The sequence below is a fragment of the Halomonas saccharevitans genome (assembly GCF_032333995.1).
In the GTDB taxonomy this organism is placed as follows: Bacteria; Pseudomonadota; Gammaproteobacteria; order Pseudomonadales; family Halomonadaceae; genus Halomonas; species Halomonas saccharevitans.
This window is the reverse complement of record NZ_JAVXUR010000001.1, coordinates 215634-271230: the sequence shown is the minus strand read 5'-3', so window position 1 is coordinate 271230 and position 55597 is coordinate 215634. Positions and strand designations below refer to the sequence as shown.

Annotated in this window: 57 protein-coding genes and 1 tRNA gene (1 of these 58 running past the window's edge); 23 read left to right on the top strand and 35 right to left on the bottom strand. The window is 65.0% G+C overall.

The genetic code is table 11. The annotated features are described in order from the left end of the window. Positions 1-101: 101 nt before the first annotated feature. From ihfA to RSO68_RS01200, 9 genes are all read right to left on the bottom strand, one after another. Positions 102-404, bottom strand: a complete 303-nt coding sequence (ihfA, locus tag RSO68_RS01240) for an integration host factor subunit alpha (RefSeq protein WP_089848881.1) — start codon at positions 402-404, stop codon at positions 102-104. 80 nt (positions 405-484) lie between these two features. Then, positions 485-2863, bottom strand: a complete 2379-nt coding sequence (gene pheT, locus RSO68_RS01235; RefSeq protein WP_315585145.1) for a phenylalanine--tRNA ligase subunit beta — start codon at positions 2861-2863, stop codon at positions 485-487. A 34-nt stretch (positions 2864-2897) separates the two neighbouring features. Then, complete coding sequence (gene pheS / locus RSO68_RS01230; protein ID WP_315585144.1) at positions 2898-3917, bottom strand: phenylalanine--tRNA ligase subunit alpha; 1020 nt, start codon at positions 3915-3917, stop codon at positions 2898-2900. 127 nt (positions 3918-4044) lie between these two features. After that, entirely contained in the window at positions 4045-4398 is a 354-nt protein-coding gene (gene rplT / locus RSO68_RS01225) for a 50S ribosomal protein L20 (protein ID WP_021817421.1), read from the bottom strand. 37 nt (positions 4399-4435) lie between these two features. Beyond that, complete coding sequence (gene rpmI / locus RSO68_RS01220) at positions 4436-4630, bottom strand: 50S ribosomal protein L35 (protein WP_089848836.1); 195 nt, start codon at positions 4628-4630, stop codon at positions 4436-4438. Positions 4631-4717: 87 nt separating this feature from the next. Further along, a complete protein-coding gene (gene infC, locus RSO68_RS01215) occupies positions 4718-5257 on the bottom strand; it encodes a translation initiation factor IF-3 (protein WP_089848838.1) in 540 nt (179 codons plus the stop codon). Between the two features lie 33 nt (positions 5258-5290). After that, positions 5291-7189 (bottom strand): threonine--tRNA ligase, encoded by a 1899-nt coding sequence (gene thrS / locus RSO68_RS01210; RefSeq protein ID WP_089848840.1) that lies wholly within the window; start codon positions 7187-7189, stop codon positions 5291-5293. 228 nt (positions 7190-7417) lie between these two features. Next, the gene (locus tag RSO68_RS01205) at positions 7418-8233 is read right to left on the bottom strand and encodes an OmpA family protein (RefSeq protein ID WP_089848842.1); all 816 of its coding nucleotides are present in this window, start codon (positions 8231-8233) and stop codon (positions 7418-7420) included. Between the two features lie 283 nt (positions 8234-8516). After that, complete coding sequence (locus RSO68_RS01200; protein WP_089848844.1) at positions 8517-8984, bottom strand: DUF2489 domain-containing protein; 468 nt, start codon at positions 8982-8984, stop codon at positions 8517-8519. Between the two features lie 185 nt (positions 8985-9169). Here RSO68_RS01200 and RSO68_RS01195 point away from each other — a divergent pair, with 185 nt between their 5' ends. Then, the gene (locus tag RSO68_RS01195; RefSeq protein WP_315585143.1) at positions 9170-10627 is read left to right on the top strand and encodes an SLC13 family permease; all 1458 of its coding nucleotides are present in this window, start codon (positions 9170-9172) and stop codon (positions 10625-10627) included. A gap of 76 nt (positions 10628-10703) precedes the next feature. On the opposite strand, the gene cyoE is transcribed toward RSO68_RS01195, so the two are convergent. From cyoE to RSO68_RS01175, 4 genes are read right to left on the bottom strand one after another with little or no spacing between them, the layout of a single operon-like run. Next, on the bottom strand, positions 10704-11624 hold the full coding sequence (cyoE, locus tag RSO68_RS01190; protein ID WP_315585142.1) for a heme o synthase: 921 nt from the start codon (positions 11622-11624) through the stop codon (positions 10704-10706). Further along, on the bottom strand, positions 11617-12699 hold the full coding sequence (locus RSO68_RS01185; RefSeq protein WP_315585141.1) for a COX15/CtaA family protein: 1083 nt from the start codon (positions 12697-12699) through the stop codon (positions 11617-11619). Before RSO68_RS01185 ends, cyoE begins: the two co-directional genes overlap by 8 nt. Continuing rightward, a complete protein-coding gene (locus RSO68_RS01180) occupies positions 12686-13315 on the bottom strand; it encodes a hypothetical protein (protein WP_315585140.1) in 630 nt (209 codons plus the stop codon). The genes RSO68_RS01185 and RSO68_RS01180 overlap by 14 nt, the downstream gene beginning before the upstream one ends. Then, a complete protein-coding gene (locus RSO68_RS01175) occupies positions 13312-14064 on the bottom strand; it encodes an SURF1 family protein (RefSeq protein WP_315585139.1) in 753 nt (250 codons plus the stop codon). Before RSO68_RS01175 ends, RSO68_RS01180 begins: the two co-directional genes overlap by 4 nt. Here RSO68_RS01175 and RSO68_RS01170 point away from each other — a divergent pair. After that, a complete protein-coding gene (locus RSO68_RS01170) occupies positions 14054-14248 on the top strand; it encodes a DUF2909 family protein (RefSeq protein WP_089848852.1) in 195 nt (64 codons plus the stop codon). The two genes, RSO68_RS01175 and RSO68_RS01170, sit on opposite strands and share 11 nt — an antisense overlap. A 66-nt stretch (positions 14249-14314) precedes the next feature. Here RSO68_RS01170 and RSO68_RS01165 read toward each other — a convergent pair whose 3' ends face one another. The 5 genes from RSO68_RS01165 to RSO68_RS01145 form a co-directional block, all read right to left on the bottom strand. Beyond that, positions 14315-15178 (bottom strand): cytochrome c oxidase subunit 3, encoded by an 864-nt coding sequence (locus RSO68_RS01165; RefSeq protein WP_315585138.1) that lies wholly within the window; start codon positions 15176-15178, stop codon positions 14315-14317. Next, positions 15175-15771 carry a cytochrome c oxidase assembly protein gene (locus RSO68_RS01160; protein ID WP_089848856.1) on the bottom strand — a complete coding sequence of 199 codons (597 nt, stop codon included), beginning with the start codon at positions 15769-15771 and terminating at the stop codon, positions 15175-15177. Before RSO68_RS01160 ends, RSO68_RS01165 begins: the two co-directional genes overlap by 4 nt. A gap of 29 nt (positions 15772-15800) precedes the next feature. Next, positions 15801-17432 carry a cytochrome c oxidase subunit I gene (gene ctaD / locus RSO68_RS01155; RefSeq protein WP_089848858.1) on the bottom strand — a complete coding sequence of 544 codons (1632 nt, stop codon included), beginning with the start codon at positions 17430-17432 and terminating at the stop codon, positions 15801-15803. 45 nt (positions 17433-17477) lie between these two features. Further along, positions 17478-18605 (bottom strand): cytochrome c oxidase subunit II, encoded by a 1128-nt coding sequence (coxB, locus tag RSO68_RS01150; protein WP_315585137.1) that lies wholly within the window; start codon positions 18603-18605, stop codon positions 17478-17480. Between the two features lie 117 nt (positions 18606-18722). After that, positions 18723-18896 carry a DUF2970 domain-containing protein gene (locus tag RSO68_RS01145; protein WP_315585136.1) on the bottom strand — a complete coding sequence of 58 codons (174 nt, stop codon included), beginning with the start codon at positions 18894-18896 and terminating at the stop codon, positions 18723-18725. A gap of 202 nt (positions 18897-19098) precedes the next feature. Between RSO68_RS01145 and RSO68_RS01140 the strand changes: the two genes are divergently transcribed. After that, complete coding sequence (locus RSO68_RS01140) at positions 19099-19452, top strand: hypothetical protein (protein WP_315585135.1); 354 nt, start codon at positions 19099-19101, stop codon at positions 19450-19452. Between the two features lie 12 nt (positions 19453-19464). On the opposite strand, the gene RSO68_RS01135 is transcribed toward RSO68_RS01140, so the two are convergent. Together RSO68_RS01135 and RSO68_RS01130 are read right to left on the bottom strand one after the other, a co-directional pair. Next, positions 19465-20196, bottom strand: coding sequence for an LrgB family protein (locus tag RSO68_RS01135; RefSeq protein ID WP_089848867.1), 732 nt, complete (start codon positions 20194-20196; stop codon positions 19465-19467). Then, a complete protein-coding gene (locus tag RSO68_RS01130) occupies positions 20193-20570 on the bottom strand; it encodes a CidA/LrgA family protein (protein WP_315585134.1) in 378 nt (125 codons plus the stop codon). Before RSO68_RS01130 ends, RSO68_RS01135 begins: the two co-directional genes overlap by 4 nt. Before the next feature lie 207 nt (positions 20571-20777). Between RSO68_RS01130 and RSO68_RS01125 the strand changes: the two genes are divergently transcribed. Both RSO68_RS01125 and RSO68_RS01120 read left to right on the top strand, forming a co-directional pair. Further along, positions 20778-20854 (top strand) — tRNA-Pro (locus tag RSO68_RS01125). Positions 20855-21467: 613 nt separating this feature from the next. Then, positions 21468-22721, top strand: coding sequence for a methyl-accepting chemotaxis protein (locus RSO68_RS01120; RefSeq protein WP_315585133.1), 1254 nt, complete (start codon positions 21468-21470; stop codon positions 22719-22721). Between the two features lie 13 nt (positions 22722-22734). Here RSO68_RS01120 and RSO68_RS01115 read toward each other — a convergent pair whose 3' ends face one another. The 3 genes from RSO68_RS01115 to RSO68_RS01105 all read right to left on the bottom strand — a co-directional run bounded on the left by RSO68_RS01115 (position 22735) and on the right by RSO68_RS01105 (position 28987). Beyond that, a complete protein-coding gene (locus RSO68_RS01115; RefSeq protein WP_315585132.1) occupies positions 22735-24471 on the bottom strand; it encodes a putative bifunctional diguanylate cyclase/phosphodiesterase in 1737 nt (578 codons plus the stop codon). Beyond that, positions 24461-27085: a GAF domain-containing protein gene (locus RSO68_RS01110; RefSeq protein WP_315585131.1), complete on the bottom strand. Its 2625-nt coding sequence runs from the start codon at positions 27083-27085 to the stop codon at positions 24461-24463. Before RSO68_RS01110 ends, RSO68_RS01115 begins: the two co-directional genes overlap by 11 nt. Positions 27086-27496: 411 nt before the next feature. Continuing rightward, positions 27497-28987, bottom strand: coding sequence for an MFS transporter (locus RSO68_RS01105; protein WP_315585130.1), 1491 nt, complete (start codon positions 28985-28987; stop codon positions 27497-27499). 414 nt (positions 28988-29401) lie between these two features. On the opposite strand from RSO68_RS01105, the gene RSO68_RS01100 reads away from it, so the two are divergent. The 10 genes from RSO68_RS01100 (at position 29402) to RSO68_RS01055 (ending at position 38286) form a co-directional block, all read left to right on the top strand. Continuing rightward, positions 29402-29602 (top strand): hypothetical protein, encoded by a 201-nt coding sequence (locus RSO68_RS01100; protein ID WP_315585129.1) that lies wholly within the window; start codon positions 29402-29404, stop codon positions 29600-29602. Between the two features lie 121 nt (positions 29603-29723). Beyond that, positions 29724-30119 (top strand): DUF6482 family protein, encoded by a 396-nt coding sequence (locus RSO68_RS01095; RefSeq protein ID WP_315585128.1) that lies wholly within the window; start codon positions 29724-29726, stop codon positions 30117-30119. 332 nt (positions 30120-30451) lie between these two features. After that, positions 30452-31117, top strand: a complete 666-nt coding sequence (locus RSO68_RS01090; protein WP_089852258.1) for an ABC transporter permease — start codon at positions 30452-30454, stop codon at positions 31115-31117. Positions 31118-31172: 55 nt separating this feature from the next. After that, complete coding sequence (locus RSO68_RS01085; RefSeq protein ID WP_089852260.1) at positions 31173-32351, top strand: ABC transporter ATP-binding protein; 1179 nt, start codon at positions 31173-31175, stop codon at positions 32349-32351. A 4-nt stretch (positions 32352-32355) separates the two neighbouring features. After that, the gene (locus RSO68_RS01080) at positions 32356-33087 is read left to right on the top strand and encodes an ABC transporter permease (protein WP_089852262.1); all 732 of its coding nucleotides are present in this window, start codon (positions 32356-32358) and stop codon (positions 33085-33087) included. 133 nt (positions 33088-33220) lie between these two features. Next, complete coding sequence (locus RSO68_RS01075) at positions 33221-34102, top strand: glycine betaine ABC transporter substrate-binding protein (protein WP_315585127.1); 882 nt, start codon at positions 33221-33223, stop codon at positions 34100-34102. A 140-nt stretch (positions 34103-34242) separates the two neighbouring features. Continuing rightward, a complete protein-coding gene (locus RSO68_RS01070; RefSeq protein WP_315585126.1) occupies positions 34243-35127 on the top strand; it encodes a glycine betaine ABC transporter substrate-binding protein in 885 nt (294 codons plus the stop codon). Positions 35128-35290: 163 nt separating this feature from the next. Next, positions 35291-36133 (top strand): nitrilase-related carbon-nitrogen hydrolase, encoded by an 843-nt coding sequence (locus RSO68_RS01065; RefSeq protein ID WP_315585125.1) that lies wholly within the window; start codon positions 35291-35293, stop codon positions 36131-36133. 90 nt (positions 36134-36223) lie between these two features. Then, complete coding sequence (locus RSO68_RS01060) at positions 36224-36427, top strand: putative motility protein (RefSeq protein ID WP_315585124.1); 204 nt, start codon at positions 36224-36226, stop codon at positions 36425-36427. Positions 36428-36822: 395 nt separating this feature from the next. After that, positions 36823-38286 (top strand): alanine/glycine:cation symporter family protein, encoded by a 1464-nt coding sequence (locus RSO68_RS01055; protein WP_315585123.1) that lies wholly within the window; start codon positions 36823-36825, stop codon positions 38284-38286. A 125-nt stretch (positions 38287-38411) separates the two neighbouring features. Here RSO68_RS01055 and RSO68_RS01050 read toward each other — a convergent pair whose 3' ends face one another. The 8 genes from RSO68_RS01050 to RSO68_RS01015 all read right to left on the bottom strand — a co-directional run bounded on the left by RSO68_RS01050 (position 38412) and on the right by RSO68_RS01015 (position 46938). After that, positions 38412-38888, bottom strand: coding sequence for a YbhB/YbcL family Raf kinase inhibitor-like protein (locus tag RSO68_RS01050; protein ID WP_315585122.1), 477 nt, complete (start codon positions 38886-38888; stop codon positions 38412-38414). 194 nt (positions 38889-39082) lie between these two features. Continuing rightward, positions 39083-39364 carry a hypothetical protein gene (locus RSO68_RS01045; RefSeq protein WP_315585121.1) on the bottom strand — a complete coding sequence of 94 codons (282 nt, stop codon included), beginning with the start codon at positions 39362-39364 and terminating at the stop codon, positions 39083-39085. A gap of 239 nt (positions 39365-39603) precedes the next feature. Beyond that, entirely contained in the window at positions 39604-39807 is a 204-nt protein-coding gene (locus RSO68_RS01040) for a hypothetical protein (RefSeq protein WP_315585120.1), read from the bottom strand. Between the two features lie 287 nt (positions 39808-40094). Continuing rightward, complete coding sequence (locus tag RSO68_RS01035; protein ID WP_315585119.1) at positions 40095-41597, bottom strand: AAA family ATPase; 1503 nt, start codon at positions 41595-41597, stop codon at positions 40095-40097. Positions 41598-41690: 93 nt separating this feature from the next. Beyond that, positions 41691-42386: a hypothetical protein gene (locus RSO68_RS01030; protein WP_315585118.1), complete on the bottom strand. Its 696-nt coding sequence runs from the start codon at positions 42384-42386 to the stop codon at positions 41691-41693. Positions 42387-42949: 563 nt separating this feature from the next. Further along, positions 42950-44437: a CoA-acylating methylmalonate-semialdehyde dehydrogenase gene (locus RSO68_RS01025; RefSeq protein ID WP_315585117.1), complete on the bottom strand. Its 1488-nt coding sequence runs from the start codon at positions 44435-44437 to the stop codon at positions 42950-42952. A 283-nt stretch (positions 44438-44720) separates the two neighbouring features. Next, positions 44721-46004, bottom strand: a complete 1284-nt coding sequence (locus RSO68_RS01020; protein ID WP_315585116.1) for a M24 family metallopeptidase — start codon at positions 46002-46004, stop codon at positions 44721-44723. A 52-nt stretch (positions 46005-46056) separates the two neighbouring features. Next, a complete protein-coding gene (locus RSO68_RS01015; protein WP_315585115.1) occupies positions 46057-46938 on the bottom strand; it encodes a HalD/BesD family halogenase in 882 nt (293 codons plus the stop codon). 105 nt (positions 46939-47043) lie between these two features. Here RSO68_RS01015 and RSO68_RS01010 point away from each other — a divergent pair, with 105 nt between their 5' ends. Continuing rightward, complete coding sequence (locus RSO68_RS01010) at positions 47044-47928, top strand: LysR family transcriptional regulator (protein WP_089848611.1); 885 nt, start codon at positions 47044-47046, stop codon at positions 47926-47928. 150 nt (positions 47929-48078) lie between these two features. Here the strand turns inward: RSO68_RS01010 and RSO68_RS01005 are convergent, their stop codons facing one another. Next, entirely contained in the window at positions 48079-48366 is a 288-nt protein-coding gene (locus tag RSO68_RS01005; protein ID WP_315585114.1) for a hypothetical protein, read from the bottom strand. Between the two features lie 247 nt (positions 48367-48613). Further along, positions 48614-49576 (bottom strand): GlxA family transcriptional regulator, encoded by a 963-nt coding sequence (locus tag RSO68_RS01000; protein ID WP_089848615.1) that lies wholly within the window; start codon positions 49574-49576, stop codon positions 48614-48616. 185 nt (positions 49577-49761) lie between these two features. Between RSO68_RS01000 and RSO68_RS00995 the strand changes: the two genes are divergently transcribed. The 7 genes from RSO68_RS00995 (at position 49762) to RSO68_RS00965 (ending at position 54587) form a co-directional block, all read left to right on the top strand. Next, positions 49762-50010, top strand: coding sequence for a hypothetical protein (locus RSO68_RS00995; RefSeq protein WP_089848617.1), 249 nt, complete (start codon positions 49762-49764; stop codon positions 50008-50010). A gap of 145 nt (positions 50011-50155) precedes the next feature. Further along, entirely contained in the window at positions 50156-50404 is a 249-nt protein-coding gene (locus RSO68_RS00990; RefSeq protein ID WP_315585113.1) for a DUF2188 domain-containing protein, read from the top strand. A gap of 119 nt (positions 50405-50523) precedes the next feature. After that, positions 50524-51366 carry a deoxyribonuclease IV gene (gene nfo, locus RSO68_RS00985; protein ID WP_315585112.1) on the top strand — a complete coding sequence of 281 codons (843 nt, stop codon included), beginning with the start codon at positions 50524-50526 and terminating at the stop codon, positions 51364-51366. Positions 51367-51514: 148 nt separating this feature from the next. After that, on the top strand, positions 51515-52510 hold the full coding sequence (locus RSO68_RS00980) for a TRAP transporter substrate-binding protein (protein ID WP_315585111.1): 996 nt from the start codon (positions 51515-51517) through the stop codon (positions 52508-52510). After that, complete coding sequence (locus tag RSO68_RS00975) at positions 52511-53101, top strand: TRAP transporter small permease (RefSeq protein ID WP_245781485.1); 591 nt, start codon at positions 52511-52513, stop codon at positions 53099-53101. It abuts the gene before it with no gap. After that, complete coding sequence (locus RSO68_RS00970; protein WP_315585110.1) at positions 53098-54357, top strand: TRAP transporter large permease; 1260 nt, start codon at positions 53098-53100, stop codon at positions 54355-54357. Before RSO68_RS00975 ends, RSO68_RS00970 begins: the two co-directional genes overlap by 4 nt. Before the next feature lie 38 nt (positions 54358-54395). Beyond that, complete coding sequence (locus tag RSO68_RS00965) at positions 54396-54587, top strand: hypothetical protein (protein ID WP_315585109.1); 192 nt, start codon at positions 54396-54398, stop codon at positions 54585-54587. A 61-nt stretch (positions 54588-54648) separates the two neighbouring features. Here RSO68_RS00965 and RSO68_RS00960 read toward each other — a convergent pair whose 3' ends face one another. Next, on the bottom strand, positions 54649-55248 hold the full coding sequence (locus RSO68_RS00960; RefSeq protein WP_315585108.1) for a DUF938 domain-containing protein: 600 nt from the start codon (positions 55246-55248) through the stop codon (positions 54649-54651). Between the two features lie 38 nt (positions 55249-55286). Beyond that, positions 55287-55597, bottom strand: partial view of a 23S rRNA pseudouridine(2604) synthase RluF gene (gene rluF, locus RSO68_RS00955; RefSeq protein WP_315585107.1) — the 3' end only. The gene runs 781 nt beyond the window's last position; the window shows 311 of its 1092 coding nt (coding positions 782-1092); its start codon lies off the right edge, out of view — the gene reads right to left on this strand; it ends in the stop codon at positions 55287-55289.

Genomic DNA, 55597 nt, shown 5'->3' with positions numbered 1-55597 from the left:
CCCCGCCCTTCGAAGCGCCAAGTGGATCAAACGCAAAGACGCCACTCCGAGGAGTGGCGTCTTGCCTGGCGACCGGCCATTATCGCGTCAACCGAGGACGCTCAATGCACCTCGCCGTCGTACCCTTCAACTTGGCTCTTGAGCTTCTGGCCGGGTCGGAAGGTGACCACGCGCCGCGCGGAGATGGGGATCTCCTCGCCGGTCTTCGGGTTACGACCGGGGCGTTCGCGCTTGTCGCGCAGGTCGAAGTTGCCGAACCCCGACAGCTTGACCTGCTCGTTCTCGCGCAGGCAACCACGTATCTCCTCGAAGAAGGCCTCCACCATGGACTTGGCCTCGCGCTTGGACAGGCCAAGCTCGGCGTGCAGATGTTCGGCCAGTTCCGCCTTGGTCAACGCACCCATGTTGTCGTCCTCGTGGCGCTGGTCCTGCCGATCGCCGGGCTGCGCCTCGCTTGAGGGCGCAGTCTTGTCGCGCGACGCTGTCATGAACGCAGCTCTGCGCCCAGATGCTGGTGCGATTCCGCGACGATAGCATCAACCAACTGATTGATTTCCTCGTCATTAAGCGTGCGCGAAGGATGCTGCCAGGTCAAGCCCAGGGCCACGCTCTTGCGCCCCTCCGGTACGCCCTTGCCCTGATAGACATCGAACAGGTGCGAGTCCACCAGCCACTCGCCGGCCTGGCCGCGGATGGTATCGAGCAGCGACTGCACCGGCAGCTCGGCGTCGACCAGGAAGGCCAGGTCACGACGCACCTCGGGATGGCGCGACAGCGGAGTAAAGGCCGGCACCCGCCCCTGGGTAAGCGCGTCGAGACGCACCTCGAAGAGCAGCGCATCGACCTTGAGACCCAGCTTGGCACGCACTGCCGGGTGCAGGGTGCCGATCCAGCCGGCCTCCTCGCCGCGGTGCAGGATGCGCGCGCACTGCCCCGGATGCAGGGCCGGATGCTCGCCCGGCTCGAAGCGCCAGGCTTCGGGCTCGCCAAGCGCGAACAGGCTCTCCAGGTCGCCCTTCAGGTCGAAGAAATCGACCGCGGCCTTGTCGCCGGACCAGCCCTCGGGCTCGCGGGGCCCGCAGACCAGCGCGCCAAGCATCGGCAGCTGGTGCAGGTGGTCGAGCTCGCCGCGGAACACCAGGCCGGTCTCGAACAGCCGCACTCGGCTCTGCTGACGATTCAGGTTATGCGTGAGGGCACGCACCAGGCCCGGGAAGAGGCTAGCCCGCATCACCGACAGATCGCTGGAGATGGGATTGGCGAGCGCCGGCGAGACGGCCTCGGGATGCAGCGCCTGCTGCAGCTCCGGAGCGACGAAGCTGTAGGTCACCGCCTCCTGGTAGCCACGGGCGACCATCTGGCGACGCAGCAGGCCCAGCGGCGTGTGAGCCTCATCGGCGGGGCGCAGCGCCAGGCGCAGCTGAGGACGACGCACCGGCAGGCGGTTGTAGCCGTGGATGCGCGCCACCTCCTCGATGAGGTCCTCCTCGATGGCGATGTCGAAGCGCCAGGTCGGCACCTGCACCGTCCAGCCCTCGCCGGTGGCCGTGACGCCGAGCCCCAGGCGCTCGAGGACCTCGGCGACCTCGTCGTCGGGCAGCGCCTTGCCGAGCGCCTGCTCGAGGCGAGCGGCGCGCAGGATCGCCTGGCGGGCGCCGGGCAGATGCGCGTCGCTTGCCACCTCGGTCAGCGGGCCCGGCTCGCCGCCGGTGATCTCCAGCAGCAGCGCGGTGGCCCGCTCGGCAGCCTCGCGGGCGAGTGCCGGGTCGACGCCGCGCTCGAAGCGGTGGGAGGCATCGGTGTGCAGGCCGTAACGACGCCCCTGACCGGCCACGGCCAGCGGCGAGAAGAACGCCGACTCGAGGAAGATGTCGCGGGTCTCGGCATTCACGCCGGAGTGCTCGCCGCCCATGACGCCGGCGATGGCCAGCGGGCCGCGCTCGTCGGCGATCACCAGTGTCTCGGCCTCCAGGGTGATCTCCTGGCCGTCGAGCAGCACCAGGCGCTCGCCCTCCCGTGCCAGCCGTACGATCACGCTGCCGTGCAGGTTGGCGCGATCGAAGGCGTGCAGCGGCTGACCAAGCTCGAGCATCACGTAGTTGGTGACGTCGACCACCGGGTCGATGGCGCGGATGCCGCTGCGGCGCAGCCGCTCGACCATCCACAGCGGCGTCTCGGCGGTGACATCGACGCCCTTGATCAGGCGGCCGAGGTAGCGCGGGCAGCGCTCACCGTCCTCGACGCGAACCGGGAAACTTTCGTCATGGACCGGCGCCACCGCGGTAAGCGCGGGACCCTCGACCGCCAGACGATTGAGCACCCCGACCTCGCGGGCCAGGCCCTTCAGGCTCAGGCAGTCACCGCGGTTGGGAGTGAGGTCGACCTCGATGGTGTGGTCATCGAGCCCCATGAAGTCGCGGAAGCCCTCGCCCACCGGCGCGTCCGTCGGCAGCTCGAGGATGCCCTCGGAGGTCTCCTCCTCGAGGCCCAGCTCCGAGGCGGAGCAGATCATGCCGCGAGACTCTACGCCGCGCAGCTTGGCTTTCTTGATCTTGAAGTCGCCGGGCAGCACGGCGCCGACCCGAGCGAAGGCCACCCGCTGGCCCTCGGCCACGTTGGGGGCACCGCAGACGACCTGAACCCGCTCACCACTGCCGTCGTCGACCTGGCAGACGTTGAGTTTGTCGGCATCCGGGTGCGGGGCCTTGGCCACCACCTGGGCGACCACCACGCCGCTGAAGCTCGCGGCCACGGGATCCACGGCATCGACCTCGAGGCCGGCCATGGTGATCTGGTCGGCGAGCGCCTGGGTAGAAAGGGCCGGCGAGACCCAGTCGCGCAGCCACTGTTCGGAAAATTTCATGACAACTCCTGTGTTCTGCTTATCCGGTGATCAATCAGGCGAACTGGCGCAGGAAGCGCAGGTCGTTGTCGAAGAACAGCCGCAGGTCGTTGACGCCATAGCGCAGCATCGCCAGGCGCTCGGCGCCCATACCGAAGGCGAAGCCGGTGTAGCGCTCGGTATCGATGCCGGAGTGGCGGAACACCTCGGGGTGCACCATGCCGCAACCCATCACCTCGAGCCAGCCGCTGTGCGAGCAGACCCGGCAGCCCTCGCCTGCGCACATCACGCACTCGATATCGACCTCGGCCGAGGGCTCCGTGAAGGGGAAATAGGAGGGACGAAAGCGCACCGAGAGATCGTCACGCTCGAAGAAGGCGTGCAGGAAGTCCTGGATGGTGCCCTTGAGGTCGGCGAAGCTGACGTCCTCGTCGACCAGCAGGCCTTCGACCTGATGGAACATCGGCGTGTGGGTCAGATCGGAGTCGCTGCGATAGACGCGGCCCGGGCAGACGATGCGGATCGGCGGCTCGGCCTCCTTCATGGTCCGCACCTGCACCGGCGAGGTGTGGGTGCGCAGCAGCCGGGTGGCATCGAAGTAGAAGGTATCGGCCATGCCCCGCGCCGGGTGATGGGCGGGAATGTTGAGGGCCTCGAAGTTGTGGTAGTCGTCCTCGATCTCCGGACCCACCGCCACGTCGTAGCCGATGCGCGTGAACAGCGCTTCGATGCGCTCCAGGGTCAGGGTCACCGGATGCAGGCCCCCGCTGGGCTGGCCGTGCCCCGGCAGCGTCACGTCCAGGCGCTCGGCGGCCAGTCGCGCCTCCAGCGCCGCCTTCTCCAGCGCCTGGCGGCGCTCGTCGAGTTCCTGGCTCAGCGCCTGCTTGGCCTGGTTGATCCGCTCACCGGCGGCCGGGCGCTCCTCCGCGGGCAGCTTGCCGAGCCCCTTGAGCAGGGCGGTGATCTCGCCCTTCTTGCCGAGATAGCGCACGCGCAGCTCGTCCAGTGCGGCCAGGCTGTCCGCGGCGTGGATGGCGTCGCGGGCCTCGGCAACCAGAGTGGGAAGGTGGTCCATCCGTTGAGCTCCGAAGTCTTTCAAAGAAGTCTTTCAAAAAAACAGGGGAAGAGCGGCTGCTCTTCCCCTGCGACGATCACGGACCGGCGGCGCGACACGAGCCACTCACCGGCCAGGGTCGACTCCCTTACTGGGCAGCCTTGGCCTTCTCGACGATGGCGGCAAAGGCAGCCTTCTCGTGAACGGCCAGATCGGCCAGCACTTTGCGGTCGATCTCGATACCGGCCTTCTTCAGGCCGCCGACGAAGCGGCTGTAGGACAGGCCATGCTGGCGGGCACCGGCGTTGATACGCTGGATCCACAGGGCACGGAACTGACGCTTACGCTGGCGACGGTCGCGGTACGCATACTGGCCGGCCTTGATGACGGCCTGCTTGGCAACGCGAAAGACGCGCGAACGGGCACCGTAGTAACCCTTGGCCTGCTTAAGAATCTTCTTGTGACGACGACGTGCGACGACACCACGCTTGACGCGAGTCATAGCTATCTCCTGACGTTAGAGGGGTGCACCCGGGAAGTTACAGAGTCGGCAGCATCCGCTGGATGAGCGGCTTATCGGCGGCGTGGATCTGCTTCATCCCACGCAGCTGACGCTTCCGCTTGGTGGACTTCTTGGTCAGGATGTGGCTACGGAACGACTGCTTGTGCTTGAAGCCGTTGGCCGTCTTCTTGAAGCGCTTGGCAGCGCCGCTGTTGCTCTTGATTTTCGGCATGAGAATAACTCCGCTCGAGGTTTTTTCAGAAAATTCGGGGCCACCGGAAGGCTGGCATGCCTTCCGGCCGTTAAACGGGCCGTCGAATCACTTCTTCTTGGGGGCAATGATCATAATCATCTGGCGCCCTTCCATCTTCGGAAAGGACTCCACGGTACCCAGGTCCTCGAGGTCGGCGGCGATCCGCTCCATCAGCTTGCGGCCGATGTCCTGGTGCGCCATTTCACGACCGCGAAAACGCAGGGTGACCTTGCCCTTGTCGCCACCTTCGAGGAATCGAATCAGGTTCTTCATCTTGACCTGATAGTCACCCTCGTCGGTGCCAGGCCGGAATTTCACTTCCTTGACCTGGATCTGCTTCGTCTTCTTCTTCTGAGCAGACTTCTGTTTCTTCTGCTCGAAGACGAACTTACCGTAATCCATGATCTTGCAGACAATGGGATCGGCGTTGGAAATCTGTACGAGGTCCATTCCGGCCGCTTCGGCTCGCTCCAGCGCTTCGCTGGTGGGCACAACGCCCAGCTGTTCGCCGTCGCTATCGATCAGGCGGACCTGATCCTCGGTAATGCGCTCGTTCATCGGGGGGCGTTTATCCTGAACGCGCCCTCTTGGGTTGCTTCTCTTGATGGTTCCGTCTCCACTATCGCTTGGAAGATGTCGCTATTGCCGTTCGGTCTGAATCCGCTCGATGAAGGCGTCTACCGTCATCGTTCCGAGATTCTCGCCGCTGCGGGTGCGCAGGGCCACCGAGTCGGACTCGACTTCCTTATCTCCCACCACCAGGAGATAGGGGACCTTCTGCAACGTATGCTCTCGGATTTTAAAGCCGATCTTCTCGTTCCTCAAGTCCGACTTGACGCGCAGACCGACTTTCTGGAGCCGTTCGACCAGCGAGACGGCGTAATCACGCTGAGCATCGGTGATGGTCATGACCACCGCCTGCTGCGGCGCCAGCCACAGCGGCATGGCGCCGGCATAGTGCTCGATCAGGATACCCAGGAACCGCTCGAAGGAACCGAGAATCGCGCGATGCAGCATCACCGGCGTCTTGCGCACGCCATCCTCGTCGACGAACTGCGCCCCCAAGCGACCCGGCAGGTTGAAGTCGAGCTGTAGCGTACCACACTGCCAGACGCGGTTGAGGCAATCGCGCAGCGAGAACTCGATCTTGGGCCCGTAGAAGGCGCCCTCGCCCGGCTGCAGGTCCCACTCGAGGCCGGTGGCGTTCAGCGCCGCTTCGAGACCGGCCTCGGCACGATCCCAAAGCGCCGGCTCGCCCATGTAGCCTTCGGGGCGGGTGGAGAGCTTGAGCTCCACGTCGTCGAAGCCGAGTTCCTTGTAGACCTGGAGGGTCAGGGCGATGAAGGCCTCGGCCTCGGCCTGGATCTGCCCCTCGGTGCAGAAGATGTGCGCGTCGTCCTGGGTGAAGCCGCGCACCCGCATCAGGCCGTGCAGCGAGCCGGAGGGCTCGTTACGGTGGCAGCTGCCGAATTCGGCGAGGCGCAGAGGGAGGTCGCGGTAGCTCTTCAGCCCCTGGTTGAACACCTGCACGTGGCAGGGGCAGTTCATCGGCTTGACCGCGTACTCGCGCTTCTCCGACTCGGTGGTGAACATCAGTTCGCTGTAGTGCCCCCAGTGCCCCGAGGCCTTCCACAGCGAGAGATCGACCACCTGGGGCGTCTTGATCTCCTGATAGCCGTGCTCGATCTGCACGCGACGCATGTACTGCTCGAGCGCCTGGTAGATCGTCCAGCCGTTGGGATGCCAGAAGACCATGCCAGGGGCCTCTTCCTGGAGATGGAAGAGATCCATCTTCTTGGCCAGCTTGCGATGATCGCGCTTTTCGGCCTCCTCGAGGCGCTTGAGATAGGCCTTGAGCTGTTTCTTGTCGCCCCAGGCGGTGCCGTAAATACGGGTCAGCATGGGGTTCTCGGCGTTGCCTCGCCAGTAGGCCCCAGAGAGCTTGGTCAGCTTGAACGCCTTGAGGTGCCGCGTATTGGGCACGTGAGGACCCCGGCACATGTCGAGGTATTCCTCGTGATGGTAGAGACGAATGGTCTCTCCCTCGGGAATGCCGCGCACGATCTCCTGCTTGTAGGGCTCGTCGCGGTGCAAGAACTGCAGCATGGCGTGATCGCGATCGACATACTCGCGCACCACATCGTACTCGTGATCGATCAGCGCCTTCATGCGCGCCTCGATGGCCTCGAGATCCTCGGGGGTCACCGAGCGTCCGAAGTCGACGTCATAGTAGAAGCCGTCTTCGATCACCGGGCCGATGGCCATCTTGGCGTCGGGATAGAGCTGCTTGACGGCATGACCGATCAGGTGGGCGCAGGAGTGGCGAATGACCTCGAGGCCCTCCGCGTCGCGGGCGGTGAGAATCGCCACCTCGGCATCATGGTCGATGATATCGGCGGCATCCACCTGCACGCCGTCGATCTTGCCGGCCACGCAGGCCTTGGCGAGACCGGGACCGATGCTCTCGGCCAGCTGCATCACGCTGAGGGGGTCGTCGAAGGTTCTCTGACTGCCGTCGGGCAGGGTCACGATGGGCATGAAGGCTTCCTTGTGCGCAGTGGTGATCCATACCAGGGATCACGTGTCGCCAGACGAATGGTCGTGGTCTGAAAGCCGCATAGCCTAGCAGAAGCGCCCCCTGTGGCGCCACGGTGGATGGCCAAGGGCAGGAATCCCGACACGAGAAAAGGCGCCCGTAGGCGCCTTGTCTCGTGCTTGCGTCACGTCCCGGGCGATGCCGGGACGGTGGCTCGGGTCAGGGCAGGATCACTCCCACTCGCCCAGTTCGACGCGACGGTTCTCGGCACGGCCAGCGTCAGTCTCGTTGCTGGCCACCGGCTGGGACTCGCCGTAGCCGATGGTGCGCATGCGATCCATCGAGACGCCCTGGCTCGCCAGGTAATCGGCGACGGAGTCGGCACGGCGCTGAGAGAGGTCCTGATTATAGGAATCGCTGCCCACGGCGTCGGTGTGACCCTCGATGCGCACGCGAACATTCTCGTTGGCGCGCAGCTTCTCGGCGACATCGGCGAGGATGTCCTCGGCGCCCATGGTCAGGACGGCAGAGTCAAACTCGAAATTGACGTCGCGCAGCACCAGGTCCTGCTCGCAGCCCAGGGCGTTGACCTCGGCACCGGCCGGGGTACCCGGACACTGGTCCTGATAGTCCGGCACGCCATCGCCGTCGGAGTCGAGCGGGCAACCCACGGCATCCACGGCCACGCCTGCCGGTGTGCCCGGACACTGGTCGTTGGCATCGGTGACGCCGTCACCGTCGGTGTCGCGCGGCGCCGGTGCCGGGCTGCGGTTGGGCTCGGCACACAGCATCGCACCGATGGCCGCACCCGCGGTGGAGCCGATGGCCGCACCGGTATCCTCATCGGATTCGCCGCTGGTGGCATAGCCCAGACCGCCACCGATCACGCCGCCGGCGAGCCCGCAGACGAAGGGAGATTGGTACCAGGCACGGTCAGAGGAAACGCCGCTGTCCATGCCGGAGGATTGAGACCCTGAGCTGGCACAGCCGGAGAGCCCGACCACCAGCGCAGAACCGAGCAACAAACCAGTCGTTGATTTTTTCATGCAAGACTCCTTCTTCTTAACTACATCCCGGCACGACGGGTAAGGAGCGCCATGGCCAGGGGGTTCCGAGGAATGAACCGAGGGAAACGGCCCCCGAACCGCTTCCTGCACCTTCCAAGAAAGCACGTTACGCCTTTCTCGGCCAGTTCCAGGCACGGCGGCTAGGGCATCCAATGCATATTAGCCGTCAACGTGAGGGTGTCAGCTTGCCGCAGAGCCTGGACGGTTGCAATCAACGCAGGTGGCCAACGCACACCTTCCTGCAGACACCGGCAACAGGCAGTCAGTGCAGACTACCCGGCCAGCCGCGACGAAATTCGATTACTGCCGTCGCAGCCTTGAGTACCGGTTCGCGCATCTCATCCTCGACCATCAGACGCTCGCGGTCCTCCTGGAACCGCGCCTTCGGACTCAAGGCCTTGCGCGCGGCATGGGTGTGCAGGTGCTGGGTACGGCGATGGACCTCGTCGAATGCCTGGAAGTCGGGCCGCTGCGTCAGGTCCTGATCGAGGATCTCCAGCAGCACCTTGCAGCGCCAGGACCCCTCGGTGATATCGACCTGCTCCTGGGCCAGCGCCGAGGCCACCATCTCGAGGTTCTCCAGGCAGTTCTCATGGGCACGCCGCAACTCTTCTTCACGAAAGTTCCGGCGCCGCCGTACCTCCTTCCAGAGCGTGAAAGCATAGGCCCCGAGACCGGCGATGATCGCCAGCCCCAGGCCAAGGAGAATGAGTGCCAGAGTAGGGTTCATGGGCATGTCCCGTGTCGGTTCGTGTCAGGGACTTCATCATACATGCCGCCCGCCAGACCCCGAAATCACGCTCGAGTGACCCGGCAAGGCGACCAGGTCGATTTACCGATCAAGGCTCTGCAGACGGCCTGGGCCTTGCGTAAAATCCTCTCTCCACCCACCGCGCATGGAACGACGGAACGACGATGCCCACATCCGACGACTCTAACGCCTCGCCCTCGGCACCCGCCCTGTCCACACGTATCGGCCTGTGGCTGGGCCCACTCTGGGTACTGCTGACCCTGCTGGCACCGGCGCCCACCGGCATGTCCAATCCGGCCTGGGCCTGCGCCGGCCTGGGGCTCCTGATGGCCACCTGGTGGTCCACCGAGGCTATCCCGATCCCCGCCACCTCGCTGCTGCCGCTGGCCCTGGTGCCGGCACTGGGCATCGGCGACATGAACGAGACCGCCGCCAGCTATGCCAACCCGATCATCTATCTCTTCCTCGGCGGCTTCCTGCTCGGCATTGCCATGCAGCGCTGGGCCCTGCACCGGCGCATCGCGCTGCACGTCCTGCGCGTGGTCGGCCACCAGCCGCGTCGCCAGATCGGCGGCTTCATGCTGGCCACCGGATTTCTCAGCATGTGGGTCTCCAATACCGCTACCGCCATCATGATGCTGCCCATCGGCATGTCGGTGGTCAGCCTGCTGGACGACGCCGACCCGGTCGAGCTGAACCGCTACGCCACGGCGCTTCTACTGGCCATCGCCTACTCCGCCAGCATCGGGGGCGTGGCGACCCTGATCGGCACCCCGCCCAATGCCCTGCTCGCCGGCTACCTGGCCGAGGACCGCGGCATCGATCTGGGTTTCGCCCAATGGATGATGATCGGCCTGCCGATCAGCGCGGTCATGATGGTCAGTGCCTGGTGGTGGCTGACTCGCCGCGATTTCAACCTGAAGGTCGGCGACGACAGCGCCGGCATGGTGCGCGACGAACTGGCGAAGCTCGGCCGAATCGGCGCACCCGAGCGCCGCGTGGGTCTGATCTTCCTGCTGGCGGCGGTGACCTGGATGCTGCGGCCGCTGCTCAACGATGCCGGGCTCGACTGGCTCTCCGACACGGGTATCGCCATCATCGCCGGCATTGCCTTGTTCCTGGTGCCCACCGGCCGCGGCGATGGCAGGCGCCTGATGGACTGGGACGCCGCCAAGGAGCTCCCCTGGGGCATCCTGCTGCTGTTCGGCGGCGGCCTGGCGCTGGCCGGCGCCATCAGCCGCTCGGGGCTGGCGGAGTGGATCGCCCAGCAGCTCGGCATCTTCGGCGCCTTACCGCTACTGGCGATGGTCGGCGTGGTAGTGCTGGTGATCATCTTCCTCACCGAGGTGACCTCCAACACCGCCACCGCGGCCGCCTTCCTGCCGCTGCTCGGCGCCCTGGCGCTGTCGCTGGACATCTCGCCCCTGCTGATCACGGTGCCCGCGGCCATCGCCGCCAGCTGCGCCTTCATGATGCCGGTGGCTACGCCACCCAATGCCATCGTCTTCGCTACCGGTCGCATGAAGATCCAGTCGATGATCCACGCCGGCTTCATGCTCAACCTGATCAGCACGGTGGTCGTGACGTTGATGGCCTACTTCCTGATACTCACCCTCTGGTAGGGACGCCGCCCGACCCGAACGACGGAGCCCGGCCGTATGGCCGGGCTCCTCTTTTTCGGATGACGCTGGCGTCGACTCAGCTCGCGAGCATCCAGGCCGCGGCATAGTGATCCAGCAGCAGCACGCCGAACACGCCGAGGATGTAGCGAATGGAGAACCAGAAGGCCGCCAGCGGTGCCTTCGGGTCGCGGCCGCGCCAGACCCGCCAGTTCCAGACCATGAAGCGCGCATTGAGGGCCGTCACCCCGACGAGATAGAGCACCCCGCTCATGCCGATGACGAACGGCAGCAGCGTGACCGCCACCGTCAACCAGCCATAGAGCCAGACCTGCAAGCGTGTAAAGGCCTTGCCGTGGGTGACCGGCAGCATCGGCACGCCGGCCCGGGCATATTCGTCGCGCTTGTGGATCGCCAACGCCCAGAAATGCGGCGGCGTCCAGGCGAAGATGATCAGCATCAGCAGCAGCGGCTCGGGGCCCAGCTGCCCGGTGACCGCCGTCCAGCCGAGCAGCGGCGGCGCCGCCCCCGCCACCCCTCCGATGACGATGTTCTGCGGCGTGGCATGCTTGAGAAAAGCGGTGTAGATCAGCGCATAGCCAATCAGCGAGCCAAGGGTCAGCCAGGCCGTCAGCGGATTGACCTGCCAGGCCAGCAGCCCGATGCCGCAGACCGAGAGCAGTGTCGCCCAGCCAAGCGCCAGCCCCGTGGGCAACCGCTGGGTCGCCAGGGGGCGGCCCGCGGTGCGCAGCATCAAGGCGTCCAGGCGGCGATCGACCACGTGATTGAAGGCCGCCGCTCCCCCGGCAGCCAGGCCGATCCCCGCCAGGCCGAAGACTACCGCCGCCGTCCCCGGCAGCGGCGCCGCCAGCAGCATGCCGACCAGGGTGCAGACCAGCATCACCGCCACCACCCGGGGCTTGCACAGCGTGTAGAGATCTCGCCAGCCCCAGCCGGTGAGATGGCCGACCACTGCACGTTCCATCACGACCTCAGACATGAGCCCACTCCTCCTTCGTTACCGAATTCCCCGCCTGCGGCGCGGCCGCGCCCTGCGTCACGCTCGACCAGCGCCAGTGCCACAGGGCGAGGGTCATCGCTGCCACCAGCGCCACCGCGCCGGCGGTATGCAGCAGGGCCAGCCATAGCGGCAGCCACGCCAGCACGTTGGCGATGCCCAGCGCTAGCTGCGCCCCAAAGGTACCGCCCAGCAGCGCCAGCCAGCGGCGCATGCTGGTCGCGTCGCGGTAGCGCACGGCGAGCAGCAGCAGGCCGAGGCCGAGCGCCAGGGCCCCCAGCCGATGTCCTACCTGAATGGCACTGCGCGCCTCGGCGTGCAGCTGCCCGTGCAGATAGTTGGGCCCCACCGTCTGGGTCAGATGAAAGCCCTCACTCCAGTCCATGCTCGGCCACCACTGGCCGTTGCAAGTGGGAAAGCCCTGACAGGCGATCCCGGCATAGTTGCTCGACGTCCAGCCGCCGAGCGCCAGCTGGGCGACGAGAAGCGCCAGCGCCAGTCGCCACAGCGGGGTCAGCGGCCGGGGGCTGACCCGCCAGGGGTCGCCGGGCCGGAAGCGGCGCAGGCGCAGGTGCAACCAGAGGAAGAGCACCATCACGCTGAGCCCGCCAAGCAGGTGAAGGGTGACCACCTGGGGCCACAGCTTCAGCGTCACGGTGAAGGCGCCGAAGGCCCCCTGCATCAGGATCACGACGAGCAGCCCCAGGCTGATGCGCCACGGATACGCGACCTCGCGGCGCCACCGAGCGCCCACCACGATCAGGATGATCACCAGCAGCCCGAGCAGGGAGGCCAGGTAGCGATGTACCATCTCCACCCAGGCCTTGGCGGACTCCAGCGGCACCGTCGGGGAGTGAGCCAGGGCACGGTCGGCGTTCGGCACCACCAGGGCGCCGTAGCAACCGGGCCAATCGGGACAGCCGAGACCCGCATCCACCAGCCGTGTCCAGGCCCCCACCAGCACCACCAGGGCAGTGAAGATGACTCCCGCCAGGCTCAGGCGCACCAGCCAGCGGCGGCGGGCCTCCAGGCGCTGGACGCTCTCACCCACGGCCATCGGCTTGCTCCCCTGATGCTGTGTCGCTCGCTGCGGCGTCACCCGTCGCTGTATCGTCCGGGCCTGTCTCTGCCTGAAGTGTCTCAGCTCGGACGGTAGCGTACTGCGCAAGGGGCGACTCGGGATTCAGCCGCAGCAGACGACGCAGGTCGGTCAGCACATCGGACGCCGCGACCTCGGGCCCGTAGCCGAGCACCGCGCGCCCCTCGGGATCGAGGATCCACAGGCGATGGGAGCCTCGCCACTCGGCCGCGTCCGTCCACTGTGCCACGGCGGCCCCGGGCAGCGCCTTGCCCTCTCCGCCGATGCGCAGGCGGCTGACTCGATCGGCCTCGCGCCCCAGGGCGCGATGCAGCCGCCACCAGCGATCGGCACGCTCGGCACAGGCCTCGGAACAGTCGAAGACCAGCAGCCAGTCACTCGCCCCGTCCTTCTCCACCGCCGTCAGCGGCCACTGATCCAGGCTGGGCAGCGTGGGCGCAAGCTCGCCGTGAGCGGTGCGCCCCTCGGGAATGCCGAGGCGCCACTGCACCATGCCCCAGGCCAGCACGAGAGGCAGTGCGAAGATCGCAAAAAGGGCCAGCAGCTTCAGGCGCTGGCGTCCGGTGTGGGTCATCGGGGAGGCTCCTTGCTCGGGGAGGAGATCGATTCGGAACGCGCGAAGCGACGGGCGCCCACCAGCATGATAACGAGTGCCGCCAGGGCCAGCCCCCACCACTGCAGGGCGTAGCCCAGATGGCGTTCCGGCGGCACCACGCTTGGCTGCCACCAGGAAGCAAGATGGCCAGGCCCCTGCTCGAGGTGCAGCCAGCCGGCGTGGGCGACGCCCTCGTCGAGGCGCCAGGCCGCGAGGTCGATGCGCTGCAGGCGATTGCCCTCCCGATTGGGGCCAAACAGCGGAGCCGCATCGCCCGACGCCTGCCAGCGCCCTTCCAGACGCACCACGCCATCGGGCGTCTCGACCGAGGGGTCGTCTCGCGCCGGGCCGGTCGCCAGGAAGCCACGCTGGATCAACCAGAGCTGGCCGTTGAGATCGCGAAAGGGCGTGAGGGGCGCCACGCCCAGACGCCCCTCATGAATCCGGTTGTCGAGAAACAGCGTCTCCCCGGCCAGGTACTCCCCGCGCAACACCACACGGGCCCCGGGAGGCGGGGTTTCGGTTGGCGATTCCAGCCGCGGCGCCGCTTCCAGGCGCGCCAGGTACTCGCGCTTGTCGGCGGCCCGCTCCCACTGCCATAGTCCTAGGGCGAGACCCGCCATCACCAGGCAGGACCAGAACCCCCACCAGCCGAGCCGACGCGCCGGGAATCGGCGATGATGCCGCTTCGATGCCGACGCTTTCATGGAGCCGTGAATGTTACTCAAGATAATGATTGCTCTCGTCTTTCTCGCCATGGTGATCAGTCTCGCCGCCGGCGCCGGCTTCCTGATCCGAGACGGGGGGCGCTCTCGCCGCGTCCTGGTCTCGCTCAAGCTGCGCGTGGGCCTGGCGGCGCTGCTGCTAGCCCTGCTGTTCTTCGGCTTCTATCTCGGCGATCTCGGCGCCTGAGCCGCTGAGAAGGCCCGGACTCAGAAGACCCGAGCTCAGCAGACCCGCCCCTTAGAAGACCCGCCTTTAGAAGACATAGACGAAGGTGAACAGGCCGATCCACACCACGTCGACGAAGTGCCAGTACCAGGCCCCCGCCTCGAAGGCGAAATGATCATCGGCGGTAAAGTGCCCCTGACGTACGCGCCACAGCATCACCGCTAGGATGATGGTGCCGATGATCACGTGCAGCCCGTGAAAGCCGGTGAGCAGGAAGAAGGTCGCGCCGTAGATCCCGGCCTGCAGAGTGATCCCGTAGTGGGCATAGGCCTCGTAGTACTCGACCCCCTGGACGGTGATGAAGGTGAGGCCCAGCAGCACCGTGACGGTGAGCCAGAAGCGGGCGCTGTCACGAAAGCCCTCCTTGATGCCCTCGTGGGCGATGGTCAGGGTGATGCTGGAAGTCACCAGGATCAGGGTGTTGACCAGCGGCAGGTGCCAGGGGCTGAAGGTCTCGCGGGGTCCCTCGATGCTCGCGTCCGGCGGGTTGAGCAGCGGCCAGGACGCGGTGAAATCGGGCCACAGCAGCGAGGCCACGCCCTTGGCGCCCTCCCCGTCCAGCCACGGCAGCGCGAAGGTGCGCACGTAGAAGAGCGCGCCGAAGAAGGCCGCGAAGAACATCACCTCCGAGAAGATGAACCACCCCATCCCCCAGCGGAAGGAGCGATCCATCTGGGCATTATAGAGCCCGCCCCGCGACTCGCGGATGACGTCGCGAAACCACAGTGTCATCACCGCGAGGATGGCGAGCAGGCCGATCACCATGACCGGCATCCCCGCCAGTCCATGCACCAGCAGGGTGCCAGTGCCAATCATCATGGCCCCCAGCGAAAGCGACCCCAGGATCGGCCACTTGCTGGACTCGGGTACGTAGTAGCTGCCACCACTCATGCGCTGTCTCCTTCTGTGATCGACTCACGGCGCGCGACCTCGGCCTGGGCCGACTGAACGGGATAGAGGGTGTAGACCAGGGTCACCGTCTTGATGTCAGCAGGCAGGTCGCGGGTCAGCTGGAAGACCAGCGGTGCCTTCAACGTCTCGCCGGCCGCCAGCTGCTGCTCCTGAAAGCAGAAGCAGGTCAGCTTGCGCAGGTGCAGCGATGCCGCCGACGGTGAGACGCTGGGCACCGCGCGGGCGAGCGTGGTCGCATCGCCGTTGTTGCGGAAGGTGAAGAACACCTCCTCGCGCTGGCCGGGGTGCAGACGAATCTGGCGGGTATTCACCTCCAGGTGCCAGGGCAGGCCCTGACTGCCCCGGGTGATGAACTGCACCGTGACCATCCGCGAGGCATCGACCTCCTGTTCGACCAGCGGCTGGGCCCGCGCGCTGGTCTTGCCGTTGAGGCCGGTCAGGTCGCAGAAGACGTCATAGAGCGGCACCAGGGCGAAGGCGAAGGCGAACATGCCGGCGAGCACCACCAGGGTACGGGTCACGGTGCGACGGACCCCTGCACGACCCGTGGCCTGATCGTCACGTCTGCTCATGCCTGCCTCCTGAGCCCTGGCGGGCTCGCTCAGTGCTCGCGGGGTTGAAACGTCGGGGGCGTCTCGAAGGTATGCAGCGGCGCCGGGCTGGGCACGCTCCACTCGAGATCCTCGGCGCCTTCCCAGGCCTTGGCTGGTGCCTTCTCGCCGCCGCGTACGCACTTGATGATCACCAGCACGAAGAGCAGCTGTGAGGCGCCGAACAGGAAGCCGCCGAGACTCGAGACCAGGTTGAAATCGGCAAATTGCAGCGCGTAGTCGGGGATACGACGGGGCATGCCAGCAAGGCCCGAGAAGTGCATCGGGAAGAAGGTCAGGTTCACCCCGATCACCGACAGCCAGAAGTGCCACTGCGACAGGCGCACCGATGGGTAGTGGCCGGTCCACTTGGGCAGCCAGTAGTAGGCGCCGGCAAGGATCGCGAAGAGCGCCCCGGGCACCAGCACGTAGTGGAAGTGCGCCACCACGAAGTAGGTGTCGTGATACTGGAAGTCGGCGGGTGCGATGGCGAGCATCAGCCCCGAAAACCCGCCGACCGTGAACTGCACCACGAAGGCCAGGGCGAACAGCATGGGCGGTTCGAAGCTGATCGAGCCGCGGAACATGGTCGCCACCCAGTTGAACACCTTCACGCCGGTCGGCACCGCGATCAGCATGGTGGTGTACATGAAGAACAGTTCGGCCACCAGCGGCAAGCCGACGATGAACATGTGGTGGGCCCAGACCATGAAGGAGAGGATCGCGATGGCCGCCGTGGCGTAGACCATGGAGGCGTAGCCGAATAGGCGCTTGCGCGAGAAGGTCGGGATGATCGCCGAGACAATGCCGAAGGCCGGCAGGATCATGATGTAGACCTCGGGGTGCCCGAAGAACCAGAACAGGTGCTGGAAGAGCACCGGGTCACCGCCGCCGGCGGCATTGAAGAAGCTAGTGCCGAAGTTGATGTCCATCAGCATCATGGTGATCACCCCGGCGAGCACCGGCATCACGGCGATCAGCAGGAAGGCGGTGATCAGCCAGGTCCACACGAACAGCGGCATGTCCATCATGCGCATCCCCGGGGCCCGCAGATTGAGGATGGTCGCGATGATGTTGATCGCGCCGAGGATGGAGCTGATCCCGGCGAGGTGCAGCGAGAGAATGAAGAAGCTGGTGGAGGGCGGCGCGTAAGTCGTCGAGAGCGGCGCATAGAAGGTCCAGCCGAAGTTGGGCCCGCCTCCCGGCATCAGCAGGGTCGAGAGCAGCAGCAGGAAGGCCACCGGCAGCAGCCAGAAGCTGAAGTTATTGAGGCGCGGCAGGGCCATGTCGGGGGCGCCGATCTGCAGCGGCACCATCCAGTTGGCCAGGCCGACGAAGGCCGGCATGATCGCACCGAACACCATGATCAGGCCGTGCATGGTGGTCATCTGGTTGAAGAACTCGGGCTGCACCAGCTGCAGGCCGGGCTGGAACAGCTCGGCACGGACCACCAGGGCGAAGATCCCGCCGATGAAGAACATGGTCAGGGAGAAGAGCAGGTAGAGCGTGCCGATCTCCTTGTGGTTGGTGGTCAAGAGCCAGCGCATCAGCCCGCGAGGGCGAGCATGCCCGGACTCGGCCATGCCACCGGCGGTGGTTGTGCTGTGCTGCGGAGTCGGCTTGGGTGGCAGGTGGGAAGCCATCGGAATCTCCTGTGGACCATCACGAAAGAGGAGCGGAAGGACCGTTCATTCGCCCTGGGCGGCGAGGCGCTCGGCGATCTCCGACGGTTGCACGGTATCGCCGGCGTCGTTGCCCCAGGCGTTGCGCTCGTAGGTGACCACCGCGGCGATCTCCACCGGGCTAAGCGTGTTGCGGAACGCCGGCATGGCCGATCCCGCCACCCCGTCAATCACGACATTGATATGGCGCTCCGGCTCCTCCAGCAGCGCCTGATTGCCCGCCAGGGCGGGGAAGGCCGGCGGACTGCCGCCGCCATCCGGCTGGTGGCAGGCGGCGCAAACGGCGCCGTAGGTCTGCTCACCTCGGGCCATCAGCTCCTCGAGACTCCACTCGCGATCAGCGCTCATCGCCTCCTGCTGGGCCGCCTCCTTGCGCTTGGCCATCCACTCCTCGAAGCGCTCCGGTTCGACGGCCTCGACCACCACCGGCATGAAGCCGTGATTGCGGCCGCAGAGTTCTGCGCACTGGCCGCGATAGATGCCGGGCTCGTCGATGCGCACCCAGTTCTCATTGACGAAGCCGGGCACGGCATCCTGCTTGACGGCGAGATCGGGCACCCACCAGGAATGGATGACGTCGTCCGAGGTCAGCAACAAACGCACCTTTTGACCCACCGGGAGCACAAGTGGCTCGTCCACCTCGAGCAGGTAGTTCTCACCCTTCTCGCTGGTGCCGCTGATCTGCTCTCGCGACGTGCTCAGATTAGAGGTGAAGGCCACGTCCTCGCCCAGGTAGTCGTAGCGCCAGCGCCACTGCTGACCGGTGACCATGACGTCGAGGTCGGCTTCCGAAGCGTCGTACATGGTCTTGAGCGTTGCGGTGGCGGGCACCGCCATGGCCACCAGGATCAGCAGCGGTATCGCCGTCCAGATGACTTCGACGCTGGTGTGCTCGTGAAAGGTGGCGGCCTTGGCGCCGCGCGAATGGCGATAGCGGAACAGGGAATAGAACATCGCCCCGAAGACGATTACCCCGATGACCACGCAGATCCAGAAGATGATCATGTGCAGAGAGTAGATATCGCGACTCAACGCCGTAACGCCCACCGGCATGTTCCAGCCGTTGGCGAGCGCTATCGGAGTCAGGGCTGACAGCATCGCCCCTACCGCCATCCACACAAGCAGCCTGCGCATCGGCGCCTCCTCGAATCATTGTTGTATTAGTCAGCGCTTGAAGGAGTATAGAAGAGCGCGGCCGTTCTTCTACGCGCACCTCACCGGCGTGATAAACGCGGTCGTCAACGTTCACGCTCAGCGAGCGGCCATCATCGCCACGAAGGCCACCAGCAACACGAATGCCGCCCCTACGATCACTCCCGCAACGATGAAGGTTCCGGGGCGCTTGGAGCGAAAATCCTCCCGGCGGCGCTCATCCTTCTGCACGCCCAGAAAGGCCGCCAACACTGACTTGATCGCTTGCCACATCACCGCCCTCCTATGCCTTGACGATTCCTCCTTCTGACCCTAGCCCAGATGCGGGCGGACGCCCGTGAAGGCATTTCACGCAAGCGCGGAAAAAGCTGGATACGGCTTCGCTGCAACGCACCATCGGCGAATCGTCTTCTATACTCAGAAAGCCCGAAGGAGACTAGATGCCTATCATCCGAAAGCCCGGAGGAGACCGACGATGACCCAGCACGACGACACCGCGACCAATCCGGCCCTGGCCGCCGAGCCCATGATGGAGTGGTGGCAGCAGCAGTGGAGTCAGGGGGTGACGCCCATGGCGCGAATGCAGCTGGCCTGGATGCAGAGCATGGCCGAGGCCATGCAGTTCGAGGCGCAGTTTCTCAAGACGCTCGCCGAGAGCGGCCAGAAGATTGCCCAGTCCTTCGACGGCGATACTCCGCAGACGCCGGCCGAGATGCAGAAGCGCTACCAGGCGTTGATCTCGGAGCTCACCGATGCGCAGATGGATCGCATGAAGAAGGCCGCCGAGCTGTCACACGACTTCCGGCGCCGAGTCTGGGAGGAACTCTGACGAGGGCACGGTTCAGCTCAGGCCCAGAAGGCTGGTGATCAGCGGCAGCAGGAAGGCCGTGAGAAGGCCCGAAAGCCCCATGGCCAGGCCCGAAAAGGCGCCGGCAACGGCGCCCATGCGCGCGAAGGCGTGGGCCGTGCCGAAACCGTGAGCCGAAAGGCCCATGGTGAAGCCCTGAACGGCCGGATCCGTGATGCGCAACAGCCGCAGGATCCAGGGCCCCAGGGCGCAGCCGATGGAGCCGGTCAGCAGGACCAGGCCGGCCGCCAGCGACGGAATGCCACCGATCTGCTCGGCGATACCCATGGCGATCGGCGACGTCACCGAGCGGGGAGCCAGCGAGAGCAGCGTCTTGGGATCGGCGCCGAGCAGCATGGCGAGTCCCAGAGTGGTCGACACCGCCGTGAGCACCCCTGCCCCACAGGCCAGCAGTAGCGGCCACAGCAGGCGATAGACGCGCTGGCGATGGTCGTACAGGGGGATCGCAAGGGCCACCGTGGCCGGCCCCAGCAGGAAGTGAATGAACTGGGCGCCCTCGAAGTAAGTGGCATAGTCCATGTCCACCAGCAGCAGCAGCGTGATCAGCATCGCGATGGCGAGCGTGACGGGATGCAGCAGCGGCGTGCCGCCCACGGCGCGGTTGATCTTGACGGCCAGGGCAAACACCAGCAGCGTCGCCAGCAGGGAGAGCAGCGGGTTTCCGGAGAGATAGACCCACAGCTGATCGAAGGAGGCGAGGTTCATCCGTTATCTCCCACCCGACCGCCGCGTGAGGCATTGCGACGCTGCAACCGTTCGAGCACCCAGGCCGTCACGGTGAGCGTCGCCGCCGTGGACACCAGCAGGGTCGCCGCGATCGGCCAGAGATCCGCACCGATCAGCTCGAAGTGCACCATCAGCCCTACCCCGGCCGGCACGAACAGCAGCGTCAGATAGCGCAGGAGCCCCTCCCCCGCCATACGCAGGCAAGAAGGCACCTTGCCTCGCACCAATAGCGCCACCAGCAGGATCACCATGCCGATCACCGGCCCCGGTATCGGCAACAGCAAGCCCTTCGCCAACAGCTCCCCTGCAAACTGGCACGCCAGCAGCATGCTCATCCCCATGATCAACGGCATCGTGTCTTCCTTTTTGCGGCTCTCGTGGAGCCTGTCCTGATTGCCGATATTGTGACAGAACCAGCTTGATCCGGGGGCCCCAGGTTCTGGCTGGCCAAGCAATTGAAAAGAAAGCGCAAAAAGGACTTTTCATTTGCCTCGGGTCGCGCTAGTATACGCCTCGTTCTCGGGGGCCAGGACCAACGGCCAAACATTCCGAAACACCGTCGGAGCGTGGCGCAGCTTGGTAGCGCGTTGCAATGGGGTTGCAAAGGTCGCAGGTTCGAATCCTGTCGCTCCGACCACAAACATCAGATAAACCGCCACTTACGGATCATGCCGGGTGGCGGTTTTTCGTTGTGGCTCAGAAAAAATCGGCTGGGTTCCGTATGGGTTCCAGGGGCTCGCTAGCGCCCCACGGTGATAGTGCAAAGATGCCTAGGCCATAGGCTACGGCAGTAGCAGTCAGCACTAGACGGTGCTCACGCTGTCGCCACTCCCCCCACATTTTCCGGGCTCAGGTGCCACCGACTGACCGACCATTAACTGTTCAGTCCTGCGGTGAACGATACGGTATCTGTTTGCCGCTCTGTTGCCATTCCCGCCGTCACAGCCTAGCACTTTCATCTTCAGCGATGCCGTCCGAGACCCGGCATCGCGCCCTCAGAAACCGGGTGCCTCTCTTCGCGCTCCTGCAGGAAATATCGCCCGCCACCTCTCCCGTACTGTGATAGATTTAGAATTTACTAATTGTTTGTGCCTCGCCAGCATGGCGCCTCTCGCAGATATCGAGTCGCCGCCTCGCTCGTCGATACACATCATCGCCGGCTCAACCGCCGGATGACTCAAGCATGTCCCCACACCGGCCGATAACCTCCGGTGAGGTGCTTCCCGACGAAACTACCAGACTGGCCCTGAATGCTGACGACAACGCGCAAAACCCCGCTGTACCGAGCCCTGACCGCCCACACGCCCTGCATCGTCTTCTCACCCGACGGCGTGATCCTGAAAGCGAGCGCCCCCTTCCTCGACGCGGTCGGCTATCAGTTGGATCAGGTAAAGGGAAAGCACCATCGTCTCTTCTGCCCCCAGGAGATACATAACGACCCGGCCTATCGGCTCTTCTGGGAAAAGCTTGCCGGTGGCGAAAGTCAGGAAGGCACCTTCCAGCGCCTCGACGCTCGCGGCGTTCCGCTCTGGCTCGAGGCGACCTACGTGCCGGTGAAGGGCGCCCGCGGGCGCGTCGCCTACATCATCAAGATCGCCAGCGACGTGACCCGGCAGCGCCAGGCCACCGACGATCAGCAGGCAGTGCTCGGCGCCCTGAACGCCTCCATGGCCGTGATTGAATTCACGCCGGACGGCGAGATCCTGCGCGCCAACGACAACTTCCTCGACACCATGGGCTATCGCCAAGAAGACATCGTGGGTCGGCATCATCGAATGTTCTGCCGCGAGGCCTTCTACGCCAAGAACCCCGGTTTCTGGGCGGAGCTTGCCGACAACGTCTTCAAGCAGGGCCGCTACGAGCGCTTTACCGCCGACGGCAGGTCAGTGTGGCTCGAGGCGACCTACAACCCGGTGACAGACGCCGACGGCCGGGTCACGCGCATCGTCAAGTTCGCCACGGACATCACCCCCGCCATCGAGTCGGAGGCGGCGGCGCGCCACACCGTGGAGTCCGCTCGGGTAAGCGCCCAGCAGACCGAGACCATCGCAGCCGACGGCCTGACCCAGCTCGAGGAGGCGGTCGATTCGACGCAGCGGGCCGGCGAGGAGATCCAGGCGGCACAGGAGATCATCTCGGCGCTGCAGGAGCAGGTCCGCACCATCAATGGCATCACCGACGCGATCTCGCGAATCGCTCAGCAGACCAACCTGCTATCGCTGAACGCGGCCGTCGAGGCCGCCAGGGCGGGGGATCACGGCCGCGGGTTTGCCGTGGTGGCCAAGGAGGTGCGCGAGCTGTCCCAGGGATCGACCCAGGCCGCCGAACAGATCACCCGCGTGCTGAACGACAACAACGAGCGCATCGGCATGGCCAACCAGAAGATCCTCGACGTCGTCGAGCACAGTCAGGTCAACCAGCAGCGGATCCACGCCACCCAGGACGTCATTCGGGAGATACTCACCGGGGCACAGAGCGTCTCCGAGGCCATCCGGGAGCTCTGACGGCGATCCTTTCTCAGCGATACTCCTCGAGCAAGGGCAGGAACGACTCAACGGGCTGGGGGCGCGCGAACCAGAAGCCCTGACCCATTTCGCAGCCCATGGCCGCCAGGCTGGCGGCCTGAGCCGGTGCCTCGATCCCCTCGGCAACCACCCGGCAGTCCAGCCCATGGGCCATGGCGACGATCGACTCGACCAGCCGATGACTCTGGGCGTCGTCCAGCAGATGCGTCAGGAAGCTGCGATCGATCTTGATGGTATCGACCGGCATCCGCCGCAGGTACGCAAGCGACGAGTGGCCGGTGCCGAAATCGTCGATCGCGATGCTGACCCCGAGATCGGCCAGCTGCTGGAGCTGCAGGGTCGCGACCTCCAGGTCGGTCATCACGGCGGACTCGGTGACCTCCACCTCCAGCGCCGAGGGGGGCACGTCGTATCGCGCCAGAGCCTCGTGCACCTCGGCGACGAAGCCCGGCCGGCACAGCTGGTGGGCGGAGACGTTCACGGCGAGGCTGAACGCCTCATCGACTAGCCCCTCACGCCGCCAGCGACTAAGTGTGGCAAGGGCGGCCTCCAGTACCCAGGCGCCCAGCGCCAGGATATCACCGCTCGCCTCGGCCATCGGGATGAACTCGGCGGGCGAGACCATGCCCAGCGCCGGGTGCGTCCAGCGCACCAGCACCTCGGCGCCGCAGGTTCGCCCCGAAGCGAGCGCCACCTTGGCCTGGTAGTGAAGCGAGGTCTCGCCGCGCTGCACGGCTTGCGGCAACGCCTGGCGCAGCTGCATGCGCCGCTGTTCACTGGCTTCCAGCGCCGAGCTATGCACCTGAATGGCGACCCCTTCTCGAGCATGGGGCACCGCCAGTGCCGCCATGTGCACCAGCCGCTCCGGCTCCAGGCTTACGCCGCCGGCGACGCCGATCCGGCCATCTATCTGCAGCCGCACGCCACTCGTGGCCAGGGGGCGTTTGAGCTCCCCGCGCACACGCGCTGCCAGGTGCTCGAGTTCGGCCATCGAAGCCCGGGGCTGAATCAGCAGCAGCTCATGGCTGCCCCAGATCCCGACCACGCCCTGGTCGGGCAGCGTGGCCTTCAGGCGGCGAGCCATCTCGCTGAGCAAGACCTCGGTCATCCGATGGCCGTGGTACCGCATGATGGCATCGATCCCTTGCAGCACGATGAACAGCGCGCCCACCACGACGCCGTCCCGCTGCCACTCACCGAGGGTCGCCGTGAGCCCACGACGGTTCGGCAGATTCGTCACCGGATCGGTACAGGAGAGACGCTCCAGTTCACGGGTGCGCTGGGCCACCAGCCGTTCCAGCATCGCGGCCTGATCGCGGCGCCACTGATAGTGGCTCTGATCGCGCAGGGCGTTATGAATGCGCGCCAGCACCTCTTCATGGTCGAACGGCTTGGTCAGGAAGTCGCGCACGCCCATGGCCAGCGCTTGCCGGCGAGTATCGTCATCGACCTGAGCGGTCAGCACGATGGTCGGCGGCGCCTCCATGGCAAAGGCCTGCTGCAGGGCCTCGAGCACCGCATAGCCGTCCATGTGGGGCATGCGGATATCCAGCAGCAGCAGATCCGGCACCTGCGCCTGGCAGTGCGCGAGGACCTCGCGCGGATCGGTGAGGCCGGCGACCTGCCGATAGCCATGATCCTCCAACAGATCCTGGAGCAGCTCGACGTTGACGGGATGGTCATCCACCACCAGCAGCCGCTTGTGGTAGAGGGTGGAATCAGAAGGCATCCGGGTTTCCTTCGAACGACGAGAGATGGCGCGAGAGGGTGGCAAAGAACGACGCCAGCTCCAAGGGCTTGGTCAAATAGTCGTCGAACCCCGCCGCCAGGCCACGCTTGATATCGGCTGGCATGGCATTGGCGGAGAGCGCGATCACCGGCAGCGCCCGCATGAGCGGGAGCTGGCGCAGTCGTTCCAGCGCATGATAGCCGTTCATGCCCGACAGATTAAGATCCATCAGCACCAGATCCGGCGGCTCGGCCTCGATATGCGGCAGGGCGAGCTCAGCGCTGGGATAGATTTGCAGCTGGCAGGCCTGCCACTCTTCGAAGATATCCTCCATCAGGCGCTGGTTGGCGGGATTGTCCTCGATGTAGACGATACGCGCCGCCACCTCCTCCGGGGCGCCTGCGCCCTTCTTCTCGGCCCGGTTCACGACACGCTGATCGACGTCGGCCAGCATCAGACGGCAGTGGAAGGCACTGCCCTGCCCCTCGACGCTTTCGACCTCGATCGTGGCATGCATGGCCTCGAGCAGCTGGCGCGTGATGGCAAGGCCGATGCCGGTACCCTCGATTCCGCTACGCTCGGCCCCAAGTCGCTGGAATGGCTGGAAGAGCAGCGCCAGACCCTCGTCGCGAATTCCCTGGCCGTTGTCGCGCACGGTGAAGCGAAGACACTCCTCCTCCGCGGCGGCCTCCAGGCAAACCCGGCCGCCCGGACGGTTGTACTTGATGGCGTTGCTGAGCAGGTTCAGCAGCACCTGCTTGAGTCGCGTGTAGTCGGCATAAACCGCCGGCAGTGGACCGTGAATCTGCTGGTGGAGCGCGATGTCGTGGGCCTTGGCCGTCGCCTCCAGGGCGTGTGTGGCATCGTCTGCCACCTCAACCAGCGAGAGCGCCTCCATGGAGAGGCTCAGCTGACCAGCCTCCACCCGCGCCAGATCCAGAGTCTGGTTGATCAGCTCCAGAAGATGCTGCCCGCTGCGCGCGATCTGGGCGACCTGGCGCTGCTGGCGCGCCTCCAGCGGGTGGCGCTTGCCACCTTCCAGCAGCTGGGCAAAGCCGAGGATCGCGTTCAAGGGGGTGCGCAGTTCATGGCTCATGGACGAGAGAAACTCGCTCTTGGCGCGATTGGCCCGGTCGGCGCTGTCTCGCGCCGTGGAGAGGGCCTCGATGTAGCCTTCACGCTCCGCCATCTGCCGATAGAGGTTGATCAGCAGCGCGCAGGTCGCCGTAAAGGGCTCCAGCCATTCCAGCAGGGCCTGATCGTAACGGCGACGCCCGTTGGCGATGGCGAACATCCCGATAGGGCGCTGGTCATCGAAGATCGGCACGCCCAGATAGTTGTGAAGCGGCGGATGCCCCGGAGGCAAACCGCCGCGATGCGGGTGCTCGGCGAGGTTGTCGGTCATCACCACCTCGCCATGGGCAAACACCCGTCCGAGCAGCGACCGAGGATTGGAGAGCGTCATGTCGCCGTTGCGCAGCCGCTCCATCAGCAGGCGTGACTCCTCGTTCCAGGAGAGATCGGTGATGGCATGGATCTTCAACGCCGGCTGCCCCGCATCCTCGTTCACTTCACCGATCAACGCGTATTCGCTGTCGGTGAGCTCGCGCAGCGCCTCCATCAAGAAGTCCCACAGCTGGTGACCCGACATCAGCGCCTGATAGTCGGTGACCCCACGATGCAGCACGCGAATCAGGCTCGCCTGGCGCAACGCCTCGGTGGTGTCGCGCGCCACGCCCACCACGCCGCCGATCTCGCCCTCCTCATCTCTTAGCGGCCCGAGCTGCAGTTCATGACGGCGGCCCCGGAGGGGCGGCAGCGATATCTGCTGCGCCACGCCGCTGGCGATCACCTCGGCCTCCGCCGCATCAAGGCGCGCCTGAACCTCGGCGGGCAGCTGCGGCGTCCCCTCCTCCATCGCCCTACCAGAGGTGCCCTCCAGCAGCGACAGGCATGCGGTATTGGCCGCCAGGTAGCGCCCGCTGCGACTGCGCGCGTAGATGGGATCGCGGCTGCCATCCAGAACGGAGCGCAGCAGCTGCCGCTCCTTGGCCAGCCGATCGCCGGCCTCGGAGAGGCGCAGGTTCAGCGTCACCAGCTCGCGCTGCTGGGCCTCCTGCTGCATCCGCAGCTGATGCTTTCTCAGCAGCGCCTCGACCTGGCCGGCCAGCCGTCCCAGCAGCCGCCGGTCGCGGGCGGAAAACTCGCGTGGGTGAGTGTCGATCAGGCAGAGGGTCCCCACGGCATGTTCCCCATCGGGAAACAGTGGATGCCCCGCATAGAAACGGATGCCGGGCTCGCCGGTGACCAGGGGATTGTCCTTGAAGCGAACATCCTCGCGGGCGTCCGGCACCACCAGCGGCTGCAGGGCGGCGACCGCATGAGCACAGAAGGAGACCTCCCGCGACGTTTCGCGGACCTCCAGACCGACAAAGGCCTTGAACCATTGCCGATCCTCGGCCACCAGTGAGACCAGCGCGATGGGGACCTCAAAGAACTCCTGCGCCAGCTCGACCAGCTGATCGAAGCCCGCATCGCGCGCTGAGTCCATCACGCCAAGCGCCTCGAGGGCGGCCAGGCGGGCGGTGTCATTCTCGGGGACGGGTGGTTTCATTCAGGGTCTCACGGTATGGCGTTATCGGCATATTGATAGGCCGAACGTACCATGAATGCCTAATAGAGTGATGAGAAGAAACAGAGTGGAGTATTAACGGACGCATCGAGCCGGAAACGCTCTCATGACGGCCCGACATCGATCAGCCCCGCACCCATTGGCGCCCGAGACACCATGGGACCTCTAGGTGTCATCGTCACTCGACAGGGCCGCGAGGTAGAAGCAATCCGCCACCCGGACAGCCGAGGAAAGGCGCGACCGGGTAGCGAACTGGATTATTGCGGCGCGGGAACAACCCCGATACTGCTTACTTCAGGCGCGGACCTTCCTTGAACAACGAGATAGACGCTCGACAACGACTGGCCCATCGATCAGGTAGCTCCCGGACGAATATGCCGATGCCCAAACCACTCAGGTGTCGCCCTTATTGGTTGGCTTCAGCGAGCCGGCGGCCTTAGCTTCTCCATCCGCTTCAGCATCGTCGTCAACCTTGGCATCTACCTCGGCCTTGGCTTCCTTGGCCTCGGTTTCTTCCTGGGCCTCAAGGGCTGCATCGGCTTTAGCTTTGTCATCGGCTTTAGCTCCCTCAGCGGCTTCGGCTTCCTCAGTGGCTGCCGCGGCTTCGGCCTCCTCGGCTTCTTCCTCGATATCCGCCGCGGGATGGAATGGCTCGCCCTCCTCATCCTGCAACTGGTAATCGTACGCCGCCTGGAGACCGGACTCTTCTTCGGCCTCTTCCTCTTCGGCCTGGGCAATGTAGCCAGGATAAAACGGCGAGAGGATGGCAAAGAGGATGCCCAGCGAGGAGAACATGGCAAACGCACTCGCATAGCCGAAGGTGTTCACCAGCGAGCCGATCACGGGAGAGCCGGTCGCCTGCCCCAGCGATACCGCCATGAATGGCAATACCGGCCCCACCGCCAGTCGGCCCGGCAGCAGGCGGATGCCGGTCATCAGGTAGAGCCCCGTCAGACTCATGTAGGCCAGGCCGAAGACCAGCGCGGAAAAGGCCGCCAGTACGGTTTGACCGGGGCTGGCCGCGAGCAAGGCCAGGCTAGCGGAGAGCATCATCAGCATCAGCGAGTGCGTGATAGGCGGATTGTTGCGATCGGCCAGATCGGCCACCACGGCACCGCCCAGGCCGGCGATGCCCACCGCCAGCCACAACCACCCGGTGGCGCCGGATGGCAGGCCGCCGAGGGTGACCACCAGATCGGGGGCGAAGATCCAGTAGGCGGCGGAAACGAAGCCCATCACGAAGGCGAACAGCGAGAGCCTGACGAGACGCGACCAGGGCAGCTCGCGGATCGGCGGCGGCGGTGCGGCGTTGGCCGGCGTGATCCTCGACACCGAGGGCAGGAAGAGCCAGGCGGCAATCACCCCGACACCCGCCAGGATGGCAAAGGAGATGTATGCGAGACGCCAGGCGCCGACCAGGAACAGCACTGTCGGGACGGCCACGATCACGCCGATGCTGGTCCCCGCGTTCATGACCGAGCTGACGCGCCCATGCAGCGAGCGTTTCACCAATGCCTGCATGGCGGCCGTGAGCGCCGGCATCATCAGGCCGGTGCAGATGCCGCAGGCGAACACCCCTGCCCCGAGCAACAGCGCACCGGGCGCCTGACTGATCATCGCCAGGCCGGCGACGCCGAACGCCCCGGAGAGCACCGCCGCGTTGCGGGCACCCAACAGGTGGGTGACAAGCGGCGCGATCAGCGTGGCCAGCAGGAAACTGATCAGTGGCAGCGCGCCGATGATACCGATCACCGACGGCGTGAGGCCCAACTCCTCGCGGATGGGGGGCACGAACAGACCGAAGGCGAAACGCGCGAGGCCGTAGCTAATTGCGATCAGCGCCGCGCCGAGCAGTGCGAACCCCGTGCTGGACGGTGACCTCATACGACCTCCTCACGGCGCGCCATCAGGATGCCGGCCCATGTCGTCGTCAAGCATCGTTCTCTGCGCGCGATGACCGCCCGCGGCTGCTCGATATAGTTATTGGCGTCGATCACCATGACTCCCTCACCTTCTGAATGCATGAATACACTGCAGCACACGAGAGCAGCAGCTATGGGCGGGAGGGCCAGCGCCGGACCGCCCCGGCTCACCGACCAAGGTAGAGCAGAGCACGGCATACCAACAGCGACCCCGCTCCACGGTATCAGAGACGGCCCCGGTGTGACGTCCTCCGTCACCACCGATCCGGCATCCGAGCGCCGAGGAAGCGGCACCTCCGGCCGTAAGCGACGACAGCGTTCGCAGAGGCGAGATACTCTCTGTTGGGGAAACATAGAAGGGAATCGCGAGAGGGCAATGCAAATCGATCCGCTGAGCGCTCGAGTCTTCGCCGACCGGAACCTTGCGATCCGCCCCTTCACCGCCGAGCTGAATGATACCTTCTATATGCCCACACCCCAGGAACAGCCGCTCTCGCGTCTGGCCCGGGCCTTCATGGGTGAATTCCGCGCGCACATCTCGGCCTCCCTGCTCGACATCGTGCCACCCGGCGGCTGAGCCACAAGGCGTTTAACGACCGTCAGGTCGACCAGACCGACGTCGCGTCGACTCGTCATCTTGTACATTGCGCTAGCCGGGTATAGCTTTTGTTTGTTACCCCGCCGCAAAGGACACCCGCATGTCGGCAAGCCCCGCTCCCCTGCCTGAACGCGTGACCCTCGAGGCCCTCGGTGACTGGCTGCGAGCCGGCCAGGTCTCCACCATTGACGTGCCTGCTATCGACGTGCCTGCTATCGACATGCTCACCGTTGAAGTGCAATCGATCGACCAGGGCTACTATCTGGTGCGCCTGCACCATGCCCAGGGCGTCAGCCAGCTGGTCGGTGCCGACGGCCAGGCCAAGCGCTTCACCGGCACCCAGTGGGTGAGCCGGGCGCTGCTGCCGCTGGGGATCACCCATGGCGTGCTGACCTGGGCCGAGGTCACCGACGAGATGATCGGCCTGCCCGCCACCCAGAGCGACCCGCAGAGCATGCTCGCTTACGGCACCCGGGTGGCCTTCCAGACCCGCTAGCCTTCCTTGCTGGCTGCCTCAACCGGCAGTCTCGCCCGGCTCCCCTCGCCGCCTCCCCCGGACGCCTTCGGCTAGCCGGATGGCCACCTTGCCCCTATTCTCATGCCAACCCCCGCCTTTCGCGGACAGCATCACCGATACCAATAATTGGCATTTTGGATCGTCATTCATATCAATAACAATTGGCTATGTGACTCTGATAGGCTACGCCGGTTTTCGCGCCCCAGCCCCTGACACTGCCCTGCGCGCGGTGTCGACGCCGCACGACTCCCCGGCCGCCCCGAGCGATGGCGCGGGCCGGCATCAGAGGCAAAGAAGAAAGGAGACGTCGATTGGAACTGTTTCAGTACGCGCTGGATAACCTGGAGCTCTTGTTATCCCGCACCGTCGAGCATATCTCGCTGGTGGGCGTGGCCGTCGGCATCGCCACCCTGACCGGGGTGCCGATCGGTATCGCCATCACCAAGAACGAGCGCGCGGCCAAGACCGTGCTCTATATCGCCTCGATCATCGTGACGATCCCCTCCATCGCGCTGTTCGGGATCATGATCCCGATCCTGTCGCTGATCGGTCAGGGCATCGGCTACCTGCCGGCGGTCATCGCGGTGCTGCTCTATTCGCAGCTGCCGATCATCCGCAACACCTACACGGCCATCAACAATGTCGACCCGGCCCTGCGCGAGGCCGCCCGCGGCATCGGCATGAGTCCCAACCAGCGCCTACGCATGGTCGAGATCCCGCTGGCCGTGCCGGTGATCATGGCCGGCGTGCGTACCGCCGTGGTGCTCAACATCGGCGTCATGGCGATCGCCGCCTATATCGGCGCCGGGGGCCTCGGCACCTTCATCAGCCGCGGCATCTCCCAGTCCGATCCGCGCCAGCTGATCATCGGCGCCGTGGCCGTCAGCGTGCTGGCGATCATCGTCGACTATTCGCTGCTGGCACTGCAGAAGCGCCTGACGCCCAAGGGCATGGACCGCGCCGCCGCGGCTGCCTGAGCCGTCACCCCTTCTGCCGATCCGATACCGCTGCCGACCTGACAAGGACCGCCACATGATTCGACTCGATAACCTGACCAAGGTCTTCGACACGCCCAAGGGCGCCGTGACCGCCGCCGACCACATCAGCATGGAGGTTCCGACCGGCGAGATCTGCATCCTGCTCGGCCCCTCCGGCTGCGGCAAGACCACCACCCTGAAGATGATCAACCGCATCATCCGTCCCACCTCCGGCAAGGTGTTCATCAACGGCGAGGACACCACCAGCCTCGATACCCAGGACCTGCGCCGCAGCATCGGCTATGTGATCCAGCAGATCGGCCTGTTCCCCAACATGACCATCGAGGAGAACATCACGGTGGTGCCCAAGCTCCTGGGCTGGGACAAGGCGAAGTACAAGGAGCGCGCCCGGGAGATGATGCGCATGATCGCGCTGGAGCCCGACGCCTTCCTCAAGCGCTACCCGAGCGAGCTCTCCGGCGGGCAGCAGCAGCGCATCGGCGTGGCCCGGGCGCTAGCCGCCGACCCGCCCGTGATGCTGATGGACGAGCCCTTCGGCGCCATCGACCCGATCAACCGGGCGGTGATCCAGGACGAGTTCCTGAAGATGCAGCAGGACCTCAAGAAGACCATCATGTTCGTCAGCCACGACATCGACGAGGCGATCAAGATGGGCGATCGCATCGCCATCTTCCGCGAAGGCAAGCTGGTGCAGTACTCCCAGCCCGACGAGCTGCTCGCCGCCCCCAAGAACGAGTTCGTCGAGTCCTTCCTCGGCGAGGACCGAGCGCTGAAGCGCCTCAACCTGGTCAAGGTGCGCGACCTCGCCAGCGAAGATATTGGCCTGGTGCGCCCCGACGACACCCTCGAGACCGCGCTTGCGCGCATCGGCGACTACGGCTACCAGACCAGCATCGTGATGGTGAACGCCAAGCGCCAGCCGGTGGGCATCATCAGTGCCGCCGTGGCCCGCACCACCAAGGGTCACTGCCGCGACCACTTCCAGAGCGTGCCGGTGGTGGTAAGCCTCGACGACGACCTGCGCAAGGTCGCCTCGCTGATGTTCTCCAACGACATGACCTGGGTGCCCTGCGTCGATGACGAGGGCCGCATCGTCGGTCAGATCACCCAGCGGTCGATCACCCACCATCTGGGCTCGCGCTATCGCGCCCATTCCGGGGCCGACGACACGGTCGGCGAGGCGTCACCGTCATCATCGGCCAGCGAGGAGTAAGCCCATGCCGACGCTGAACCTCTCCGGGGCCATGCGCCTGCTGGTGCTCGTGGCCGTCTTCATGGCCGGCATCTGGAGCCAATCCAGCGGCGTGATCGACGACTTCATCTTCTACCTGCCGGACATCCAGTATCTGGCGGTGCAGCACCTGTGGCTGACCGCCATCTCCGGCAGCCTGGCGATCCTCGTCGCCATTCCGCTGGGCACCCTGCTGTCGCGCCCCAGCATGGCACGGGTCGCCGAATCCGCGATGCAGGTGCTCAACGTGGGCACCACCATCCCGACGCTTGCTGTGCTGGCGCTGTCGATGAGCTTCCTGGGCATCGGCACCGTGCCCGCCGTGTTCGGGCTCTTCGTGGCGACGCTGCTGCCGATCACCCGCAACACCTACACTGGCCTCAAGGGGGTCTCGCCGGCCCTCAAGGAGGCCGCGGCGGGCATCGGTATGTCGCCCGGCCAGCGCCTGATGCGGGTCGAGCTGCCCAACGCGCTGTACGTGATCTTCGCCGGCATCCGCACCGCACTGGCCATCAACGTCGGCACCGTGCCGCTGGCTTTCTTGATCGGGGCCGGGGGCCTGGGCGAGCTGATCTTCACCGGCATCGACCTCTACGACCCGGTGATGATGCTCTCCGGCGCGATCCCCACAGCGCTGCTGGCGATCGTGGTCGACATGCTCATCGCCATCACCGCCTTCCTTGTGGTGCCGCGAGGGGTGAACCCGAGCCGGGCCTGATACGCCCGGCGCGGCGCCAGGACGCAGCGAGACCCGCAGCATCGAGAAGCGCAGCACCTGGAATCAAGGATTCACGACTGATTCAACACGACCGATTCAACACGACCCAGAAATCACAACAAGGAGCGACTCCATGAAGACTCTGATGACCCTGCTCACCGGCGCGGCACTGGCCGGCAGCCTGACCGCCGCCCAAGCCAACGAGATCGTAGTGGGCGGCAAGAACTTCACCGAACAGCAGATCCTGGCCAGCATGACCAGCCAGTACCTCGACTCGCTGGGCTACGACGTCGAGAAGCGCTCCGGCATGGGCTCCGCGGTACTGCGGCAGGCCCAGGAGAACGGCCAGATCGATCTCTACTGGGAGTACACCGGCACCTCGCTGATCAACTACAACGACGTCACCGAGCGCCTGTCGCCGGAAGAGACCTATTCGCGCGTCAAGAAGCTCGACGCCGAGAAGGGCCTGGTGTGGCTCGAGCCCTCCGAGGCCAACAACACCTACGCCCTGGCCATGCGCGAGGATGACGCCGAGGAGCGCGGCATCGAGACCCTCTCCGACCTGGCTCAGTCGGTCAACGATGATGAGGGCCTGACCTTCGCCCTGAACGCCGAGTTCTACGCCCGCGAGGACGGCTGGCGCCCGCTGCAGCAGGCCTATGACTTCCGTGTCGGCCGTAGCGACGTCAAGCGCATGGATTCCGGCCTCGTTTACCAGGCGCTGCGCGACGGCCAGGTCGAGGTCGGCCTGGTGTTCGCCACCGACGGCCGCATCCCGGCCTTCGACTTCCGGGTGCTCGACGACGATCAGAACTACTTCCCGGCCTACGCCCTGACCCCGGTGGTGCGCGAGGAGACCCTCGAGGCCAATCCCGAGCTCGCCGAGCAGATGAATACCCTCTCCGGTCTGCTAGATGACACGACCATGTCCAACCTCAACGCCCAGGTCGACGTCGAGAAGGTGACCATCGAGCGCGTCGGCGAAAACTTCCTCGAGGAGCACGACCTGCTCTGATCATTGCCGCCATCCCGGGCGACTCGCAGGCATCGCCCGGGGCCGCTCAGAGGATGAACGGGAGGCCGCCCAAAGGATACTTGGCCTTGGGCGGCCTCCGTGTCAGGCTGGGAGTCCATTGATGGAAAAGGACTCCGCGAATGCGATTGCCGCACACGCTCTCCTCCCTGGGCCTCGCCTCGGCCCTGCTGCTGGGCTCCGCCCACGCCGATGAACTCACCGTCGGCGGCAAGAACTACACCGAACAGCTTCTCCTCTCCAACATCACCAGCCAGTACCTCGACACCCTCGGCTACGAGGTGGAAACCCTCGACGGCATGGGCTCCAGCGTGCTGCGCCAGGCCCAGGAAAATGGCCAGATCGATCTCTACTGGGAATACACCGGCACCTCGCTTATCGTCTACAACGACATCAGCGAGTCATTGTCGGCCGAGGCCACCTACCAGCGCGTCAAGGAACTGGATGCCGAGAAGGACATCATCTGGCTCGAGCCCTCCGACGCCAACAACACCTACGCCCTGGCGATGCGCGAGGCGAACGCCGAGCGCCTGGGCATCGAATCGCTCAAAGATCTTGCCGAGGCGATCAACGATGATGCCGGCCTCACCTTCGGCCTGGATAGCGAGTTCTACTCCCGCCAGGACGGCTGGCGCCCGCTGCAGCAGGCCTACGACTTTCGCGTCGGCCGCGATGATATCGTGCGCATGGACACCGGCCTGATCTACTCCGCCCTGCGCGACGGCAACGTCGATGTCGGCCTGGTCTTCTCCACCGACGGCCGCATCCCCGCCTTCGATTTCCGCGTCCTCGAGGACAACCAGGGCTTCTTCCCGGCCTACGCGTTGACGCCCGTGGTGCGCGAGGAGACCCTCGAGGCCAACCCGGAGCTCGAGGGCCAGCTCAACGCTCTCTCTGAGCTGTTCGACGATCAGACCATCGCCGCCCTGAACGCCCGGGTCGACGTGGAGCGCGACACCATCGAAGAGGTCGCCACGGACTTCCTCGAGACCCACGAGCTGCTGTAACGATCTGCGGTAAGACGCGGGGCCTGACCCGCTCGCGCGATGCTAGAAGGCCGCCTCCGGGCGGTCTTCTTGCGTGGCCCCGCCGGGCGCCTTGAAGCACCTCCATGGGGGTGCGATGATCCGCGCCGTTCTTCCCTACCGCCTCCAACCGTGAGACGCAACCATGCACTATCAGGACCACCTGCGGGTCGGCGCCGCCCAGATCAACGCCCGCCTCGGCGATGTCGATGCCAACCTCGAGCGCCACCGCGAGATGATCGCCCAGGCCCGCCTATCGGGGCTGGAGCTGCTGGTGTTCCCGGAGCTCTCTTTGACCGGCTATAGCCTCGGCAACCAAGTGATCGAGCTGGCCTGTCCGGCCCACGATCCGCGGCTGACCGAGCTGGCCCGAGAAGCCGGCGAGATGCAGACGATAGTCGGCTTCGTCGAGGAGGCGAGCCCCGGCGAGTACTACAACGCCCTGGCGATCCTGCAGCACGGCGAGCTCCAGGCCGTGCATCGCAAGCTCAACCTGCCCACCTACGGCGGGCTCGAGGAAGGCAAGCTCTTCACCCACGGCAGCGAGCTCACCCAGGGCAGCGTGCGGCCCGGCTGGTCGGCCACCTCGCTGATCTGCGCCGATCTCTGGAACCCGGGCCTCGTTCACGCCGCCCTGCTAGCACGACCCGCAGTGCTCTGCGCGCCGATCAACTCGGCCTCGGGCATCGTCAGCGAGGACTTCTCCAACGAGCAGAACTGGGCGGTCAACCTGCACTTCTACGCCATGACCTACGGCACCCCGGTGATCATGGCCAACCGCTTTGGGCCCGAGGGCGAGAGCCACTTCTGGGGCGGGTCACGCATCCTCGGCCCGCGCGGCGAGATTCTCGCCCAGGCCGAGGATCGCGAGATGCTGATCGAGGCGACGCTCTCGCGCACCGCCATCGCCCGGGCCCGCTTCGAGCTGCCCACCCATCGCGACGCCGACACCCCGCTGGTGCGCGACCTGATGGCCGGCTATCGCTGAGGCGGGCGGCGCGACCGGAACCGGATGACTTTCGGCCCGGGTAGGAAGCTGCTAGCGTAATAGCGGAACCCACTCATATAGGTATGTCGAATGGATACATCGGTCAATAACGTCGTCGCGCAGTCCCAGGCGCTGTCGCAGGCGCAGACCGCCCAGCAGGCCCAGATGAAGATCTTCAAGGAGGCCCTGGACACCCAGCAGCAGCAGGTCACCGCCCTGCTCGAGTCGGCATCCGCCGAACCCCAGCTCGCCGGTGACGGCAGCGTCGGCACCCAGATCAACACCTACGCCTGATCCCCGCTCGCGCCGCCGCCCGGTGGCGCGAAACGTGCCAGGCTCGCTCGCCTCGAGCTCGCCGGCATCTCGCTTCACTCCCCCCGCCGCCCCGGCATCAACCTCGCCCGTCTAGCCCCGCCGGCCCGCTCGTATTCTCCCTGCGGCCTCCCGCTCAGCCTTGCCCGGCATCTCTCCGCACGCGCAACAAGCCTCCCTCGAACATGAACACCCTCTCCTCCCTTGGGATTCCCTGGATATCGATCGATCCTTGGGCAGCAACAACCTGCTGTCTCCCGCAAATTGACAAAATATCTCCACGCGAATGACGATATTTTCAGTGATCCTTGCCATTTCCCCCCATTCGTGAAGAATGACGCCCCGAATTCACAGCGAATACGGGCAATCACAACACCATGGACTTCACCCTCCCTACGTTCTTCACGGATCTCGTGGCCAGCGGTAATGGCCTGATCTGGGGCAGCCTGCTGATCTACCTGCTGATCGGCGCCGGCCTCTACTTCACGGTCATGACCCGCGGCATCCAGTTCCGCTACTTCGGCCACATGTTCAAGCTACTGCGCCACTCCCGGGAGGCCGATGGCGGCATCTCCTCCTTCCAGGCGCTCTCGACGAGCCTCGCGGCCCGGGTTGGCACCGGCAACCTGGCCGGCGTGGCCGTCGCCATCTACTTCGGTGGCCCCGGCGCGATCTTCTGGATGTGGATGACGGCGCTGGTCGGCATGGCCACCAGCTTCGTCGAGTCCACCCTGGCCCAGGCCTACAAGGTCGACCACGGCGACCGCACCTACCGCGGCGGCCCGGCCCGCTACATCGAGCGCGGGCTCGGCCTGCGCTGGCTGGCGGTGGCCTTCTCGGTCTGCCTGATCATCGCCTTCGGCCTGGCCTTCAACAGCGTGCAGTCCAACTCCATCGCCCAGGCCATGCAGGAGGCCTTCGCGCTGCCCACCTGGAGCGTCGGCGTGGCGCTGGTCGTGGTGGTGGCGCCGATCATCTTCGGCGGCCTCAAGTCCATCGCCCGGGTCGCCGAGCTGGTGGTGCCGCTGATGGCGGTGCTCTACCTGCTGCTGGCCGTGGTGGTGGTGCTGCTTAACGCTTCGGAGCTCCCGGCGGCGTTCATGACCATCATCAAGAGCGCCTTCGGCCTCGAGCAGGCCGCCGGCGGCGCCATGGGCTATGCCGTGGCCCAGGCGATCATGAACGGCATCAAGCGCGGGCTGTTCTCCAACGAGGCGGGCATGGGCTCGGCGCCGAACGCGGCCGCCACCGCTACCACCCAGCCGAACCACCCGGCAGCCCAGGGCTTCGTGCAGATGCTCGGCGTCTTCCTCGATACGCTGGTGATCTGCACCGCCACCGCCGCCATCATCATCATGGCCGGCCCGGAACTGCTGGCGAGCGACGAGGCCAACGGCATCCAGCTCACCCAGATCGCGCTCTCCCAGCAGGTCGGCGACTGGGGCGGCCAGTTCATCGCCATCGCCATCCTGCTGTTCGCCTTCACCTCGGTGATCGCCAACTACTCCTATGGCGAGTCCAACATCGAGTACCTGGCCGGACCCAAGCGCGCCGCACTGGCGATCCTGATCTACCGCCTGGCGGTGCTGGCCATGGTTATGATCGGCGCGGTGGCAAGCCTCAAGCCGATCTGGAGCTTCGCCGATCTTTCCATGGGCCTGATGGCGCTGATCAACCTAGTGGCCATCCTGCTGCTCTCGCCGATCGCCTTCGCGCTGTTCCGCGACTATGAACGCCAGCTCAAGGCCGGCCAGGAGCCGAGCTTCGACCCCGACCAGTTCCCCAAGCTGGCCGACAAGGTCGACCGCAAGGCTTGGCCGGGCAGCGGCAAGCGCAGCTGACGCGCTCGCCCACCCAGAAACGCAAACGCCACGGCTTAGCCGTGGCGTTTGCGTTGGGGCGGCGCCTCGCCAGGCACCTTTTAGGTTGGTGACTCAAACAGCTGCAGGCGCTCGGCTCCGGGCCGTTAGTCGCGGCGGTAGCTGCCGACCAGGCGGTTCATGCCCAGCAGGTGCGGCTCGAGCTTCTCCAGCAGCTCCGGCAGGGTCAGTCCCTCGGGCAGCTCGGTGACGGTATCCAGCGCCAGCACCCAGAAGTAGTAGAGGTGCACGCCGTGGCCCTCCGGCGGCATGGGCCCGCCGTAACCGAGGCTGCCGGTGTCGTTGACGCCGGCGGTGCCCAGGGTAGTGGCCTCATCCAGCGCGGTGACGTCGGCCGGCAGGTTGTAGAGCAGCCAGTGCACGAAGCCGTAGATGCCGTTGTTGACCAGCGGGGCGTCCGGATCGTGGCAGATCACCGCGAAGCCCTGGGTTCCCTCGGGGGCGTCGCGCCAGGCCAGCACCGGCGAAACGTTCTCCCCTTCCCCGGTGTGGCGCGTGGGAATCGCCTCGTGGTGGGCGAAGGCGGAGCTGGTGAGCTGCATGCTCGAGGGTGCAAAGGCCATGAGGCAAACTCCTCTGTCGACGTGTCGGGTAAACGGTCGAGCGTCATGGCGCGAACCATGACGCTCTCCTCAGTGCATGATGGTCACAGGCGGCGGATTCAACCCGGGTGGCCCCGACAGCCTTGAACGGAGGCCCCCTCCTGCCACCGCCTCGCTCGGCCCTGCCCCTTCGCATCGCTTCCAGCCGGGTCGGATCAGGGCGTAAACTCGCCCAGCATCCGCAGGGTATCGACCTTCAGCCGATCCTCCTCCATGGCCTGCCGGGCCTCGTCGGAGGCCATGAAGGCCTGGAAGCGCTCCATGTCCGGCACCTCGAGGATCAGCCCCACCGAGTTCGGGTGCTCAGGATTCTTGAAGGTGCGGGCGGAGACCCCGATCTGGGCGAACAGCTCGTGCCGGCTGCCCGGACCTGGCTTCCAGGCCTTGGCCCAGTGCTCGCCATCCTCGACCTCGTGAAACACGATCAGCGTTGCCATCGTTCTTTACCCCTCAGACGCCAACGCCACGTCCCGACGACGACCGACCGGGGTTACCGACCGTGCCGGGCCCTCCCGGCACGGTCGGCGGCATCGAGGCGCCGCCGTCGTCGTGGCTAGCCCAAGAATAGGCCGCCGACCTCGACGCCGCCTCGGCCTCGGATCGGCGCGCGGCATGGAAAACGTCATCGGAAAGCACCAACCGGAAGCCGCCCGCCGCGCCCGACCCTCACAGGTCGTCAGTAGGTCACGCGAATGTCGTGGTGGCGCATGAAGGCCTCCGAATAAAAGGTTGCCACCAGCGTGCCGACCGAGAGCGCGAAGGCCACGACGAAGCAGGCGGCGACGGCATGGGAGAGGCCCGTCATGTGGCGCGCCAGGAAGGAGAACGCGACCGCCAGCACGAACATCGCGATGGCGTATTTATTCAGCAGGAAATGCATCGGGATCTCAAAGGCCCAGACCTGCTCCCGAGCCTTGAAGCCCGAGAGGCCGACGGGGGCGTAGAGCAGCGCCAGCCCCCCCCCCCCCGAGGATCAGCGAGGCGACGACATACAGCAGCGGCTTGCCGCCGGCCCAAAGCGAGTGGCCCAGGAAGACGGCGTACCCGGCGCCCGCCAGCCACGCGGCCAGCAGGGGAAGTATGATCAGACCCATGGGGCCTCCATTGATTTATTCTAACGTTTGCCATAAACCGCGCGAGGTACGAGCGTCGGAATTAATGGCATTGTTATGCACCACCTTCCACTTCTCTCAATATTTCTAACCTCGGCACTAACCAATCCCTTACTGGCTGTACAAAGCCCTCCCATTCAGGTGTATTTGAGAATATTTCAGCGATTCGGGAGAGGCCGCCCCGTTCATCCATGCCAAGTCTGATTAAAATATCACTCAGGTAATGATGATCGTTTGCAACAACTCCAACTTCCTGCGCGGCTTCAACAATTTCATTATGAGCCTCGTCATTCGTCGCAGGCTGTTGACAAAGCGAAGCATGAAAATAGCGTTCTGGCTGCTGCGCGTCAGGAAGACCAAAGCTCAAAATAAGAGCTTTAGCTGCTTGCCTGATTTCATCAACACCCTCACCATGCCCTGTAACGACACGATTGATCTGGGCTTCAATATCCTCTTCACTGCTGTAGCGGTCACCGTCTAATACGAAACACACATTCTGGCAGTCCTCTCCCCTCATGAGCAACCCTCCAGCCATAGTGAAAGAGTTTATTGCTGCACCGAATTTTCCAACGGAAACCCATTTATTCGCTTTCAATTTCCCCAGAATTACGCGAACTATTGCGGAAGCCATCTCATCTTCAACATAGATTTCAAGTGGCTTTGGCTGGGTACCTGTCAGCCTTGCAATCGCGTCCGGATTCGTCTGTTCAAAACAATAGGTTTTTTGCGGCCCGGTAAAAAGGTGGCGAATATTTATCTCACCCTCAAAATCAACCAAACTTTCGCGATGAGTCGAGAAAACAACCTGAAGATTCTTCGCTCTAGCTCTTTCATTAATAACAGTCACGAGCCTTTTTAATGATTTCTCGTGCAACAACAAATCAAGTTCATCAAGAAGTATCAGAGAATATTTCGACGCCTTAAAAACTTTTTCTAGAACATAGAAAACTTTCTGCTCACCCGCACTCATGCTGAGTGCAGAATATTGCAACCCTTCAAGACCGACACCTATGAACTCCTTCCCCTGCGCGTTGTGCTGATTGAAGGCAGTATAGTTTCGATCGAGGACAAAAGAAGCTTTTCTTAGGATTTCTAAAACGATTTCTTCGTTAATTTGTGTCGTTTGATAGTTGATTCGTACTTGACGATTTTCTGATTCGATCATCGGAACGCACTTATCAATACCAATATAGATCACATCTCTTTTAGGCCATTTTGCGTACCTAGGTGTCCAGCGATCACTAGCCTTAGAGTAAGGTTGGGTACTATTGTCATGGACAACTTGACCATCACGATAAGAATGCGTCAGGGTCATCTTGCTTCCCTCCCAAAGCGCGTCGGTGCTGGGAAGAAAAAAACTACTGAATTTGTACGCCTCTCCTTGAGGGGTATTTGGTTCGAAAGCACAAGCTAACGCATGGAGCACCGTCGACTTCCCACTACCATTTGGGCCCAAAATTGCAGTTAGTGGATGGTCGCCAAATGAGATGCTTACATCTTTTAAGACTTTAAGCTGCTCAATATCAAGCCTTATCAACCGTTGCTGTGTGATTGGCATTTTTCCCTCAAATATCCGGCGACTTCTCGTGATGCATAACGCCGCCAGCAGGGGCTGGAGCACGCAGTGCGGAAGTCCCTCTGGCTGGCTTTGTTATGAGTTTTCACTTTCTCGGCGCTGCTCTTCATACCAACGCTCCCGCTCTTCTTTTTCCTCTTTTCGGTCATCGCTGGAATATACATCAGCTTTAACCCTCTTGAAGCCGCTAACAATATGACCGACATCTTTTTGTAGCTTTTCAAGGCTACTTGCAATTGCATACAGGTTTGGCTTTCCAAGCTGATACCTGCCTTTGATTTCACTCATATCTATTATTATTTCGTCTGAGTATTTCTTGCCAGTAGCGCTTTCATATTCGATCTTGAACGATAGAACAGAAGCTGATTTACCCTCGAAATCTTGTGTTGTTTGCGTGTAGGTGGAATACACGTTTTGTCCTGGTCCAAAATGACGGAGGCCTGTTTTGAAGAAATTGGACTCCGTGAACTCGGTTAATAGTTTTTCGGCTGATTCACCACCATCGATCACGCTTGGCTGGAAGGTGAGATTGCGTGCAGGGCCAAGGCCAATATTTTGGATGTTTAGTCGTATTATGTGAATCGCAAAATCAAAGCTTTCTAGTGTGATATGGATTTTTGGTTCAGTTTGAACCTCTCGCATTTTTCTAGTTTCGGATACTAGAATTCCTGTAAGAACTGCATATACAACCGTTGATAATGTAACAACAGCTGTGAAAATCACGGTCAAGGCATCTGAATGTTGCTTTAAGGACTCCAAAATCTCAATCAAGTCGTAACTCCTTTTGACTCATAACAGTGATTAGACAGCGTGCTCGTATAAGAACTTGAACGTGTGCGCGCATATAACAATATTATTCTCCAGCCCAGAATCTTCGCAAGTCATTGATTCACAATAGCATTAATATTAATTCGGCTACATAACAGAGATTATCGTGCATGCCGTATAACAAGGATGAACGAGCCTGCGGTCTTTCCTGGCATGGCCTTTCCGAGCGGAAACTGACAAAGCCCCTGCGGGCCCCTCTGTACATGACGGCCCACGCTACCGCCGGGCAATGCCTTGGCGGGCACCACCTTCCTGGCAGCCGTGATCCGGGCTGGACCTCGCCCTTTCGCTAAGGGATCAATGCTTAAGTGCCCCCTAATCTATCGCACAGATAGATATAAAGACATGCGGCTTTGTGGGCACTGGCCGCCTGACGCCCCCAATCGCGCGGGAAGCAGCGCTCCCACGAGGGTTCAGAGCCATCTCGCAGGTGCTAGACCAAAAAACGCCCGCCTCGGCGAACCGGGGCGGGCGTGTGCTGGGCCGCTATCGGCCGGTCAGAGCGCTCAGGAGGGGAAGCTGAACTGCGCGCTCTCCTGGACGCTGCGCTCGGGCCAGCGCTGGGAGACGGCCTTGCGGCGGGTGTAGAAGCGCACGGCATCCGGGCCGTAGGCGTGCAGGTCGCCGAACAGCGACTCCTTCCAGCCGCCGAAGCTGTGGAAGGCTACCGGCACGGGCAGCGGCACGTTGATGCCGACCATGCCGACCTCGATGGCATCCGCAAAGCGGCGCGCGGCCTCGCCGTCGCGGGTGAACACGCAGGTGCCGTTGCCGTACTGGTGGGCGTTGATCAGCGCGATGGCCTCCTCATAGGTGTCGACGCGCACCACGCAGAGCACCGGACCGAAGATCTCGTCGCGGTAGATGCCCATCTCCGGGGTCACCCGGTCGAACAGGGTGGCGCCCAGGAAGTAGCCCGGCGACTCATCGACCAGCGGATGGGTACGGCCGTCGACCACCAGTTCGGCGCCGGCGGAGGCGCCCTGCTCGATGTAGCCGGCGACCTTGTCGCGATGGGCGGCGTTGACCAGCGCGCCCATGTCGAGGCCCTTCTCGGTGCCCGGGCCGATCTTCAGAGTGCGCGCCTCGCCGGCGAGCCTGTCGACCAGGGCATCGGCGGTGTCTTCACCCACGCACACAGCCACGGAGATCGCCATGCAGCGCTCGCCTGCGCTGCCGAAGGCGGCCCCGATCAGGGTGCTGGCGGCGTTGTCTAGGTCGGCATCGGGCAGCACCACGGCGTGGTTCTTGGCGCCGCCGAGGGCCTGCACGCGCTTGCCGTTCTCGGCACCGCGGCGATAGATGGACTTGGCCACCGGGGTGGAGCCGACGAAGGAGAGCGCCTTGACGTCGGGTGCGTCGATCAACGCCTCGACCGCCTCGCGGTCGCCGTGCACCACGCTGAAGATGCCCCGGGGCAGGCCCGCCTCGTCTAGGAGCTCGGCCATCTTGATGGCGGCCGAGGGCACCTGCTCGGAGGGCTTGAGGATGAAGGCGTTACCGCAGGCGATGGCCAAGGGATACATCCACAGCGGCACCATGGCCGGGAAGTTGAACGGCGTGATGCCGGCGACGATGCCCAGCGGCTGGTGGTTGGACCAGGTGTCGATGCCGGGGCCGGCGTTGTGGGAGTACTCGCCCTTGAGCAGCTCCGGCACGCCGCAGGCGTACTCGACGTTCTCGATGCCGCGCTTGAGCTCGCCCATGGCGTCCTCGAGCACCTTGCCGTGCTCCTCGGCGACCAGGCGGCATATCTCGTCGGCGTCGCGCTCGAGCAGCATCTTGAAGCGGAACATCACCTGGGCGCGCTTGGCCGGCGGCAGGTCGCGCCAGGCCGGCTGCGCCTCTCGGGCGGCGGCGATGGCGCGCTCAACGGTGGCCACATCGCCCAGGGCGACGCGGCGGATCGCCTCGCCGGTCGCCGGGTTGAACACGTCAATCCTGCGCTCGCCGGCCACGCGGTCGCCGGCGATCCAGTGGTTCACGTCTGTCATGGGGTCTCTCTTGAATTAAGCGGGAAGACGCACGGTGGCGTCTTCCTGGAACGTATTTCATCACGTAGCCGATGAGCTGTTCCGGGAACAAGAACAGTCGCGAGGGCGCTGTAAACCCTTCCCTGGGCGCTACTTTTGCCCTGCAGCGCTCTCGCGCCCCGCTCCGCTTGCAGGTCCGGTGCTGGCCATCCATGGCCAGCCCGTTCGGAGCAGTGCTCCTCACCCAGGGCAAAAGACCCTCGCTTCGCCTTGTCCCCGGCGCTCATCTAGCAGGCGGCAGCTATCAGACCTCCCGGTCGAGCAGCGCCTCGTCGAATGGGTAGCGCGAGAGCTTCTCGATGCCGGTCTCGGTGACCAGCACCTCCTCCTCCAGCTTGACGCCGTCGGCGGCGCCGACCTCGCCGATATAGCTCTCCACGGAGACCACCATGCCGGGCTCGAGGACGCCGTCCTTGGAGAAGCGGTCGAAGTCCATGTGGTGGGCGACCAGCGGCGTCTCGCCATGCATGCCCACGCCGTGGATGATCGACGGGTAGCGGCGATCGAGGAAACGCTCGGGGATCTTCCAGGCGCTCTCGGCGATCTCGCGGTAGCTCATGCCCGGTTTCAGGATGCCCATGTTGTGGTGCACCTGGTCATAGGCCATGCGGTAGAGGCTCTTCTGGTAGGCGCTGGGGCGCCCCGGCCCGACGTGGAAGGTGCGCGAGAAGTCAGAGTAGTAGCCGTGGCAGCCGATGGTGTCGGTATCCAGCGCCACCAACTCGCCGGGACGAATCACCCGATCGCTCGCCTCGTTGAACCAGGGATTGGTGCGCGGACCCGACGAGAGCAGGCGCGTCTCGATGAACTCGCCGCCCTGCTTGATGATGTTGCCGTACATGGTGGCGAACAGGTCGTTCTCGGTGACGCCCGGCTTGATGGCGGCTTCCACCTCGGCCACGGCGGCCTCGGCGCCGGCCATGGACTGGGCCAGGCAGGCGATCTCTTCCGGGGTCTTGATGCGCCGGCAGTGCAGGGTGTCCTGCATGCAGTCATAGACGTCCAGGCCCTGGGCCTCCAGCGAGCGCGCCAGGTTCAGAGCGCAGCGATCCAGGCCGATCTTCTTGTTGCCGCGGCCGTGCTCCTCCATCAGCTCGGCGATCTCGATGCCGAAGGGGTCGGACGACAGGTTGTCGCGCTGGTTGACCGCCGACCAGACCACCTTGGAGGTGCGCGCCTCGTCGATGGTCTCGAGCCAGGTCGAGACGTGGGCGCTGCCCGGATACTCGAAGAGGATCACCGGGCCGTCGAGGGGCACATAGATGTAGCGCGTGGAGTTGCGCAGGAAGTAGCCGAACATGTTGCGCGAGCCGGTGGCGTAGCGCTGGTTGTAGGGGTCGAACAGCACCAGCGCGGCGTAGCCCTGCTCGGCCATCATGGCGCGCAGGCGCGCCAGGCGCCCGGCGCGCAGCTGCACCGGGTCGAAGGCGGTGGGGATGCTGTCGCCGTTGGCCATGGGGGCAGAGGGGATCACCGGGATCTGGTCCGGCTCGTGGTCGGTCAGCTTCTCGAAATCGACGATGCTCATGTCAGGGTCTCTTATTGGAAAGGGTCGAGGGCATCACAGGAGTCAGGCGCGATCAGTCGGCCAGGGCGTCGCTGCGCTCCATGCCTTCCTCGAGCAGGCGCTCATGGACCGGCGCCATGCGGCCGAAGATGCGCTGGGCACGCTCGGGGCGGCCGATGAAGCCGGGCTCCTTGGCGTAGGCGAAGATCACCGTGTGGCGCTCCTTGTCGCCCTCCACCGGGGTGACCCGGTGCAGCGAGTAGCGGCCAAAGAAGATCTGCAGGTCGCCGGGCTGAAGGTCCAGCGACTTGAGCCGCGAGCGGTCGCCGTCAATCACCCGCTCGACCTCGTCGAAGTTCTCGCCCTCGGGGCTGCGGATGCCAGGGGCATACTCGAAGCGGCCGCCGCCGTGGGACTGGCGCGTCATCATGGTGACGATGAATTCGTTGGTGTCGTAGTGCCAGGGGTGCTGGCAGCCCTCGCGCAGCACGTTGATCACGAGCCCCGCCAGCGGGTCAGCGTAGGGGTGGATCTCCTCCTGCTCCACCACGCTTGCGATGAAGCGCTGGAAGCCGTCGTGCTGGTAGACCCGGCGGATGATGGTGTCGTCGTCGATGCAGTCACCGGCGACGAAGCCGTTGGTGCGGTCGTCGAAGCGGTTCTTGGGGTGACTGTCCGGCAGGTCGGGGTCGCCGGCGCTGTTGTAGGGGTTGGTCTCGGTCTGGTTGTAGTGCGCCTCGGGCGAGAGCCGCTCGGTCTCACGCTCCAGCCGCGCCAGCGCCTCATCCGGCACGAAGCCCTTGAGCACCACGCAGCCATCAACGCCCAGCTGGCGGCGGCACTCGGCGATCATCTCGCGGCCGCGCGGGCTGCCGAGGTGGTGGATCGGGTAGCGCTCCAGGTCGATCAAACCGTGAAGTGAAGCGTCGTCTTCCTGAACGAGGGCGTCTTGCATGGCGAGTCTCCTGCCTGATTCATAACGTCTGGACAGGGTAGTCAGCCGAGTTTAATAATAGAAATGAATGGTTCAGATAAAATACATTGCAAAGGCTCATAGATCATGGACACCGACCTGCTCCGCGCCTTCGTCACGGTGGCCGAGTGCGAAGGCTTCAGCGCCGCCGGCAAGGTGCTGCACCGCACTCAGTCGGCGGTCAGCCTGCAGATCAAGCGCCTCGAGGAGCAGATGGGCGAGACGCTTTTCGAGCGCACCAGCCGCAGCGTGGTGCTCACCACGCCGGGCGGCCGCCTGCTGCCCTACGCCCGGCATATCCTCAAGCTGCAGGACGAGGCACGCCAGGTGATGGGCGTGGATCGCCAGGGCGAGCTGATTCGCCTCGGCACCTCGGAGGAACAGGCCAGCACCTATCTGCCGGAGCTGCTGCCGCGCTTCGCCGCCCGCTTCCCCGAGGTGCGCCTGGAGGTGATGTGCGGCATCAGCGGCTCACTGGTCAACGACTTCCAGGAGGGGCTTTTGGACGTCGCCCTGGTGGTGCGCCACGGCCCCACTCACACCGGCCGGCTGCTGGGCCGTGAGCCGATGGTCTGGGTGGTGGCCGAAGGCCGTTCGATCGACGACTGGGAGACCCTGCCGCTGGCCCTGAACCCCGAGGGCTGCACCTTTCGCGCCCACGCCTTCGCGGCGCTGGGGGCCTCGGAGCGGCGCTGGGACGTGCGCTACGCCAGCCAGTCGCCCACCGGCAACAACCTGCCGGTCCAGGCGGGGCTCGCGGTGACCGTGAAGACGCCGCGCAGCATCCCCGAGGGCTGCCGCATCGTCGGCGACGACGAGGGCCTGCCTGAGCTTGGGTACGTCGAGATCGAGCTGCACCGCACGCCGGGCGTTTCAAGCGATGCCTTCACCGCCTTCTGCGATGAGCTGGAGGCGATCGTCACCGGCACCGACTCGCTGGAGTCGCTCGAATACGTGACGGGCGCAGGCTGAGAAAGCCGAGACACGGCGAGAAAGACCGTTGAAGTAGCTGCGGGATACCAAGGAGGGATTCAGGAAATACCAAGGGGGATTCAGGGGACAGAAAAAGAAAAATCCCCGGCTGTGCCGGGGATGATGATCAACGCAAGACTAGCCGAAGGATTACTCCGGGTTGACCGAATCCACGCCGCTGTCCGGGGCGACTTCGTCGTCGTCCAGGGAAGCGTCATCCGGCGTTTCAACCTCGACCTCATTGGCGCTGTCGACACCGCCCTCTTCGACGACGGCGCCTTCTTCCAGCATGCCCTCATCGGTGGTCGTGGTTTCACTGACCTCGTTGGCGGAGTCGACGCCGGTCGGCATCTCTTCATTGTGGTGCTCCGCAAGGGCGGCACCAGAGAACATCATCATCAGAGTCAGAGCTGAAGCAGTGGTCACAACGCGATTCATATAGTGAACCTCTCATTCAGTGAATAGAACTTCGATGCATCCATCGTACTTGTACGAATGCTGTACACAACCTATTCAAGTATTAGACATAACGCAACCCCTCGATCTTGGGGCAGATTTAACACTCACCCTCGGGACACCCCGCCGACGGCGAGAGTTCCTGACACGACGAGAGGGGAATGGCTGACACCACGGGACGGTCGACGACAGATGCCAGCAGCGCATACTCAGCGGCGATAGCAGGCGGCTACTGGCGGCGCACCTGCCGTGGCGTTGTCCCGAAGTGCGCCTTGAAGGCGCGCGCGAAGCTGGAACCGGAAGTAAATCCGCAGGCCAGCCCCACCGAGAGCACGTCCATGTCCGTCTCCACCAGCAGCTGACGGGCCCGTTCGAGCCGCAGCTTCAGGTACCAGGCTCGAGGGGAGCTATCGAGATGCTGCTCGAAGAGGCGCTGCAGCTGGCGAGGCGAGACCCCGCTGCGGCTGGCCACCTCGGCGAGCGACAGCGGCGCCTCCTGATAACGCTCCATCAGCGCGACCGCCTCGACCAGGCGGCGGTGGTGCACTCCGAGGCGCCGGGCCAGCGACATGCGCTGCTGATCGCGCCGGGTGCGAATCCGCTGGTGGATCAACTGTTCCGAGACGTCGATGGCCAGGCGCGAGCCGTGTCGACGGGCGATCACCTCCAGCACCATGTCCATGGCGGCGGTGCCGCCGGCGCAAGAAAAACGCCGCTTGCCCAGCTCGAAGAGCTCGTCGGAGGTCTCGATGGCCGGAAAGCGCTCCTGGAAGGCCGGCAGGCTCTCCCAGTGCAGCGTGACTCGCTCGCCCTCCAGCAGGCCCGCCTCGGCGAGCAGGAAGCCGCCGGTGTCGAGGCCGCCGAGCACGCAGCCGGCCTGGTCCAGGCGGTGCAGCCAGGCCATCAGCGGGCGGCTCAGGGTGTCTTCGGGGCCGAAGCCGCTGCACACCGCCAGCGAAGGCAGATGGTGCACCTCGCCGATGCCGCGATCGGCGAGCAGGGTCATGCCGTTGGAGGCCGTGACCGGCGCCCCGTTCTCGCTGATCAGCTGCCAGTCGAACAGCGGCCGCGCCGCGATCCGGTTGGCGATACGCAGCGGCTCGACGGCCGAGAAGAAGGCCATCATCGAGAAGCGCGGCAGCAGCAGGAAGCCGACGGCTTCAGGCAGCAGCCCATGGTAGTCCAGACGCAAGGTACGACTCCTTTCGAACGATCGGCCCCCCTTCGACAACGAGGCGCGCGACCGGTATGCGTGTCCACGGCGATGAGGATACCCGCTGTGCGGCGAGCGATCACGAAGCGAGAGCCCATCCCCTCGCACCAGGGGTGGCCCGGCGGCTAGACTGAGCGCCAGAGTTCCCAACGCGAGGCGTCGCCATGTCTGACCACGAGAAAACCATCCTGGCCTTCGATGAGGCCGGTAACGAATACTTCATCGACATGTTCGTCAGCGTCCGCGATCTCTCCGGCCTGCAGCACGCCGGCGCGACCGGAAGCGGCCTGCCCGCCTTCCGGACCCGCGAGGGTCATGCGGTCACCCACCTGGGCGGTGGCGAGTTTGCCGTGACGGTCCCCGGGGAGGAAGCATCGCTTACCGTCAGGACGCAGGATTCCGACTTCGTGTGAATGATCGGCGGCGCCGTACGACGTCGCCCTCAGGCAAGCGCATGACGCCCCCGCCCCTCCGAGAGCCCCTCCGCCGCCACGTGAAAGGCTATACTGAAGGATGCGCCATTCCGGCAGCGCCCACCTCACAGGAGGGACGAGAGTCATGCCTTCATCGACGCATCACGTGTCACCCAACCCCAAGGGGGGCTGGAGCGTTCGTCGGCGCGGAGGTCAGCGCGCCAGCCGTCACTTCGCCACCAAGAAGGCCGCCGAGGCCTACGGCCGGCAGGTCAGCTTCAATCAGCAGACCGTGCTAATCGTCCATCACGCCGACGGTTCCACGTCCTCCTCTAACGAGTCATCCTCCGATCGGCCGAAAGCGCGCCGGCGGACCTCGACCCAGGAACACTGACCCGCCTCGGTGCCTCCGCCACTCTGGCAACACCAACAACGTCCATCCCCCGCCACGCCGCGCTGAGGTAGACTCCCCTGCATCATGCGTCACTGATCTAACCGGTGAGGGGAACACCCATGAACTATCTCGGCGCTCACATCAGCGCAGCGGGCGGGGTCGACAAGGCGGTCGAGCGGGCCGTGGCGATCGGCGCCGACGCCTTCGCCCTGTTCACCAAGAACCAGCGCCAATGGCAGGCCAAGCCGCTGGCCGACGAGACCATCGAGGCCTTTCGCGCGGCCTGCGAGGCCCACGGCTTCGGCCCCGGCCAGATCCTTCCCCACGACAGCTACCTGATCAACCTGGGCCATCCGGAGGCCGAGGGGCTCGCCAAGTCGCGCGCCGCCTTCCTCGAGGAGTTTCGCCGCTGCGAGCAACTCGGGCTCTCGCTGCTCAACTTCCACCCCGGCAGCCATCTGAGAAAGATCAGCGAAAGCGACTGCCTCGCCCGCATCGCCGAGTCCATCAACCAGGTGCTCGCCGAGACCCAGGGCGTCACCGCGGTGATCGAGAACACCGCAGGCCAGGGCAGCAACCTCGGCTGGCGCTTCGAGCAGCTGGCCGAGATCATCGATCAGGTCGACGACAAGAGCCGCGTTGGGGTATGCATCGATACCTGCCACGCCTTCGCCGCCGGCTATGACCTGCGCACGTCCGACGCCTGCACCGCCACCTTCGACGAGCTCGACCGGGTGGTGGGCCTTGGCTACCTGCGCGGCATGCACCTGAACGATGCCAAGAGCGAGCTCGGCAGCCGCGTGGATCGCCACCACAGCCTGGGCCAGGGCAACATCGGCCTGGCGGCCTTCACCACCCTGATGCGCGACCCGCGCATCGGCGGCATCCCCATGATCCTCGAGACCATCGATCCCTCGATCTGGGCCGAGGAGATCGCCTGGCTGCGTGCCCAGGCGGGTTGATCGCCTGAAGGGCGGCGCTCAAAGGGGGCGCTGTCACAGCCCACCCGATGCTCAGGCCTCATGAGATGCGTGCCTGAAGTCCAGTTGACCCTCGGCACTGGCCTCGGGCATGCTCAGCAAGCGATTGACACAACAAGGAAAAACGATAATGAAAGGTTTTGCACGCACGACGCTGGCACTCTCCGTCTCGCTGGCCATGACAGCCGGCGCCCAGGCCGCCGACTTCGATGACATGGATCCGATCACCCTGCGCCTGGCCCACGTGGTCAACGAGCAGGACGGCTTCCATATCGCCGCCGAGAAGTTCGAGACGCTGGTGGAGGCGCGAACCGAGGGCAAGGTGGATATCGAGCTCTATCCCAACGCCACCCTGGGCGATGAGCGCACGCTGCTCGAGGCCATGCAGATCGGCGCCGTGGACATGGGCGTGATCACCAACGGCCCGGTGGCCAACTTCGTCGAGGAGATGGCGGTCTTCGAGCTGCCCTTCCTCTTCCCCTCCCCGGACGCCGCCTACGAGGTGCTGGACGGCCCGATCGGCCAGGAGCTGCTCGCCAAGCTCACCGACGTCAACCTCAAGGGCCTGGCCTACGCCGAGCGCGGCTTTCGCAACCTGACGAACAGCGAGCGTGCCGTGACTTCTCCCGCGGATATCGACGGCCTGCGCATCCGCGTCATGGAGAACCCGGTCTACGTCGATACCTTCCGGGAGCTGGGCGCCAACGCCATCCCCATGGCCTGGACCGAGGCGCTCACCGCCATGCAGCAGGGCACCATCGACGGCCAGGAGAACCCGGTCAACGTCATTCACTCCTTCAAGCTCTACGAGACCCAGGAGCACATGACCCTGTCGCGCCACACCTATGCCCCGGCGATCTTCGTGATGGGCATGCCGGCCTGGAGCCAGCTGCCCGAGGCGGCCCAGGCGGTGCTGGCCGAGGCCGCCCAGGAGGCCGCCGAGCACGAGCGGCGCGTCAATGCCGAAATGGCCGCCGAACAGCTGGCAGAGCTGCGCGAGGCCGGCATGCAGATCGTCGAGGAGCCGGACATCGCGGCCTTTCAGGAGGCCGTAGCGCCGGTCTATGAGCAGTACGGTGAGCAGTTCGGCGACTATCTGCCGCGCATCCAGGAGGCGCTGAAGTAAGTGTCTCGACCGCTCCTGTCCGTGCTGTCAGCCGCGCTGACGCCCCTGCACCGCATCGAGCGCCTCATCGACGCCGCCCTTCGCCCCGTGGTCTTCGCGGGCATGGCGGCGTTGATCGGCGTGATCACGCTGCAGATCGTCTCGCGGGTGTTCTTTCAGGCGGTGGGCTGGACCGAGGAGGTGGCGCGGTTCCTGCTGGTCTGGATCACCTTCCTCGGCGCCACCCTGGCCTTCCAGCGGGGCCGCCATATCGCCGTGACCTTCCTTGTCGATGCCCTGCCCGGCGGGCTCCAGCGGCTCGCGCGCAGCGTCGCGGTGCTCGTGGTACTCGGCTTCATGATCGCCCTGGTGATCATCGGCTGGGAGTACATGCAGGTGCAGAGCTTCCAGAAGTCGGCCTCGCTGCGTCTCTCCATGACCTGGGTGTATGCCGTGATGCCGCTCTGCGCCGCGCTGATGGCCTGGTACGCCTTCGTCGACCTGGTCGGCCTGATCGTCACCGGCAACGTGGACGGTGATCCCGGCGGTGACGACGACGGTGATGCCGACAGTGACGACCAGCCCCGCCGCACCGAGGAGCCTCCGGCATGACCGCCCTGCTGTTCGTGCTGTTCTTCGTCTTCATGCTGCTGGGCGTGCCGGTCGCCCTGGCCATCGGCGCCAGCACCCTGCTGGCCCTGCAGGCCCAGGGCGTGCCGCTGATGGTGGTCACCCAGCAGATGTTCCAGGGCATCAACTCCTTCGCCCTGGTGGCGGTGCCCATGTTCATACTCGCCGGCGACCTGATGGCCCAGGGCAAGGTCAGCGAGAAGCTGGTCGACTTCGCCGATGCGCTGTTCGGCTTCCTCAAGGGCGGGCTCTCCATCGTCTCGGTGGGCGCCGGCATGTTCTTCGCCGCCATCTCCGGCTCGGGGGCGGCGACCACCGCCGCCGTGGGCTCGAGCCTGGTGCCGGAGCTGCGCAAGAAGGGCTACGAACCCGCCTCGGCGGCCAGCCTGATCGCCGCCAGCGGCACCATCGGCGTTGTGATTCCCCCCTCGGTGCCGATGATCATCTATGCGGTGATCGCCCAGCAGTCGGTCTCCCAGCTCTTTCTCAGCGGCTTCTTGCCCGGGCTCGCCATGGGGGTGGGCCTGGCCACCATCGCCATCGTCCAGGCCTACCGGCGCAACTACCCGCGTGGCACGGCCTTCTCGCTGGCGACCATCTGGCAGACCCTGAAGAGCGCCAGCTGGGGGCTGGCCACGCCGGTGATCATCCTCGGCGGCATCTTCTCCGGCATCTTCACGCCCAGCGAGGCCGCAGTGGTGGCGGTCAACTACGCGCTGATGGTGTCGCTGTTCGTCTATCGCGACCTCGGCATCAAGGACGTCTATCGCATCCTGATCCGCTCGGCGATCACCACCTCGGTGATCATGCTGGTGATCGCGACCTCGGCGGTGCTCAGCTGGACGCTCTCCAGCTGGCAGGTGCCCGGCGCCATCGCCCAGTCGGTGCTGTCGATCTCCACCGATCCCTACGTGATCATGCTGCTGGTGGTGGCGGTGATCCTGCTCACCGGGGTGTTCATCGAGACCGCCAGCGCCCTGATCATCCTCACCCCGGTGCTGCTGCCGCTGGTCACCCAGCTCGGCATCGACCCGATCCACTTCGGCCTGATCATCGTGGTGGGGCTGGCCATCGGCATGATCACCCCGCCGGTGGCGATCAACCTCTACGTGGCCTCGTCGGTCACGCAGCTGCCGCTGGAGCGTATCACCCGCGCCATCATTCCCTACCTGCTGGGACTGATCACGGTGCTGCTGATGGTGGTCTATGTCCCGATCCTGCTCGGCCTCTCCGGCTAGGAGAGGCCGCGAACGTCACGTCAAGGAGACCCCCCTGGATGCATAGAACGTTACCCCTGATCGCCGGCTTGCTCGCCCTCGGCCTGCTGGCCGGCTGTACCACCTACACCTGGGAGGACGGCCGCCGGGAGACCGTGTGGGGCGTGCCCGCCGAAGACGAGACGTCGACTCGCCAGGAACGCCAGGCCGAGGGCGTGCAGTATCGGGTGCCGGGCGAGCTCCCGGAGTAGCGAGCACGCCGAACGGATCGTCAGGCCCAGGCCGCCTCTGAAGCTAGCCGCGTCTGAAACGCTAGGCCCGGCGCAAGATCAGGCTGAGGTTGTTGGCGGGCATCTCCACCACCCGCTCGAGGACGAGATCGCGCTCCGCGGCCGCCTCGGCGACCGTTGCCAGATCGCGGATGCCGAAGCGCGGGTCGCGCTGTCGCAGGTCGGCATCGAAGGCGGCGTTGCTGGGCGACGTATGGCGCCCCTCGCGCGTGAAGGGGCCATAGAGGAAGAGCACGCCGCCCGAGGGCAGTCGTTGCCCGGCGCAGTCGAGCAGCGCCTCGCCGACCGCCCAGGGCGCAATATGCAACAGATTGATCGCCACCATGGCATCAAGCTGCTCCGCCGGGCAGAGCGTGGTCACGTCCAGCGCCAGGGGCGCGTGCAAGTTGGCCAGGCCCGAGTGCTCGCGCCAGGCCTCGATCGAGCCGCGCGCATGCGGGTTGGGGTCGCTGGGCTGCCAGGTCCAGCCCGGCATGGCGCCGGCAAAGTGAACGGCGTGCTCGCCGCTGCCGCTAGCCACCTCCAGCACCCGCGCCCTGACCGGCAGCACCGCCTGCAGCACCTCGAGGATCGGCTGGCGATTGCGCGCCGCGGCGGGGCTCTGGAGCCGTTGATCGTTCATGCTGCCTCCTGACCGCGCTGGCGATTATCGATCGATGGTTACTTCTTGCCCCGCGCCTTGCGCGCCGCGTTACCGGGCTTCTGGCGCTGGCCGGTCGTGCGCGACGGCTGGGCCTTGACCTTCCTGCCACCGGGCGCCGGCTTGCCGCCCTTGGCCTGACGGGGTAGCGCCTTGCCGGCGCCCTTGGCCGGACCACTGCCCTTGCCAGCACCGCTCCTGGCCGGCTTGGCGCCCTTGGAGGGTGCGCCCCGCTTGGCCGAGGCGCCGGCTTTGGCAGGCCCATCGCGCTTGGCGGAGGCACCGGCCTTGCCAGGCGCACCGCGTTTAGCGCTCTTGCTCGGGGGCTTGG

Bases quoted from the DNA above. Each gene is read 5' to 3' on its own strand.
- ihfA (WP_089848881.1), bottom strand. From the start codon at position 404: ATGGGTGCGTTGACCAAGGCGGAACTGGCCGAACATCTGCACGCCGAG.
- pheT (WP_315585145.1), bottom strand. From the start codon at position 2,863: ATGAAATTTTCCGAACAGTGGCTGCGCGACTGGGTCTCGCCGGCCCTT.
- pheS (WP_315585144.1), bottom strand. From the start codon at position 3,917: ATGGACCACCTTCCCACTCTGGTTGCCGAGGCCCGCGACGCCATCCAC.
- rplT (WP_021817421.1), bottom strand. From the start codon at position 4,398: ATGACTCGCGTCAAGCGTGGTGTCGTCGCACGTCGTCGTCACAAGAAG.
- rpmI (WP_089848836.1), bottom strand. From the start codon at position 4,630: ATGCCGAAAATCAAGAGCAACAGCGGCGCTGCCAAGCGCTTCAAGAAG.
- thrS (WP_089848840.1), bottom strand. From the start codon at position 7,189: ATGCCCATCGTGACCCTGCCCGACGGCAGTCAGAGAACCTTCGACGAC.
- RSO68_RS01205 (WP_089848842.1), bottom strand. From the start codon at position 8,233: ATGAAAAAATCAACGACTGGTTTGTTGCTCGGTTCTGCGCTGGTGGTC.
- RSO68_RS01200 (WP_089848844.1), bottom strand. From the start codon at position 8,984: ATGAACCCTACTCTGGCACTCATTCTCCTTGGCCTGGGGCTGGCGATC.
- RSO68_RS01195 (WP_315585143.1), top strand. From the start codon at position 9,170: ATGCCCACATCCGACGACTCTAACGCCTCGCCCTCGGCACCCGCCCTG.
- cyoE (WP_315585142.1), bottom strand. From the start codon at position 11,624: ATGTCTGAGGTCGTGATGGAACGTGCAGTGGTCGGCCATCTCACCGGC.
- RSO68_RS01185 (WP_315585141.1), bottom strand. From the start codon at position 12,699: ATGGCCGTGGGTGAGAGCGTCCAGCGCCTGGAGGCCCGCCGCCGCTGG.
- RSO68_RS01180 (WP_315585140.1), bottom strand. From the start codon at position 13,315: ATGACCCACACCGGACGCCAGCGCCTGAAGCTGCTGGCCCTTTTTGCG.
- RSO68_RS01170 (WP_089848852.1), top strand. From the start codon at position 14,054: ATGTTACTCAAGATAATGATTGCTCTCGTCTTTCTCGCCATGGTGATC.
- RSO68_RS01165 (WP_315585138.1), bottom strand. From the start codon at position 15,178: ATGAGTGGTGGCAGCTACTACGTACCCGAGTCCAGCAAGTGGCCGATC.
- RSO68_RS01160 (WP_089848856.1), bottom strand. From the start codon at position 15,771: ATGAGCAGACGTGACGATCAGGCCACGGGTCGTGCAGGGGTCCGTCGC.
- ctaD (WP_089848858.1), bottom strand. From the start codon at position 17,432: ATGGCTTCCCACCTGCCACCCAAGCCGACTCCGCAGCACAGCACAACC.
- coxB (WP_315585137.1), bottom strand. From the start codon at position 18,605: ATGCGCAGGCTGCTTGTGTGGATGGCGGTAGGGGCGATGCTGTCAGCC.
- RSO68_RS01145 (WP_315585136.1), bottom strand. From the start codon at position 18,896: ATGTGGCAAGCGATCAAGTCAGTGTTGGCGGCCTTTCTGGGCGTGCAG.
- RSO68_RS01140 (WP_315585135.1), top strand. From the start codon at position 19,099: ATGACCCAGCACGACGACACCGCGACCAATCCGGCCCTGGCCGCCGAG.
- RSO68_RS01135 (WP_089848867.1), bottom strand. From the start codon at position 20,196: ATGAACCTCGCCTCCTTCGATCAGCTGTGGGTCTATCTCTCCGGAAAC.
- RSO68_RS01130 (WP_315585134.1), bottom strand. From the start codon at position 20,570: ATGCCGTTGATCATGGGGATGAGCATGCTGCTGGCGTGCCAGTTTGCA.
- RSO68_RS01120 (WP_315585133.1), top strand. From the start codon at position 21,468: ATGCTGACGACAACGCGCAAAACCCCGCTGTACCGAGCCCTGACCGCC.
- RSO68_RS01115 (WP_315585132.1), bottom strand. From the start codon at position 24,471: ATGCCTTCTGATTCCACCCTCTACCACAAGCGGCTGCTGGTGGTGGAT.
- RSO68_RS01110 (WP_315585131.1), bottom strand. From the start codon at position 27,085: ATGAAACCACCCGTCCCCGAGAATGACACCGCCCGCCTGGCCGCCCTC.
- RSO68_RS01105 (WP_315585130.1), bottom strand. From the start codon at position 28,987: ATGAGGTCACCGTCCAGCACGGGGTTCGCACTGCTCGGCGCGGCGCTG.
- RSO68_RS01100 (WP_315585129.1), top strand. From the start codon at position 29,402: ATGCAAATCGATCCGCTGAGCGCTCGAGTCTTCGCCGACCGGAACCTT.
- RSO68_RS01095 (WP_315585128.1), top strand. From the start codon at position 29,724: ATGTCGGCAAGCCCCGCTCCCCTGCCTGAACGCGTGACCCTCGAGGCC.
- RSO68_RS01085 (WP_089852260.1), top strand. From the start codon at position 31,173: ATGATTCGACTCGATAACCTGACCAAGGTCTTCGACACGCCCAAGGGC.
- RSO68_RS01080 (WP_089852262.1), top strand. From the start codon at position 32,356: ATGCCGACGCTGAACCTCTCCGGGGCCATGCGCCTGCTGGTGCTCGTG.
- RSO68_RS01075 (WP_315585127.1), top strand. From the start codon at position 33,221: ATGAAGACTCTGATGACCCTGCTCACCGGCGCGGCACTGGCCGGCAGC.
- RSO68_RS01070 (WP_315585126.1), top strand. From the start codon at position 34,243: ATGCGATTGCCGCACACGCTCTCCTCCCTGGGCCTCGCCTCGGCCCTG.
- RSO68_RS01065 (WP_315585125.1), top strand. From the start codon at position 35,291: ATGCACTATCAGGACCACCTGCGGGTCGGCGCCGCCCAGATCAACGCC.
- RSO68_RS01060 (WP_315585124.1), top strand. From the start codon at position 36,224: ATGGATACATCGGTCAATAACGTCGTCGCGCAGTCCCAGGCGCTGTCG.
- RSO68_RS01055 (WP_315585123.1), top strand. From the start codon at position 36,823: ATGGACTTCACCCTCCCTACGTTCTTCACGGATCTCGTGGCCAGCGGT.
- RSO68_RS01050 (WP_315585122.1), bottom strand. From the start codon at position 38,888: ATGGCCTTTGCACCCTCGAGCATGCAGCTCACCAGCTCCGCCTTCGCC.
- RSO68_RS01045 (WP_315585121.1), bottom strand. From the start codon at position 39,364: ATGGCAACGCTGATCGTGTTTCACGAGGTCGAGGATGGCGAGCACTGG.
- RSO68_RS01040 (WP_315585120.1), bottom strand. From the start codon at position 39,807: ATGCATTTCCTGCTGAATAAATACGCCATCGCGATGTTCGTGCTGGCG.
- RSO68_RS01035 (WP_315585119.1), bottom strand. From the start codon at position 41,597: ATGCCAATCACACAGCAACGGTTGATAAGGCTTGATATTGAGCAGCTT.
- RSO68_RS01025 (WP_315585117.1), bottom strand. From the start codon at position 44,437: ATGACAGACGTGAACCACTGGATCGCCGGCGACCGCGTGGCCGGCGAG.
- RSO68_RS01020 (WP_315585116.1), bottom strand. From the start codon at position 46,004: ATGAGCATCGTCGATTTCGAGAAGCTGACCGACCACGAGCCGGACCAG.
- RSO68_RS01015 (WP_315585115.1), bottom strand. From the start codon at position 46,938: ATGCAAGACGCCCTCGTTCAGGAAGACGACGCTTCACTTCACGGTTTG.
- RSO68_RS01010 (WP_089848611.1), top strand. From the start codon at position 47,044: ATGGACACCGACCTGCTCCGCGCCTTCGTCACGGTGGCCGAGTGCGAA.
- RSO68_RS01005 (WP_315585114.1), bottom strand. From the start codon at position 48,366: ATGAATCGCGTTGTGACCACTGCTTCAGCTCTGACTCTGATGATGATG.
- RSO68_RS00995 (WP_089848617.1), top strand. From the start codon at position 49,762: ATGTCTGACCACGAGAAAACCATCCTGGCCTTCGATGAGGCCGGTAAC.
- RSO68_RS00990 (WP_315585113.1), top strand. From the start codon at position 50,156: ATGCCTTCATCGACGCATCACGTGTCACCCAACCCCAAGGGGGGCTGG.
- nfo (WP_315585112.1), top strand. From the start codon at position 50,524: ATGAACTATCTCGGCGCTCACATCAGCGCAGCGGGCGGGGTCGACAAG.
- RSO68_RS00980 (WP_315585111.1), top strand. From the start codon at position 51,515: ATGAAAGGTTTTGCACGCACGACGCTGGCACTCTCCGTCTCGCTGGCC.
- RSO68_RS00970 (WP_315585110.1), top strand. From the start codon at position 53,098: ATGACCGCCCTGCTGTTCGTGCTGTTCTTCGTCTTCATGCTGCTGGGC.
- RSO68_RS00965 (WP_315585109.1), top strand. From the start codon at position 54,396: ATGCATAGAACGTTACCCCTGATCGCCGGCTTGCTCGCCCTCGGCCTG.
- RSO68_RS00960 (WP_315585108.1), bottom strand. From the start codon at position 55,248: ATGAACGATCAACGGCTCCAGAGCCCCGCCGCGGCGCGCAATCGCCAG.